Here is a 57,671-nt window from a genome sequence, read left to right on the forward strand (position 1 = left end):
TCGCCGAACCGACCATTCGTGGTCGTCGGACCGCGCAACGGTAAGGCCGACAAGCTCGAGCAGCCTGTTCTCGACGCGATCGACGCCGGCGCGATTCGCTACACCGGGTTCGTCGAAACCGAGCATCTAGCGTGGCTGTATCGCAACACAGAGCTGTTCGTCTACCTCTCACTCGACGAGGGTTACGGTCTCCCCCCACTCGAAGCGCTGCGGCTCGGCGCACCGGTGCTAGTAAGCGACCGCCCGATCTTCCGGGAATTGCTTGGCAGTAGCGTCCGCTACGCCGAGCCCACCGACGTCGCTGCAGTGACCGACGCAATCAGTTCTGGTACTAACGAACCCCAGCCTGCATCAGACCCCGAGTTCGAATTCCCGTCGTGGGCGAAGATGGTGTACCGGATGCGCCAGGCCATGGTCGAGTCGAAGGCCAGGTCCCGACGGTGAGCGGCATCACGAAGAGGCGCTCCACCACTGCCGTTTTCGCTCTCGTCTCACTATTGGTCCTAACCCTCAGTGGTTTCGTTGGTTGGCAAGTCGGATCAAGCACCGCCCCCTCCCACGCACTACCCTTGAGACCTTCAACATCCTTCCGACCGATTCCGGACTCGGTACCCGTCGTGGCGTTCCTGGGCGACTCCTATAGCAAGGGCCTCGGCGCTTCCTCGAACGGGAAACGTTGGACGACTCTGTTTTCAGCAGCGATGGGTTGGTCGGAACTGAATCTTGCCGAGGGTGGGTCGGGCTACACTACGACGTACCTGGGTCAGAAGACCGACTACAGCATCAAGTTAGACGTTATCGCTGCGGCAGATCCTGACCTTGTCGTAGTGTCGGGTGGACGCAACGATTACGAGGCCGGCACATCCGCAGTAGTTGGCGCGGTAGCCGCCTCGCTGTTCAAATCCATCAAGTCCAGGGCACCGAATGCAGAGCTAATCGTCACGAGCCCCATCTGGGATTCGACAGAAGCCCCACCCGATTTCGCGATACTGGGCAACGACCTACACGCTGCAACAACGAGCGCAGATGCTCGATATCTCCAGATCGGTGAGCCCTTGGCCGATCATCCGGAGATGATGGACCACGATGGCCTACACCCAAACGACCTAGGACACCGATCTGTGGCTGAGGCCGCTGTGCAAGCGATCAACTGAAGCCTGTGGCCCGCACATCAGCAACCCACCGACTTGCCTAGCCGACCACCGGACCCCTCCGAGCAATCAACCAATTCAGACGGACACGAAGAAAGCACGAACGAGCTCAATCTGGACAAACCTTAAGATCGAGCCCAACGCCTCTCACGGCACAAGGACAACGCCAACACGAACACAGTCCAATCCAAACTGCCACGACCTCCACCTGGCTGAAGTCTCAACGCACGGGGGCTATGCACCGCAACCACCGGACCAGCATTCGCATGCCGAATCCGACCCAGGCCGCAACGCAACATATACAACCGCGCACATCCATGGCCCCACAGACTGCCCGCATGCAGTAACGTCTACCGCAGCGCAGATGACTGGAGCAAGAGATGGACACATTGTACGGCCTGATCGGCGTCGTGACGATTATACTGATTGCATTCTCCGTTAGAGAATCGGTTAATACAAAAGACTTCGATTTAACAGCGATTGTAGTGGCATTTGTTGTGCTCTTGCCAAACCTAACAACGACAGTCGCACTCTTCACGGACGGCCGAGTCGTAGGAGCCGACGTCAACTTTAATCGCGTGGTGACCTATCAAGGTTTCTCGATTCAAGTGAATCAAGTAGCATCTCCGCTTCTCGCAGTAATACTTATTGCGGCGATCGCATTGGTAGCAAAAGATGTACGCACACTCAGAATGAGCGGCGTCACCTTCCTAGCTCTCATCCTTCTGTCCGCTCTCGCGGCATCAGTCCCATTACCGGGTGCCCAAATCGCACTAATCGCGGTCGCTCTTGCCTCTGCAGTTCTAAAAGGAGGGCATTCTGCTGCAACCGGGGCAGGTTATGTGATCGCGATCCTAGCAGGTGCTAGTTTGCTTGGCGCGTACCTTGCACCGGAGTCAGCGTACATACCATGTGACACAAGAAAATGCGGGGCCACCGGAGTCTTGTTCTCGGGTATTGCCGATAACCACAATTCTTTCGGATTACTGATGGCACTGGGAGTCCCGTTCGTCTACCTCGGACTCAAGAAATGGAACCGCACGATAACAGCCGTCGTAGTTTTTGCGGCATTGGCGAGCGGTGACCGTACAGGCCAGATTGCTGCGGTTCTAACTTTCGCAGCCCTCATCGCAACGAACACGGGGCTCAACGGGCCCCAGAGATTCCAGAAAACAATTTGCACAACCGCTCTCGCCACTCTATCAATCGCCATATTGGTTCCTTTCGCTGGGCTTGCACCACAAAGTCTCACAGGTCGCCCTTACTACTGGAACCTTGCAATCGAACGATTCCGCAGTGACGGCCTGACCGGATTTGGAACGGACAGTTGGAGAAATCTAGTTCGACTCGGCGAAATCCCGTTACAAGCGGGCTACTCAACACACAACCAGTTTGTCGAGGCGCTATTTTTTGCCGGGATAGTAGGCGCACTACTTTTACTAGCTACGATATTCTTCACAATCTATCAGTCACAGAATAGGGCGCTTCTGGCGGTAGCATCTATACCGATTATAATATGCGGTATTACAGAGCGCCCGTGGTCTCTTGACCGGATTGACTGGATGACCTGGTCTTTCATAGCGCTCACACTGCTGACGTCCACCGTAAGAGGGGCTCCGACTGGCGGCGAAGACCAAGGCAATAGCATTCTCAAGGCAACACCTCTGACTGGTAGACACCACCTACCACGGCCATTGCGTCACACGCCAAGGAATTGACAGGATTACCAATGAACCGGATCAGGCTTCGCGAATTTGCGCTTAGGAAGACCACCGTCTTGCAAGCTCGAGTAGGGTTTGAAATGCTTGCTTCACAAGCAATTGGACGACTTCCCAGTAAAGCCGTTCGGCTCAGTCTCGCAAGGAAACTCCTGGGCCTCGACATTCACCGTTCAGCGCACATTTACAAGTGGACGGAACTCAGAATCCCGCAGCAGATCCATATCGGAATGGGTTCGATCATCGGGTCGGACTCAATACTCGATGGGCGATCCGGAATCTACATCGGATCCAATGTGAACTTATCTAGCGAAGTTGCGCTATGGACACTCCAACACGATCCACAGAGTGAATCGTTCTCAACACGCGGCGGAAGTATCACCATCGAGGATCGCGCGTGGATCAGTTTCAGAGCCACAATACTTCCGGGCGTTACAATCGGTGAAGGAGCCGTGGTCGCGGCCGGGGCGATTGTAACAAAGAACGTGGACCCATTTACCATAGTGGGTGGCATACCAGCTAAACCCATTGGAACGCGAAACCGAAATCTAACCTACAAGTGGTCCAATTCTTCCCGTTCCGCAGCCTGGTTCATATAACAGACAATGTCAAGTTGCTCCTGTAGGCGAAAGGACCATGTACACATGACCTCAGCACGCCGTCAGACCAAAGACGAGCTATACAACCCAAGCAGGTCTCAGCGCAGGCTTGGAAGTTTTACTGGCACTGGATACACAAAGGGCAGAAACGTCGTCGTACAAGTAGCCTGGCTCGCGATTTCTTCCACAGTATTTACTCAATGGTGGTGCCCAAACCGCCTTCGCATACTCATTTTGAGACTTTTCGGCGCATCAATCGGAACTGGCGTAATAATAAGACATCAGGTAATTATCCATTGGCCGTGGAAACTCAGTATCGGAAACAATACTTGGGTCGGACAACAGGCCTGGCTTTTAAACCTCGAACCAATCACAATCGGCCACGACGTTTGCATATCTCAGGGTGCATTCATATGTACCGGCAGCCACGATCGACGCTCAAGATCGTTTGAGTTCGACAACGCACCGGTAGTAATTGGAGATGGGGCCTGGGTCGCCGCTCGTGCAATCGTGCTCCGTGGGGTAAGTGTTGGGAACAACGCGACTATTGGCGCGGGCACGGTCGTACACGAGTCCATCAAAGATCGGGAAATAGTCTTCGCGACCCGAAAGGATGCCCGCAACACAAGCTCAGACTCACCATAATTCTTCGCGTTGACGTCTGGTAGCAGTGAATACGAGCTAAGACCTCAAAATGTATTCGCGCCCCTGTGTTCGCCTCCGAACTACTTTCTACTCGAAACCCGATCGAGGACCGCCGACCAACCACTTAGACACGCTTGATCGAGATCAAAGGGCGAGACTCGCCACCCGTCAGCGCTCGACCGCCAGACGCAAAACACTTGACGAGCAAACTCTTCAATATCACCCTTGCTGACCAAATTTGAGTCTTCAAGCAGTTCCCCTATGGCGCCTCCGCTGAAAGCCAAAGCGCGAATTCCGACGGTCAGCGACAGGATCAGACTTCCGCTCTGTGTCGGACGTATATACGGTGCTAATAACAAGTCTGCGGAAGAAAGCCGTTCGATTAACTGGCCGTCCGAGATCGGCCCCGGGACCCAAGTAAGAGTCCCGACCCCACCCCCAACCACCGCTTTCTCAAGCTCCGCCGGAATGGAACTGGCACCGATAACAAATAGATCAAACGGTTCTGACATCACCCTGCAGATTTGAACTAACTCCAAACCACCCTTGTCAGGACGCAAATTGCCGACATACAGCAAACGTGGGGTCGTAGAAGCTCGCGATCGTCGCCCAGCTTGCAGAATACGCGGATGCGCCGAAACCATGCCCACGTATGAGGGATGTGTGACAACCGCGCGATCCTCCCGCGCTAGGGCAGCACTGTGAATTGGTGCAGACTGAACGGAATCATATAGTCGACGCTCCCAACCAGACTTGCCCGGCGTATCTCTGGATCCTTCAGGATTATGGTCGATCCAATGAACTCGACGTAACTTAGCCAATGCTACAAATACCATGGCCTGCCATGGATCTCGAACCCAGATCAGGATGCATTGACTTTTCCGGTCGATAAGACTGTCAATAACGAAGATGACGGGCCAAATAATACGAGAAAGCATGCTGAAACATTTCGACCAGGCGTTTGCGTTCATTTCAAATCGCATACGAGTAGCAGGTGAAAACAACTCCGCGCCCGACCCAGCGCAATACAGCTTTACTTTATATTCTGCCGACAGAACCCGAGAAAGTTCTGCGCCGTACGGATTAAGCGAGTTCGGATCAAAAACCAAAATACGCCCAGTTCTAGCGACCATGCCGGCCCCCGAGGATCTTGCGATACCCACGCCTCATAATGGACCTTGCTCGCCGGTTGCATGTTTGTGATTGGGTGAATACCGAATCGAGGCGCACCAGCCATGCTGCACCGCCATACAGCCTCGCATGCCTCACCGACGCAATCATGAAGGGGATCTCATTACCACGGTGCGCGGACATACCACCACCCTGATAAAAAATGAGTTGGGAAGCGGTAGTGACTGGGGCTGCGATCAACCCAAAGCGAAGAATGATGTCGAAGTCAGCGACAAACCCAACGGTTTCATCGTACCCTCCGAGCGCCCGAACGGTGGCCGTCCTGAACCAGCAAGCTTGATGACAGTGAGACTGCATGCCGAATGCGTGACGAACTCTCTTGTGGGGAACATTCCCGATCGTCGCCTGGGGTCGGCCTGTGCCAAAGCCGTGAACAGCACCGGAGACCGCCCATTGGGGGTTCGTTGCAAGAAGAGTTTCTATTTCCGAAAACGCACTATTTTTATGCAGCGAATCTCCGCTATTGAGGTATTGCACATAGCGGCCCTGAGCCAGAGAGGTACCCTTGTTCATACCGTCGTACACACCACTGTCCGCTTCGCTTAGCAGAACGCAGAGTTCATCTGGCCAGCTACTCATAAAGGAGTTTACGACAGCTTGTGTTGCGCTGTCCGATGACCCGTCGACAACCACCACTTGCACGGTCATGGAATAGCCCTCTTGCCGCAAAATTGATTTTAGAGTTTGCTCAAGACCGACCGGATCGAGGAAGCAGACCGTAACGACGCTTAGAGTGATGTCTATATCAGTGCTAATTTTTGCCTCCCATAATAATATTCAGCGGCCTTTAGAGGAACATCATGGATTCTTCGTCTAATTTAACCGTGCACAATCAACCTAACTCATGTAAAGATTTACGCGCCATTAGAAGCCCGGGCACGACCTGGAAAACGAGGACCGCTAACGCCGTGGCAATCAGTGGCCCGCATGCCCCGTATGGCCCGGCAGATAAAGATCCTAAAACGAGAGCCGCGATACACATCAATGATACGCTAATTGCTTGGAACGCTAGGCCCCGATCTGACGTTAAGAACATTCCCGGGACTTGCTGAACGCACTGAACAAAGACCAGGCCGCCCATGCTGAGCAGCAATGGCAGAGGCAGCTCGATTTGGCCACCCGACACGATGTGCGCAAATACTGGTCCGAAGAGCAAAAATACGCCGGCAATGAGTATCCCACTGAGACTGAAGGCTAGAAGTGCCCGGTAATAAGTCGAGCCGCTGCCGACGTTGTCATGCCTGTTTTTAGCAAATATGGGCCACATCGCAACCGCCGTCGTGGACACGAGAGACCAGACGGGTATATACATCTGCATAGCGATACTGTAACTTGCCAGCTCTGCAACCGTTGAATAGCGCGAGATAAGAATGCGGTGAGACTGAAATGCGAGTGGGACCGCCAACATAACAACAAACATTGGGCCACTCGACTTGAACAACGATAGCGCGGCTAGGTCACCGGGACTCAACAATGAGCGGAACTTGATGCCTAATTTTCGCAGAGCGAATATAAACGACAGTAGGGCCGATATCAGTATGCCCAGCGAGGGCGCAGCAGCAGCGTACGGAGGCGGCGCGGCAGACTCCGTAATGGCCGCAGTGACAAGTAATGCGCACAGACCGCTCGATCCAGCCACGATGACCGAAACATGATTTAGGCCAAGACCTATTAGAATTCTGTGTCCTGTGCCAAAAGGAATGGATGCGAGAAAGATTAGAACGGTTACCAGAAGAGCATTCTCGAATTGATGCGGCTCGAACGACTTATTTCCGAGAATCTCCGACCAGTCTAATATGACCGTCGAAAAAATTGCAGCTCCGGATAGCGATATACTGGTGGCAGCAAGGATCCAAAAGACCCTAGCCACCAAGTGCGCCTTTTCCGCACTGGTTTGATTACTGTTCGCAACCCCATTCATTAAGGGCGCGCCCATTCCAAAATCCGCAAATGGTATCAATAGAAATAAAGTAGCCAGTAGGGAGATCGTGCCAAACGACTCCGGACCATAACTTCGGATCAATATGTATGTCGTTGCAATTCCCGCAAGTGCCGTGACTGGAAACGTCGCTACTCTTGCCGCTAGACTCATCCGCAGTGTGCTAAAGTCTCCGGACGTCTTCTTAATTGGCATACTAAGCCTCATCCGATTCACCACGAGACATATCCAGAATACGTGAGAGAGCACGGCTCTGTGCAGAGTAAGATAGGAATGTGTCAGCGTACTTTACAGCGCCGCTGGCCTTTTGCGAATAAACGATTGGGTTCGAATTTATTTCATGTATTGCACGGGCGATCTCACTGGGCGAGTGATCAGCCACGACGATGCCAGCATTACATGACTGAATATTTTCAGCAACTGCAGCCGAACTAGTTACTACCACTGGTTTTCCGAGTGCAAGTGCGATTGCAAGTACGTTTCCCCATGGCTCCTTAGAAGAGACCATCACGAACACACTGCAACCTCGAACCCGTTCGGCAACCAATGCCCCTGGCAGGGTCCCCTCATAATGTAAATTAGCTGGAACCTCGTCGCGCAACTGCCGTAAGTCGCCCTCGTCAGGTCCCACCACGTGGTATTTGTCAGGCCATCCCTCGCGCTCAGCGATCCGCGCAGCTTCGACATAGTCTGCGAGCCTCTTCCGTGGATGGAGTCGGCTGAGGAAGAGTGCCTGATTTGGAATCGTATTGCTTACACATTCACTGTCTAACAGATTGGCGGGTAGGGGATTACCAAGTTGGACGATATTGGATTTCTCTATCCCTGCAAGGTATATTAATTCCTTCGACTCTTGCGATGTGAGGCTGACTACTGTGTTCGCCCGCCTCAGCATTGGGAGGGCGATTAAATCAACTACGCGGTTTACTGCGCTCGCGCGTGACGTCATCATTCCGTGCGGTTGCAAGATTGTAAGTTTACCCAAGCAAAGCGCAACAAATGTCGCGAGCAATGGGACTGCCTCGCGTGCGTAGCTTATGTGAACCGCATCTGCCTTTCGAACCTCTCTGATTATTGAGAAGATCATGCCACCGGACAGTAATGCCGAAAAACCCATCCGGGGAAATATTGGGTATACTTTTCTGGCGATTACGTCGGCAAACTCTAGATCAGTGAGTCGCGGTCTATCATTTCGCAAACAGCCCGCTAAGAGCGTAACGCTAGCTCCCCCTCGAGTCAGAATTGCAGCTTGGCGCATTGCGGTATCGAAGGGCCCTCCATAGCGTCCCGTTCGACTAGCAAGCGTAACGACTCTCAATATTTTTGATACTGGCTCCGATCGATTACGGTCGAAGTCTTGTTGAGTGATGTCCATTCAACGTCGTCCCGGTGTAGCGGTCGTATGTAACGTGCCGATGATTGCGTCGAATGCGTCTAAGGCCGCGGTCTCTGAGAGCTTCTCGCGTGAATATGTTCGTCCTGCGTTTGCCATCGATGCCGCAAACTGTTTGTTCTGTCGGATCTTCTGGATCCCGTCGATCAGGTCCTCGGCACTCGCTGGGTTTACACGGAGGCCTGCACCGGACTGCTCAATCTCAAATGCGGTAATACTGCCTGCTTCTGTGGCGGCAATTATCGGAATCCCAGTTGCGAAGTACGTTGTTAGCTTACTCGGTACTGCCATTTCAAACACGCCCTTTCCTTCATTGACAAGAAGGAGGTCGGCATTGCTCAACGCAGTAATGAACTCAGAATCGGGCAGTGGGTCAATAAATTCGATATCGGTCAACCCTGCCGCTAATGCCTCCAGGCTTTTTCTCCTGTTGCCGTCTCCAAGAAGTACAAACTTTATCTTCAGCCCCTCGTCTTGCGATAGTCTTGCGGCTTCTACTACGCTCTCCATAGCCTGTTTGGCACCTAGATTACCGGCGTGCAGAACGACGAACATCTTGTCCTGATCGGTCACCGATTTAGACTTGGCAGACTCATCGAAGGCCCGGACGTGGGTCCAGTTCCTTATACTCGCGATCTTCTCGGGTGCGATATCGAGTTGTTTCACTGCATACTCGCGAAATCTCTCGTGGATGACCACTACTGTAGAGAAACTAGTGAAGGCTCGCCGTTCCAACAATGTAACAAGCTTTGCAAGGGTACCCGGCATTGCGTTAGTTTCGGTTACTCCTAGGCTGTACAAATCCTGGACCCACAGAATAGAGGCGTTTTTCCTCCGGAACAGACTGATTCGCGCCCGAACTAAGATCGAAGAAATTAGCGACGGGCTTACACAGAGCACCACATCTTCGGGATTAAAACGAGTTGTGATGACGTTGAGCGCGAACGTTAGTTCCATAAGCATTCGCCCGAGGGCGCTTGCGCGCCGCGGCACAAAATGACGCAGCCGAGATACATTTACACCGTCTAAGGTCTCGTTTCGCCTGAATCCTCCATAGCCTGAGCTTACCTTCCAAGCCGGGTAGTGGGGATATCCGGTTTTGACAGTCACCGGGTAACCTCGGCGGACCAATCCAGCAGCAAGCCCGGTGGTGTAAACCGATATCCCGGTAGGCTCAGGAGAGTAATTCAGACCCACGATCAATATTGAAGGTGATCTTTCAGAATTTTGCATAGATACCCTTAGAAATGCTACCGGAGATAGGAGAACCGTACATTGCGGCCGTTTTTATTTGTCTCGGTCCGGGGCTTGCCTGTTGAAGTTTCTCTGAGACGGCTGACTTACGCGTCGCGCTACACCGTGCACTTACCGGATCGACACACTCCGCCGCTCTGATGGCCCCCTGTCTAGGCTGTTGCCGGCTCAGCTCGCCTGCCGGCAGTGCCGTCAAGTACGTGTACGCCCGCACAGGGTATATCGCCATGGATTCGCTGAGCTAGGTACGCACGGATTGGATATGGGCGCGGTACCACTCAACCGTGGATGCGACGCCTGACTTCAGGTCTATTTGAGGCTTCCATCCCGCTTCCTGCAGCTTGTTCACGTCTAGAAGCTTTTGCGGCGTTCCGTCGGGCTTCGATGTATCCCAATCGGTCTCGCCCTCGAACCCGACGGCCGACGCAACAATGCTGGCGATCTCCTTGATTGTCGCGTCTTCACCGGTGCCCACGTTCACCTGATCAGGTCCGTCGTAGTGCTCGAGCAAATGGATGCACGCGGCTGCCATGTCGTCGACATGCAAGAATTCTCGACGCGGAGATCCGCTACCCCAGTTCGTCACCTTGAGCACACCATCTCGACGCGCCTCGTCGTAGCGACGAATGAGGGCCGGCAACACGTGAGAGCCCTTCGGAGAGAAATTGTCACCCGGGCCGTACAAGTTGGTCGGCATGGCCGAGATCCATGGCAGGCCGTACTGCTTACGCACCGACTGGATCTGCAGGATGCCGGCGATCTTCGCGATCGCGTACGCGTCGTTGGTCGGTTCGAGGTGCCCGGTGAGGAGGTACTCCTCTTTGATCGGCTGCGGAGCCAGCTTCGGGTAGATGCACGAAGACCCCAGGAACAACACACGCTGCACGTTTTGCGCTAATGCTGCGTCCAGCACGTTCACCTGGATACGCAGGTTGTCAGAAAGGAAATCGACCGGATAAGTGCTGTTGGCAAGAATGCCGCCTACCTTGGCGGCCGCCAACACAACTGTCTTCGGCTTGGTCTCCTCGAAGAACTCGAAGACCGCGTCGCGATCCTTGAGATCGAGCTCCGTAGATGAGCGTCCGATCAGGTTCGTGAATCCGCGGCCCTCGAGCTGACGCCAGATCGCCGAGCCCACGAGCCCACGGTGTCCGGCAACGTAGAACGACGCATCCCGGTCGAGCGGACCGGGCGTGTAGTCGGATGCCCTCGACGCATCCGTCTCGGCGGCGCTCATGTCCAGTCCGGCAATGCGGGGCGGTCGATCCACGGGCGGCCCTCGTGCTCTAGCGCCGCGATATCCGCGTCGACCATGATCTTGGCGAGTTCTGGCGTGTGGACAGTTGCCTTCCAACCGAGCTTTGCTTCGGCCTTGCTGGCGTCACCAATGAGAGCGTCCACCTCGGTGGGACGCAGATAGCGCTCGTCGAATCTGACGTGCTTCTCCCAGTCCAACCCTGCTCGCTCGAAGGCTACGACGAGGAAGTCTTTGACCGAGAAGTTGCCGCCGGTAGCCAACACGAAGTCGTCCGGCTCATCCACCTGCAGCATCCGCCACATGCCCTCGACGTACTCCGGCGCGTAACCCCAGTCGCGGATAGCGTCCAGGTTGCCCATATACACGTTTTCTTCGATGCCGGCCTTGATGCGGGCAACGGCCCGGGTGATCTTGCGCGTAACAAATGTCTCGCCACGACGGGGAGATTCGTGGTTGAAGAGAATGCCGTTCACTGCGAAGATCCCGTAGGCCTCGCGGTAGTTTTTGGTAACCCAGTAGGCGTATACCTTGGCTGCGCCGTACGGCGAGCGAGGGTAGAACGGAGTGTCCTCGTTCTGGGGAGGCGGAGTTGCACCGAACATTTCGGAGCTCGACGCCTGATAGAAGCGGCATTGCAAGCCAGCAAGGCGGACGGCCTCGAGCAGTCGGATCGATCCGACGCCGGTGGTGTTGCCCGTGTGCTCGGGCTCATCGAAGCTCACGCGGACGTGTGACTGCGCACCGAGGTTGTAGACCTCGTCTGGTTGGATCTCCGTGAGCAAGGTAACCAGGCGGGCACCGTCACTGAGATCGCCGTAGTGCAAGAACAGCTTGGCGTCCTTGTCGTGGGGATCCTGGTATAGGTGATCGATGCGTGAGGTGTTGAAGGTGGACGACCGTCGAATGAGGCCATGCACCTCGTACCCTTTGCTCAGCAACAGTTCCGCCAGGTATGAGCCGTCTTGGCCAGTGATACCCGTAATTAGCGCGCGTTTCATGTATTCATTCCCCTCGAGCCCAGCATTCGGTCCAGTTGCATTGCGCCATAGCTCTAGTAAGCCCCATCGCTACCAGCCACAGCCTTCATAGTTTTCGCGATAATCAGTAGGTCGCCCACCATCGACCAGTTCTCGACGTACGAAAGATCAAGTCGCACGGTCTCTTCCCATGACAAATCGGATCGGCCGCTGACTTGCCACAAGCCAGTAACCCCCGGCTTGACCAGCAGACGACGACGGACTTCACCGTTGTAGGTCTCTACCTCGCGCCGCAGCGGCGGTCTAGGGCCTACGACGCTCATATCGCGCCTGAGGACGTTGATGAACTGAGGAAGCTCATCGAGGCTGAAGCGACGCAAGATCTTGCCGACGGGAGTTACCCGCGGATCGTTCCGCATCTTGAACAGAACCCCGCCGGCACCCTCGTTCCGGTCGAGTAGATGTGCCACCTGCTGGTCCGCACCGATGGTCATGCTGCGGAACTTGATCATCGAGAACGGCTTTCCGTCGATGCCCATCCGCTCCGACTTGTAGAACACCGGTCCGCGACTCGTCGACTTCACCGCGATCGCTACGGCGAGCAGTACCGGCGAGATCAGTATCAGAACCAGCGCTGCGAACGTCAGATCGAAGGCGACCTTGCTGAACCGCGTCGCGCCGTTGTACTGGGGCTTCTCGACGTGGATCAGCGGGAACCCTGCGACTGGCCGCATCACCAATCGAGGGCCGGCCACGTCGACGACGCCAGGCGCAACCACAAGGTCGACGTCCTTTTTCTCCAAGTCCCAGATCATCTTGCGAATGCCCTTGTGGCCGAGGTGTTCGGTGGCCGTCACTGCGACGGTGTCGGCACCGCACTCGTCGATTGCAGAGAGGACGTCTCGCTCACTACCGAGTACCGGGATGTCGGCACCCTCGACGTGAACGATTCCATCACTAGGCACCTCGTAGCCGGGTATGCACATTCCCACCACCGCGTAGCCCGAGGACGGTGAACGCTCGAAGGACTCTGCCATCGACACCGCGGCTGCGCGGCTTCCGACGATCAGAACCGATGTCTTGTACTTGTCCTGGGTACGGAGTCGAGTAACTACTTGTCGCCACAGCCAGCGGCTGACAAGTAACGCCACCAACCCGACAGGTAGGGCGATGGCGAGATACAGACGCGCAAAGTCGATACGAAATAGCAGCGAGACGATGGCGATGACACCGAAGAGCCGGAAGGTGGCTGACACGATGCGGCGATACTCCTCGGCACCGTTACCGATGACCCGCGTCGACCGGGTTCGAAAGATTGCGAGAAATGCGATCCAGACGCTCGCCACTGCAACGGAGACACCGGTGTAGATAGCCGAGTTCGCCAGGCCGGTTGTTTCGACCCCTCCGAAGCGTACGATCTGGGCGAGGGCGACGGACAGGACCACGGCCAGCACGTCGGTCACCCGAAGGCGGGCGATGTACTGGCGTTCCCACACATGCCTGGACGTGAGCTTGCGAGTTTTCAACTCCCCGGACCGTGAGGATCCCCAGAGTGAGCGTGGTGCAGCCCCGACAGATGCCACCTGCTCCCCTCCTTCTGCGCTTCCGCGATCACCATGGTGGTCGCTGGTCTATAAATCGAAACCAATCTGGAATGCGACTGGTCTCGAATTGAAATGTTCCCACGCTGCTATCCGAAGCACCATGGGAGCGGCGCAGATCACAGATGAATAACAGCTCCCGTTTGGTTTACCACACCTACGCTGACTAGGCGAAACGGGGCGACAGGGGCTTACCTGGTGTAACCGCCGCGTGGTCGAAAAACGTTACACATGAGCATCATCGACTTACTCTGGTGAGAATTCACAGCGCTCCGTGCTGTTTATCGTGCGATCCAACCTCCAATAGGCGCGCTCGCGTCACCGAACGAACCTCGATACTTGTTCTCGGGCGCAACAACAGGCGAATCGACTTTTATTAAGTGTCAGTTAATTCGGATTACAGATACATGCCGATAAAGTAGCGCACAATTCATTCGATCGAATGAATTGTGCGCTGCACTTGTTTGTCAGTGCTCAGGGACGACCCAGGCCTCGGTAGTTCCAACCCGCAGCCCGCCACTGCTCCGGGTCCAAGCAGTTGCGGCCGTCGATCAGCTTTTTGCTGCGCACCACGCCGTCCAGGTCGCTGGGAACCAGCGCCTTGAACTCTTTCCACTCCGTCAGCACCAGCACCACATCGGCACCCTCACAGGCTTCGAGAGCGGTGTTGTTGTAGGTCAGCGTGGGGAACAGCGCCCGGGAGTTCTCCATGGCCTTCGGGTCGTACACATTGACTGTTGCACCCTGTAGCTGGATCTGACCGGCCACGTTCAGAGCCGGTGAATCACGAACGTCGTCGGAGTCGGGCTTGAAGGCCGCACCCAGCACCGCCACCCGGGCACCGAGTAGAGAGCCGCACGCCTCCCGCGCCAACTCGACCATGCGGGTGCGGCGTCGCATGTTGATGTTGTCGACCTCGCGGAGGAACGTCAGAGCCTGATCGGCACCGAGCTCGCCGGCCCGGGCCATGAACGCCCGGATGTCCTTGGGCAGGCAACCACCACCGAAGCCGATGCCAGCGTTGAGGAACTTGCGACCGATGCGCTCGTCGTGGCCGATGGCGTCGGCGAGGACGGTCACGTCCGCTCCGGCGGCCTCACACACCTCTGCGATGGCGTTGATGAACGAAATCTTGGTGGCAAGGAAGGCATTGGCAGAGGCTTTGACCAGCTCGGCCGTGGCCAAGTCGGTCACCAGAAAAGGGATCTGCTCGTCGAGCAGCTGGGCGTAGACCTCGCGGGCAAGTTCTTCTGCTCGACCCGGACGGTCACGATCGACCCCTAGAACTAGCCGGTCGGGATGCAGAGTGTCTTTGACGGCATAGCCTTCGCGAAGGAACTCGGGGTTCCACGCGACCTCGACGCCGTCGCCGGCCGGTGCCAGTTGACGGGCCAAGCGGCCGAGTCGCTCGGCGGTACCCACAGGGACGGTCGACTTACCGAAGATCACGGCGGGCTTGGTGAGCAATGGCGCGAGCGTCTCGATCACCGAGTCGACGAACTTCATGTCGGCTGCGAACTCCCCCTTCTTCTGGGGGGTGCCGACACCGAGAAAATGAACCTCCGCGAAGTCCGCGGCTTCCTGGTACGACGCGGTGAAGCGCAAGCGACCGGCCGCGATGTTGCGCTGCAGCACCTCTTCGAGACCGGGCTCCCAGAACGGAACCTCTCCTGCCTCGAGCTTCGCGAGCTTGGCCGGGTCCACGTCGACGCCCAGAACCTCGTGGCCGAGTTCGGCCATGCAGGCGGCGTGCGTGGCACCGAGGTAGCCGGTACCGAAGACTGTGATTCGCATTCTGCTCGTTCCCCGTCGATTGCGCTGATGAGCGATGTTCGGTCGAGACACAGTCTCGAGATTGTGAGGGCCACCGATCAGGTCACGCCCGCACCTGCGAATAGTAAACACATTTCGGGCCGCCGCGGTACTCGAGCGCCCGCTCTGAACGGGCGGTTACGCATAGGAGAACAACAACGGCGGATCGGCGTCGAACGGGCCTCAGTACGCGCCTTCACTCTTGGCGACCGCAACAGCGGTCTTCGCGATGATGAGCAAATCGCCTGTCATGGACCAATTCTCGACGTACGAGAGATCCAGACGCACGCTCTCTTCCCACGACAGATCAGATCGGCCACTCACCTGCCATAGCCCGGTGATGCCCGGCTTGACCAGCAATCGTCGCCGCACTTCGCCGTCGTAGGTTTCGACTTCTCTGCGCAGCGGCGGGCGCGGACCCACCACACTCATCTCGCGGGTGAGGACGTTGACGAACTGCGGAAGCTCGTCGAGGCTGTATTTGCGCATCACCTTGCCGACGGATGTGACGCGGGGGTCGTCGCGCATCTTGAACAGCACGCCCGCACCCTCGTTGAGGGCAGCGAGATCCTGCACCCGCTTGTCTGCGCCCTGCACCATGCTGCGGAACTTGATCATCTGGAACGGCCTGCCGTCCATACCCATTCGCTCGGACTTGTAGAAAATCGAGCCCTTGCTGGTGAGCTTGATGATCACGGCGAGGGTGAGCAGAATCGGCGAGATCAACAGCAACACCGACGCGGCGAAGACGAGATCGAAGGCCGTCTTCCCGAATTTTTTGGCCCCGTTGTACTGCGGCTTCTCGACGTGGATGAGCGGGAAGTCCGAGACCGGCCGCATCACCAGTCGCGGGCCGGCGACGTCCATGACGCCGGGAGAGACGACAAGATCGACTTTCTTCTTCTCGAGGTCCCACACCATCTTTCGCAGGCCGTGATGGCCGATGTGCTCGGTTGCCGTCACCGCGACGGTGTCTGCGCCGGAGACCTCGATAGCCTCGACGACGCTGTGTTCGTCCCCCAGCACCGGAATGTCGATGCCGTCGATCGTGAAGGACGCGGCGCTGCTGGGCTCGTAGTTGGGCAGGCAGATGCCGACCACGCTGTAACCCGCTCCGGGAGAACGCTCGAACGACCTCGCCATCGACAACGCCGAACTCTTACTTCCGACGATGAGCACCGCCGTCTGATACTCACCACGCGCACGCTTGCGAGCGACCACCTTGCGCCATCCCCATCGGCTCAGCAGCAACCCGATCAAGCCGACGGGAAATGCGATGGCGAGATACAGACGCGCGATGTCGAAGCGAAACAGCAGAGACAGAATTGCCACGGTGCCGAAGAGACGGAACGTGGCCGAGATGATGCGTCGATACTCTTCCGAGCCATTGCCGATGACCCGAGGGGAACGGGTGCGGAAGATGGCGAGGAACGTCGGCCACAGCACGGCGAGGGCACCCGATACGCCGATGTAGCCGGCAATCGACCATGGATTGCGAAAGTCGATCTCACCGAAACGAATGATCTGCGCAACCGTCACGGCGAGGAACACCACCAGCGTGTCGGTGATGCGCAGTCCATCTATGTAGTGCGACTCCCACTCGCGACGGGAGGTCACCTTGCGCAACCGCCGAGCGTCGCGTCGAGACACGACCGATCCCAGCGCGCCCGAGCCGCTGATCGCCAACTGATTCCCCTATGCATCCGCTGTATCGCGCCCTGCGCGATCGACACGACTGCGTGCCACCCCACGGAGCAGACTAGCTGGTCCTACTTGCTTTGTCCTGATGAAGATCGGCAGGTAGACGCAGGTCGTTACATGTTTTTGCGGGATTGCCTCGACGTGTCCGCTACGTTGCAAACGGCTCTCGGAACTCCCCCTCGGGAGGTTCCCGCCCTTTCATTAGCTCCGAATCGTCAGATCGAAGTCAAGGGTTGTCGGTCGAACGTCGGACCGATACCGAGGTGCTAGCGTGTGGCGACTTCGGGGGGAGCGTTGTGAGTCTGAAAATGCGTCTACTGCGCGTCGCGGCGTTACTGGGACTGTTCTTGGCGGTCGGCTACCTGCTGCCCAAGCTCGGCCCACAAGCACCGAACTCGTACCAGGGCGTCACCGCGCCGACGTCGGAGGCAGCCACAACGCTGCCGCCGACGGGAACCACGACTGCCTCGAAGCCTCCGCCAGGATTTCCATCCATGGAATTTGCTCCCCCGGAGAACGACGTTCCCGACGGCGACCCGATCCCCATCGACACCAAATACGGCATCCGCTACACAGTGCCGGGAGACTGGCAATTTCAGCGGGGTGGGGTCATGGGGTGGGAGAACGACGAGGAGTCACTGCGCTTCGGCGACTTCGCGGAGTTCGAGTACGACTACTGCCCCGAATTTCGGGACGGAGTCTCGAAGGCAAGCACCGGAATCACCGGCCGTAGCGGAGTGGACGTGCAGACTGCGGCGTTGGAAGTGAGTCGTCGAACTGACATCATTTTTCGGCGGACCCCCGACGACGACGCCGTTATTCGATACTCCGAGCCCGTCAACCTGCAGATCAATGGCGCACCGGCGGTTCGGTACACCGTCACCGCATCGAACCTCCTACAAGAGTACGACTGCGATCCGCCAGCGGCATCCATCGACATTGTTGCAATGCAGGGCTTTTCGAATGCGACCGTCGCCGTGTTCATGGTCTTGGCCGAACAACAGTCCGATCGATCGATCTCGCGCGACACGATCGACGACATCATCGCCAGCCTTCGTCGAACGCCAGGGGATTGAGGATTCGCATGGACGAGAAATTCAGGGCCTTCCCCGAGGAGATTTCCGGCCTCGGACGTCTGGTGTCCGAGATCAGCAGTCAGACGATGAAGTCGTACAAGTACTTCAACGAGAATGCCGTTCCCGATGCGGCCGAGGCGGGAGCACTCCTCGGGACGCTCGTTGCACCCCTGGAGGGCATGAAAGACATCTGGCTCGGCAGGCACGTTCACCTGGCGGTCAATTGCGGAGAACTCGGCAACAATCTCAACACCGCGGCATGGCTGTACTCGGATCAGGACCAAAGAAACTACGAAGCGCTCAATCGACACACCCACGGCCTTCCGGTCGGTATGCCCGGATACGACCCCGGCGACGCGAATCGCGCCGCGACCGGCAGCGTCGACGACTACTCCGACGTCGTCGACTACGGCCGGCCCGAAGGAATCGACTACCCGGCCCCCGCGACCTTCCCCGACGACTTGGCGGCCGTCATCGCCGATGCAGCCGGGTGGCTCGGTGATATCGACAACGCCATCGAGCACCTGATCGGACACAGCCCATTGCAAGAATTGGTCCGCCCGGTCGGCGGAAACTGGAATGACCTCAGGCGACTCGGGGGTGCCTACCGCATCGCCGGTGAGGCGATGGAACACGGCGGCGAAGCACTGGCTGGTGGGACCTCGCGGGTGGATCCGAAGTGGAACGGATTGGCAGCCGTGGCCTACAAGGGCTACGCCGCCAAGCAGGTCGAGGCCATGAAGTGGGAGGGTGCGTGCGGGCGCGTAGTCGAAGCCGTCGCAGAACGAGCCTCCGAGGAGATCAGGGAGTCTGCCCACGCGTTGGTCAGAACAGTCCGTGAGATGGTCGAGAAAGAACTGGATCTGACCACCGGCGAGAAAGTCGCAGAATTCTTGGTCAAGAAAGCCGGGATTGCTGGAATCACTTATCAGCTCTATCGCGTCTACGACATTCTCCGCACCGGATACGACCTGGCGATGACGCTCTACGAGTCAATCCGGACGGGCATCGCGGCGCTGAATGAGTTTCTCGAAATCGTCGCCAGCCCCAGCGGCTACATGAACGAGCAGTTCGCGCAGAAGCTCGCACCGGTTACCAAGTGGCTCAACCGAGCAGATCTCGCCAAGGATATCGTCACCACCGCCGATGCGGGCCCGATGTACCACGTACCGCAGGACCCTTACTCGTTGGGCACCGATAAGCAACCCTGGGCAGATGCATGATGGAGTCCGACGATCCCGTTCTGCGCCAAGCACTTCGGAATATGACCGACATCTTCGACACTATGGCCGAGACCCGCGCCCGCGTCCAGCGCACCCCGCTGCCCTCGTTCGACCAGCCACGCATGGTCGACAGTTCGATGATGTACGACATCGCTTCACTGACAGGGGCGTCCGCGGAACTGAAGGCCTATGCGGAGCGGGTGGGTGCGGGCGAATGCCGTTGGAACGAAATCGAAACCCTTTCCGTCCCAGTGCCACCGGAAGTCGCCGAGTTGAAGCTCGACCCCATGCTCATCTGGTTCCCCGCATCTGCTCCGTCCACACCCGACGACGAACTGCCCTACAGAATTCCGTGGCAGTAGTTCCTCCTACTCGGCGCTCGGGAACATGCTCCGGTACTCCCACATCCGCTGTCCCAGTTCACGTTAACCCTCGCCGTAGTAGCGGATCTCGGTCTCGCTGTTGTATACATTTCTCGACCCAGGGACGTAGACCACCGATGCCCGACGCCGCGGGGTATCGGCGTGCACCGCGTCGATCACGGGGTGACTGTGCTCAGCGCCGGGTTGCCCACCATCATGGATTTCGGGCCGGTCTTCGTGCACTCGCTGCGTGACTCCGGAACCGACCCCGCCGACCCCGCCGACCCCGAACAGAACTTCGGACTGCTGCGGGCAGACTTCACCCACAAATCGGCATTCGACGTGGTGCGGGGTCGTAGCGCTGCAATTCCCGCTCCACTCTGGGGCCGGTGTCGCGGAATCCCCGCTGCTGAACCGTCGAGTGGAGCGTTCTGTGCGACTACTCTTTCGGCATGCGTCGCGTCGGATCGTCCCTACTTCTGATGGGCGTCGCAGTCGCAGGCGCGTGTATCAACCTGAACCCGTTGTTAGACAGCGATATTGCGAATTGACGGCTGCCTTACCGACCCACAGGGAGCGGGGACCATCCGCAGCCATTACAACTCGATCGATCCCTCGATCGGCCGGCGGGATCGGTGCAGCGAGTGTCGCACTCGAGCTTCGACGGCGGTGCCGCGATCTGACCGCGCCCGGATCATGCCGAGCAACACGAGCGCTGCGGCTACCGCGGTGATGGCGAACCCCGCTACGGTGACTCCGGTTTGGAACGAGGCCGCTTCGTCGGCACTCCACGTTGTGGACGAGATATTGCCCGTGAAGAGCGCCGCAAGGATGGTGCCGGTGACAGCGATCCCGATGCCGGTGGCGACCTGGCTCGACGTATCGACCATGGCGGCACCGATTGTCGTGCGATTCTCCGGAAGGCCGGTCATGACATTGGTACCTGCGACGACACCCACGATGCGCATCCCGACGGCGACGAGAACGAGGGCGAGCGCGATCCAGATATAGCCGAAACGGCTACCCCCGGCGAAGACGGCGAGGCCCAGAACGACCGCCGCCGCGCTGATCCAGGCTGCGTGGTTCATCCCCACCCTGCGCAGGAATGGTGCGACGAGTCGGCCGCTGAAGAGCAACACGATGACCTGAGGGAGCATCCCTATCGATGCGAGAGCCGGCGACCAGCCCCATGCGAACTGCAGCTGAAGGGTGACCATGTAGCCGAGGCCTGCGATTGCCAGACCGGAAGCGGCTTTGTAAGCGAGGCCGCTGGACACGAGGGGGAGGGCCACGAGTTCGAGGTCCAGGAGCGGGAACGTAGCGGTGCGTGCGCGGACGACGAAGAGGACTGCCGCTGCCACGGCACCGGCAGTTGACGCCCATGGCATCCACGAACCTGCGCTCTGTTCGACGAGCAGGGTCGGCGCTACGAGCGCCAGGACGATGGTGGCCGTGCCGAGGAGTGCCCCCACAACGTCGAGAGGGTCGCGGTGCAACTCCTCGGGGAGGTCTTCGGCTACGCCCATGCGGATTCCGATGAATGCAAGGATCGCGATGGGTACGTTCATCAAGAGTAAAACCTGCCAGGGTGCGAAGGCCAGAACGAATCCGCCGACGGTCGGCCCGACCGCCAGTCCCACCAGGCCAACCGTCGAGATGAGGGTGAGCGCCCTCACGCGTAGCGACTCCTCATCGAAGAGTCGGAAGGCCAGCGCCATGGAACCGGGGGTGGTCATCGCCGCAGCGACACCCATGACGGCACGGACTGCGACGAGTTGCTCGGGTGTTGTGACGAGGACGATGGCAGCGCTGGCGACGGCCAGCAGCGTCAGTCCGAGCAGCATCACACGGCGTCGGCCGAATTGGTCTGCGATGGCGCTGAACAGCAGCATCAGTCCGCCGAATACGACCGCGTAGGCACCGGTGACCCACTGGAGCGCGGTGGTCGACGCGTCGAGTTCACGCCCGATGGCGGGAAGAGCAACGTTGAGGATGGAGTTGTCGAGCATCTCGAACAGGAACACAGCCGAAAGGCCGGCTAGAGCTACCGCCGCGGCTTTCAAGGTGTGCGGACGGTGCCGCGGCGAGGGGACGTGCGCCTCATCAGTATTGTTTGTAGCTCGCTCTTTTTTCGGGCTCATGGCACCTCTCCGGTCAAGGGAGAAGTGGCGGCTCGATGGAGCGGCGTGCGAACGCGGCTGACAGCCAGCGCTTTTACTTCCGGTGCAGTCAAATTAGCAGGCGATCGGGTCAGCAGCAACCGAACATGCCATCTTCACGGACCGCTCGCCTCGGCTCGGCTGACCACGGACTTACCGCCCGCGTTCGCCTTCGATTGCCGAACCGTCACTCAACCACCGCCGACGAGCGCCTGAAGCGGGCACCTCAGACCCCTACAACGTGAAGGGTCTCAATGCGAGAGCACAAGGTGGGCGGAGACGCCCGATGATCGAATACGTGGATGTCGGTGACGCGAATAGTGCTCCCGTTGAATACACTTCGAGCAGGGGCCACCGCGCCCAGAGACAGGGTTGATGCGAGCACCGCCTCGCCGCCCGAACTCTGTGCAAGGAGATCGATAATGAGCGCAACCACCGTGGGCTTCGGCCGCATCGCAGCCACGATTCCCGTCACCGACATACAGCACTCGATCGAGTTCTATCGCGACGTGCTCGGCATGACCGTGACCTTCACCAACGGCAGCCCGCCCGGATTCGTCATCATCCGGCGAGATGCCGCCGAACTGCACCTGACCTTGGTGAGCGGACACCGAGCTGGAACCTACAACGTTGCGCACCTGATGGTCGAAGACGCAGTGGGCCTCTACGAGCACCTGGTCGAACACCAGGTGCGCATCGTCAAACGTCTGCGCGACGCCGACTACGGACTTCGTGGCTTCGTTTTCTGCGACCCGGACGGGAATCGAATTGACGTCGGGCAGCCTCTCCAGTAGCGGCGGATCGCGTGATTGCCGCTTCGGCCCGCCGACGGGAAGCTGAAAGTGATCACCTCTAGGTGGGCGACGATGTCAGAGATGATTGTGCGGGGAAAGCGGCGCGCCTCGCTCAGTAGTAGGTACCCATGACGGTGCGGACTTCGTCCAGGGTCTGCTCTGCAATCGCATTGGCGCGCTGGTTTCCCTGGCGCACTACCGACTGCACGTAGCCGGGGTCGGCGGCGAGCTTTGCCCGTCGACGGCGATGTTCTGCAAGGTACGAGTTCACCGCCTCGGTCACAAGGGTTTTCAATGCGCCAGCCCCTGCGGAGCCGATTTCAGCAGCTATCGCGTCCGGTTCCCTGCCCGTGCACAGGCCCGCGACGTTGAGCAGTGCTGACACTCCCGGTCGCGTCTGCGGATCATAGGAGATGTGTCGCTCAGAGTCCGTGGCCGTTCGACGTACCACCTGAGCTGTCTGGTCCGGTGTCATCGACAGCGTGATCGCGTTGCCGAAACTTTTCGACATCTTGCGCCCATCGAGGCCTGGAACGTCGGGACTCGAGGTCAGCAGTGCTTGTGGTTCGTCGAACACCGCGGCGTATCGGTCGTTGAAGCGCCGTGCGATGACCCTCGCCATCTCGATGTGAGGGAGTTGGTCCTTACCGACGGGGACTACGTTGGCCTTGCAGAACAAGATATCCGCCGCCTGGTGCACCGGATACGTCAGCAACAGACCGCCCAGGGCGCGGCCACTGGCGGCCAATTCGGCTTTCACCGTCGGGTTTCGGTGAAGTTCGGCCTCGGTCACCAAGCTCAGGAACGGCAACAGGAGTTGATTGAGGGCGGGTACCGCCGAATGTGTGAAGATCGTCGACCTGTCGGGATCGATCCCCGCCGCCATGTTGTCCAAGGCCGCGTCGTGCACGTGCCGTCGCACGTGCCCGATTGCATCGCGGTCCGTAATCACCTGGTAGTCGGCCAAGACGATCATCGTCTCGACACCGAGATCTTGCAGTCGCACGCGTTCTCGGATCGTCCCGAACAGGTGCCCGAGATGCAGTGGCCCGGTGGGCCTTTCCCCGGTCAACGTGCGATACCGGCCCGGATCGGCCGCGACATTCGTGGCGAGCACGTTGCTGCGCTCGACACTGGAGATGTAGGTGTGGGTGCTCATTCGAAGACCTCTCTGCACGAACGGAGCGGGCTGCATCAGCCGCGCGTCTGGTCCGTACGAAAGATCAGCGGGCTGAGATACAGCCCGCAGGACATGGTCGACCGGGCTGCTAGCGCAGCCACCACCAAGCCTGATGAGTGTCGATCACCCCGACAGGCTAGCAAGCTCGACCGAAGTAGATCGATCACAGCGTCGACGGCGTGGAGCGCCGCGGCGTTCCATTCGGGGTACGTCCGTAGGGAGGCGGGCACTGCCCGCAGGCGGGATGTAAGACCGTTGGCCGACGCCGGTGGGGTGGCCACCTCCCGGCCGTCAAGATGGTCGGATCTCAATGCGGGAAGCAAATGGATGATGGCACGCTGGAACTTGCAGCCACCGGGAAACTCTAATGCCGATGGATAGCTACTAGCGTCGCAGCAAATCTCGGAGTTTTGGCGCGAGTGTCAAAGCAGCCGCGATGATTTGGGCAGATCTCGGCGCACTCATTGGCTCTGCATCGAGCCGTATCCGCACAGAACGCGGCGCCGACGAACTGTGAGGAGCCGCGTGGCGCGCCTAGACATCGCATGTCTGTAGCCGAGTGCGATGACGGTGTAGGCGTGCCATGCATATTCCGGTGTCCTGCGCCGGTTGAACTCGCCTGAGTGAGCATCGCCCCGGGCGGCACTGATCGCGGCCATGACGACGACCTTCGCTGTCGCAGGTCGGGCTTTCGCCGGTCAGCCAACGACATTTGGATCGAGACCGGCTCAGGACAGGTCCGATCGCGGGTCGCGTTGCCGGAATCGACTCGGCGCGAGCCCGGACCAACGTTTGAACGCGACACTGAAAGCACTCTCGGACCGGTAACCGAGCTGCGTTGCGAGTTCGGTTACCGATGACGATCCGTCGTCCAGCGACCGTTCGGCCAAGCGCATTCGCCACCTGAACAGGTAGGTAAGAGGGGGAACGCCGGCGGTCGTGGTGAACCGGTGGGCGAAGCTGCTCCGCGACATCGCGCACGCCGCAGCAAGTTCGGAGATATGCCAATCTCTGCCCACATCGGCGTGCATGAGCTGCAATGCCGGACGCAACCGGTCATCGGCGGCGGCACGGACCCACCCTGATGGCAGCTCATCCGCCGCTGCCACCCATGCCCGAAGAACCTGCACCAACAGCAACTGCGTCAGCTGAGCCGAGGCAGCCGTGCGACCAGCGCGTTCGTGGGCGAATTCGTCGAAGAGCTCCTCGAGGACCCAGGCCGCAGTCGTCGCCTCGCGCGCTCGACCGTGTAGATGCAGGACGGGAGGGATTGCGTCTCGAAGGAAGTCGTCGGCGGCGTCGAACAACTCGATGTGCGCGGTGACGCAAACGTGGTCGGCGTCGCGATCGATCGGACGAACCGGATCGTTCTCCCGCAGCTGCACCGGCGGTTCATGCAGATCGCTTCCCATGTCGAAAGACGTGCGGCCGTCCACCACCAGAACCTCGCCCGCGTCGACCCGCAGGTCTGCCGGTTCGGAGTCGAGCCGAAACCACAGGGACCCGCGGATGACCCCCAGAATTTTGATTCGACCCGGGGCCGGGGACCGTACTGCCCACGCACCTGATCCGGAGATACCGCCGGACAGCACGCATCGCGCGCGGGAGATCCGGAGAAGGTCGGACATGAGATCCACACACACACTTTAGGACTCTGGCGAAGGTATTGCGGCGTCTCGATGATTCACAATCCAAAGTCTTGACGTCAGACTGGACAGGACCCACTTCTCGCCGATTCGAGCTGCGGCGGGCAGGCACACAGCGCGCCTGATGGTCATCCATCCAGCTCACCGAAAAATCGGAGTTCCCCATGGCCTTCACTGTCATCCTGCACGCCCAAGCCAAGCCCGGCCGCAGTCACGATGTCGTCGACTTCTACCGTGAAACCCTGGGTGCCACCCGCTCACGGCCCGGTTGCATCGGCATACGGGTTGTGCGCAGCGCCGACGACGACACCGCATTCGCACTGATCGAGCAATGGGACGACAAACGCGACCAAGAGGCCTATGCCGCATGGCGAGCCGAGACCGGCGGCGATGTCTTGGCGCAATTCGGCGAACTACTCGCCGCACCTCTCAGGATCGAGTTCTACGAAGAGATCAACGCCTGAGCTCGAATCCGCCGGCTCACCGGCATCGGGTTCCCATGCCCGAAACCATCCACAGCAACCGAGCCGACACCACCGCTGACCGTAGGAAAAGGATCCATTGTGCGCATTGTCATCTTCGGAGCCACCGGCATGATCGGGCAAGGAGTACTGGAAGCCTGCCTGCGTGACGAGCAGGTAACCGATGTTCTCGCCGTAGGCCGTACACCCACCGGTCGCGCCCACCTCAAGCTCCGCGAACTTCCCCTCGATGACTTCGCCGACTTCACCACCGTTCAGAACGATCTGGTCGGGTTCGACGCCTGCTTCTACTGTCTGGGCACCTCTGCCTTCAAGATGAGTGAGACGCAGTACCGCCGGGTCTCCTACGACTTCCCCCTGGCCGCCGCCCGGGCACTGCTGACCACCAATCCCGATCTCGTCTTCACCTACGTCTCCGGCGTCGGCACCGACAGCACCGGCACGACCCGCATGATGTGGGCGCGCGTCAAGGGCGAGACGGAGAACGCTCTGCTGGCACTGTCACCACGCGCCTACATGTTCCGCCCCGCGTTCGTCCTCCCTCTGCCCGGTACAACATCGAAGACTGCGTTGTACGTCGTGCTGTACAAGGCGCTCGGCCCGCTCTACCCCGTGCTGCGGCGAATCGCCCCACGCTACGTCACCACGAGCCTGCAACTGGGTCACGCGATGATCCGAACCGCAGGCGGCGGCATGCCCCGTCATGTGTTGGCCACGGCCCACATCAACCAACTCGCGGCCTCCTGACGCTCACTTAAAAGTCCGCATGGGCGGGCTGCGGCGCAGAATGCGAGCAGCAAACCTCTTCGGGTGGAGTCCGATCCATCGCCCTTTCGGTTAGCGACGACTCGTCCTCACTCCTGCGATTGTGCCCACTCGCTCGACGTTGCATCTATGCAGCCACAGATGCAACCGCGAGCGGGCCACTTGGCCGCCATTCACGTTGGTCACGCAGTAATGCCCAGAGAACGTCGACGAGTCTGCGAGCGAGTGCGATGGTGGCCTGAACGTGTCGTTGGTGTTCGGCGCGTTTACGTTGGTAGAACTCTCGTGACGGTCCTTCTCTTTGCGCACTGCTGAAGGCCGCCATGAAGAAGACGTGCCGTAGTCGTCGGTGGTAGCGCTTGGGGCGGTGCAGGATTCCGGTGCGGGTTCCGGAATCGTTGGGAACGGGAGCAAGCCCTGCGTAGGCGGCCAGCTTGGCGGCGGTGCCGAATGCGGCGAGGTCACCCGCGGCGATGGCAAGGAACTCTGCTCCCAGGCGCGCGCCGATACCGGGGACGCTCTCGATGATGTGGGCCTGGTGGTGACTGCGGAAGCGTTCGACGATCTGTTTATCGAGAGCTTTGATCTCGTGGTCTAGGTCGAGCAGCTGCTCGGCGAGACGAATGACGAGTTGTTCGGTGGTCGATTCTGCTTGTACTGCAACGGTTTGCGCATCGGCGGCGGCGAGCGCTTTGGTGACCATACCGGGGATTGTCGGCCGTCGGACACCGAGTTCGCGGAGATGGGTGCTGATCTCGTCGGTGCCGGCGGTGCGGATCGCGGCTGGAGTGCAGTAGCGGGTGAGCAGGGCCAGTCCGGTGCGGGTGGTGTAGTCGAAGGCACGCTCGAGTTCAGGGAAGATCCGCAGTAGAAGTGCACGGAGTCGGTTGATGCGGGAAACCCACTCCCCCATCAGATCCGCCCGGTAGGCGGTCAGCAGTCCGAGTTCGGCGACAACGTCGTCCGGGGTCGTGATCGCGGTCAGGTCGCGGCGTAGACGAGCCGTCTCGGCGATGACAACGGCGTCCTTGGCGTCGGTCTTGCCTTCACCGGGAAAGGCACCGGTCATGCGGTTGACGACGCGACCGGGCACGTAGGTGACCGTCTGGTCGGCTGCAATAAGGACGGCGAGGAGTAGAGCTGATTCGGGTGAAGTCAGATCCACCGCCCACCGCGTCTCGGGTGAGCCGTCGATCGTGTGCGCTTTGGCGAGAAGACGTTCGATGCTGTGTTGGTCGTTGTTGACGCGGATTGACCACAGTTGCCGACCAAAGTTGTCGATCGCAGCGGCGTGGTGAGCGGCTTTGCCGATGTCGATACCGATCCACACCGCATCCGATTGTGCTGTCACAGAGTTCCTTCCGTCGAAGTGCCCCGACTGGGTGGACGGCTCCGCCGGCGTTCCTCTAAGTAGCGACTCTCTCGCAGATACAACGTGTCTCAATCAGCGGCCGGAGTGTCCGCGACGAACGAGGTGTCCATCCTTCCCAAGCCACACCAGCGGCGGGTGATTGTCAGCCTCGCCTCGAACGTCGTCGGGCACCTGAAGCGATCACCTCCAGGTAGGGACGATTTTAGAGGTGGTTGTGCGGGAGCGATGGAGACCGGCCCGGCTCGGTGTCGCGATAGCGTCGAGCATCATCCTTGGCAGGAAAATTATTTGCCTTCCCCGTAGGCTCGAATTCACGGTCGACAGTCACTTCAGCCGCAGCACTCCAGCGGAGGTTGAATCGAATCCACATGCAACGGAATAGAATTCGATTAAATGTTCCTCGTAATCGACGTGCAGCCACTCGATATCGGCTGTACGCAGATCGGAAACCAAATAGGAGACGAGCCTGGTGCCGATCGCCTGGTGTCGCCATTCCGTAGCAACTGCCGTGTCGAGCAGGAACGCGTGCTTGCCACCGTCCCATGCTGCGTTGACGAATCCGCACAGCACAGTGCCATGAAAGGCACCAACCCACGATTTGCTGTGGCGCTGCAACCGAGATCCCCACGGCGCCAACTCGTAGTTCCCCCCGAACGCATCGTGATGGAGCTGCGATAGCTGGACATCATCCACGTCGAAGCGGACTCGGAAATCGATAGCCATGCCGAACAGCATAGAAATGCTGACGATAGCCCGCATTCAGGCATGGAACGGCGTTCCAGTTGTGACAGGATCAGCGCATGCCAGTCAAGAAGCCGACACCCGCGCGACGTTCCGATGCACTGTCCAAAGTGCGCATCGTGCAGGCAGCGATCGAGATGCTCGACGAGGGTGGCACCGATGCTTTGACGTTCCGCACTCTCGCCGCACACCTGTCCACGGGCGCCGGAGCGCTCTATCACCACGTCGGGAACAGGGAAGATCTGCTCGCGGCAGCGGCCAAAGCCGTCATGGCGTCAGTGTTGGAATCCTCGCCCGAGATCGAGTCGACAGAGCAGGGCGTTCGCGGCGTGATGATGAGGGTGTTCGACATGATCACCACGCGGCCATGGGTGGCGACGCAACTCGCCGGCGCACCGTGGCAGCCGGCCGTCATGCATCTGTTCGACCGCATCGGAACCGAACTGGACGTCCGCGGAATTCCGGAGAATGAGCAGTTCGATGCCGCGTCCGTGCTCATGTACCACGCTCTCGGGGCTGCGAGCCAGCGCAATGCCGGGAGGCAACTAGCCGCCACGGTGACGGACCGCGCGACATTTCTCGACTCCACACGCTCGGCGGTGACGGATACCGGCGACTATCCGTTCCTGACCCGAATCGCGTCACAATTCGCCGAACATGATGATAGAGAACAGTTTCAGGCCGGTGTCGACATCATCCTGGCCGGGATCGACCGAACTAGCGCAAGACGATGAAGACAGCGCACAGGAGAAATACTCCGGCGGTGGTTCGGTCCACTATGCGTTGACCACCGCGGTCGAAGAAGCGACGAAGGCGCAATCCAGCGAGACCGTAGAGCCCGATGATCACTGCCATGACCGTGGTGAGGGTGAGTCCGAGCAACAGATAGTCCTCGACGTGCACTTGGGTGAGGTCGATGACGCCGGGGAGTAGCGCAACGTAGAAGCCGATGGCTACGGGATTGGACATGGTGAGCACGATCCCGAGGCCGACACTGTGAGCTCGGCGGGGCGTGTCGCGCGTGGGCGCTGATAGCGCCGGCGCTCCGGCTGTCCTCCACTTCTTCGCGGCGAGGTAACAGAGGTACCCAGCGCCGGCCCAGGTGAGGACGCGAAGGATCGGCTCGTAGGCCGCCGTCGCCGCGGCGAGTCCTGCCATGGCCATGCCGAGGAGAGTCAACTTTCCGACGACGATGCCGGCCGCCAGTCCAGGAACGCCCCGGAACCCGGAGTCGAGGGATCGAGCCATCACCGCAACAACTTCGGGGCCGGGGGTGGCAGCTGATGCCGCGAACACTCCGGCGAACAGCGCGAGATCGGAAATGCCGATCACTGCCCGTCGCCGTCGACAGTGCGCGATGCGATCCGCGTCGGTGCCGTCACGTGCCGGGGGTGTTGATCGAGCCAGTCGAGGACGGTCTGCGCGTGGCGGTCCGGTGGGAACACAGGGTAGAACACATGCTCGATAATTCCCCCGGTGATGACGAGAGCAAGTCGTCGGTAGACCGTGAGATCCTCTGTGCTGAACGTCGGTAGTCCGATCACGTCGTGCAGAATCAGTTCGCTGTCGGTGAGCAGCGGATAGGGAAGTCGCAGTGCCCCAACCAATTCCGATTGATATGCGACGGGCTGGCTCGAGAGTCCATAGACCGCGCTGATCCCGGCCTGCACCAGCTCTGCATAGTGGTTACGCATGTCGCAGTTGTGCGGGCTGCATCCGCGGGCACCGGGGATGGCGTCCCAACCGTCGGGCATGTCGTGTCCTGGTGCACCGGTCATCGGAAATACATAGACCAGGACACGGCCCGTTCCGAGAGCGGCGAGGTCGACGTGGCCACCGTCGGTGGACGGCAACCGGGTGGTCGGCATTGCCACTCCGTAGAGATGATCGGTCGCTCCGTCGTCGTGTGGAACGTCCAGGTCTGCCGGCAGCGGGGCGAGATTGGGGTTGTGCGCATCGGCGGTGGCCCACTCGTCGGCCATCCGTGCGCTTGCCTGGGCGAGGTTGGCGACCAGCGCGACGCGTTGTCGGTCGAGGTCGTCGATGGCCTGTTCGACCCGCTGGATCGCCCGGCGATACCCGGACAGCGAGGCGGGGCAGGTGTCTGCGTGCAGACTTCCGACATTCAGGCAGTCGATGAACGGGTGCATGTCCGCGAGCGGAATTCCGAGTGCATTCAGGCGGTGGATCTGCGCGACGACTCGAACCTGGTGGCGGTCGTACATGCGGTAACCGTTGGCGGCCCGTTCGGGGACAACGAGATTCAGTGCCTCGTAGCCACGCAACGCCTTCGACGAGGCACCGGTCTCGCGGGTCACATCTCCAACACTCAGCAGGTCGTCCATCTCCGTACCGTAAACCCGGCCCCCAGGGGACAGGTCAAACGCGAAAGGCGACCGAGGGCGTCCGCCTACTTGACAGCGTTGGAACAGTGTTCCATTCTTACTTGGAACACTGTTCCAACAATGAGCGGAGACATACATGAAGACATCCATCTCGATCATCGGTGCAGGACTCGGCGGCCTGGTGCTGGCACGAGTACTGCACGTTCACGGAATCGCCGCCACGGTGTACGAGGCCGACGCCACGGCCGATGTGCGCACTCAAGGCGGGCAGCTCGACATCCACGAGGAGGACGGGCAGGTCGCCCTCGCCGCAGCCGGGCTCACAGAACAGTTCCGCGCCATCATTCACGAGGGAGGCGAAGCGACTCGCGTCCTGCGTCCGAACGGCGAGGCTCTGCTCGACGAAGCCGACGACGGCACCGGCGGTCGACCGGAAGTGCTGCGCGGCGACCTGCGACGCATTCTGCTCGACTCACTGCCGGCCGACACCGTTCAGTGGGGGCACAAGCTCACCTCCGTCCGTCCCTTGGGCAATGGGCAACACGCACTCGAGTTCGCGAACGGAACCATCGCGGTCAGCGATCTGCTCGTCGGTGCCGACGGCGCGTGGTCACGAGTCCGATCCCTGCTCTCGGCTGCCCAACCCGACTACGTGGGCACCGTCTTCGTCGAGACCTATCTCCACGATGTCGACGCACGTCACCCCGCCACCGCCCGCGCAGTCGGCGGCGGTGCGATGTTCGCCCTCACCCCGGGTAAGGGAATCTCCGTGCACCGCGAGGCCGGCGACATCCTGCACACGTACGTTCAGCTCAATCGCAGCGTCGACTGGATCGACGCGATCGACTTCACCGACGCCGCCTCGGCCAAAGCGACGGTCGCAGCCGAATTCGATGGATGGGCACCGGAATTGACGGCGTTGATCACCGACGGCGAGACCGCGCTGGTTCCCCGAAAGATCTTCACGCTACCCAACGACCACCGCTGGGATCACACGCCGGGAGTGACCCTCGTGGGCGATGCCGCGCACCTGATGCCTCCCTCCGGAGACGGCGCCAATCTGGCGATGTTCGACGGCGCAGAACTCGCTCGCGCCATCGCCGATCACCGCGGCAACATCGATGCAGCCGTGTCCGTCTACGAGAAGGCCATGATCATCCGAAGTGAAGCGGTGGCCATCCAGTCACACGAAACGCTCGACCTCTGTCTTGGGGAACGCTCCCCGTTCGGAATGATCGACCTGATCACCGGCGTCACCCCTGTGAGCTCGGGTGATCGTCTCTCGCAGTAGCAGATTCACTGTCCGACGCCGTATCGAGCGCGAGGGCTACAAGCAGCCGCAAGCCGTCCTCGCTGGTGCTGCCGGCCGCGGCGCTCAGGACGATCATCTCCATTCCCGGCTCACCCGGCAGAGCGAAGTTCTCCTGATGAAGCTCCAACAAACCCACCAGCGGGTGGCGGTAGGCCTTGCGCCCGTGCGTTCGAGCGCACACATCAGCGCGTGCCCACAGTCGACGGAATCGGTCACTCCTCATGGACAATTCACCGATCAGTGACGCCAACTGCGCGTCGTCCGGGTACTGCCCCGCAGCGAGCCGAAGGTGTCCGACCACATCCATGGTGCAGGTGTTCCAGTCGTCGTACAGCCCCCGCTCGGCTTCCTCGAGAAAGATGTGGCGCGCAGTGTTCAACCCCGGGATCGGCTGGCCGTACAGCACCCGCGCAAGTCGGTTGCCCGCAAGCACATTCATACGGTGATCCATGATGAACGCAGGCGCTCCCTCGACCAGATCGAGCACGCGTAGAAGTTCGGGGCGCACGCGCCCCTTCGGGGTCTTCGCAGGTCGACGACGTCGACGGGCAAGCCGATCCAGGTGCGCCCGCTCGGTGTCGTCAAGAGCGAACACCCGCGCCAGCGCATCGAGAATCTGCTCGGACGGCTGTGTGGCACGGCCCTGTTCGAGACGAACGTAGTAATCGATGCTGACACCCGACAGGTGAGCGACCTCCTCGCGCCGCAGCCCGTCGACGCGGCGATACCGGTCGACGGGGATTCCGACCGACGCCGGATCGACACGGGACCGCCGAATTCTCAAGAAGTTCGCCAAATCGTCCACACCTGAAGTATCCCCCGGATTCGTCGGTCGAGAGTGGTACCGCCGATACCAGGAACACCGACCACAGGACATCGCGCCCCTGAACGAGACGGGCAGAACGAGACAGGGTGAAGGCGTCACTCGAACACAACTCGACAACAGGGAGCACCCGTGAAGACGCTCATCGTCTATGCCCACCCAGAACCACAGTCGCTCAACCACTCCCTCAAAGATCTGGCCGTCACCACGTTGGAAGCCGCAGGCCACGAAGTGCAGGTGACCGATCTCTACGCCTCCAACTGGAAACCGGCGCTGGACGCATCGGACTACGGTCCTGCCGCGTCGTCGCCGCTGCGGGTGGCTGCAGATTCCGGACGGGCCTTCGACACTGGCACCCTCACGTCCGACGTCCGCACCGAGCAGGAAAAGCTGTTGTGGGCCGACACCATCATCTTCCAATTCCCCCTGTGGTGGTACTCGATGCCCGCGATCCTGAAGGGATGGGTGGACCGAGTGTTCACCTACCACTTCGCTTATGGCGTCGGCGAACACAGCGACACCAAGTACGGTGAGCGCTTCGGCGAGGGAACCCTCGCCGCCAAAAGAGCACTGCTGTCGGTGACCGTGGGCGGCCCGGAAGCCCACTACTCCGATCGTGGCATCAACGGCCCCATCGACGACCTGTTGTTCCCCATCCACCACGGCATCCTCTACTACCCGGGAATCGACGTTCTGCCTCCGTTCGTCGTCCACGGATCCGATCGATTGACGGCCGAGGAGTACGCAGTTGCAGCGAAGAACTGGGAACGGCGACTACTCGAACTCGAGACAACCGAACCAATAGCGTTCAGGAAACAGAACTTCGGCGACTACGAGATGCCGTCCCTTCGTCTCAAAGAAGGCCTCGAAGAACACGGGCAGTCGAGTTTCGCATTGCACGTGCGGTCGTGATCACTTGTCGCCGAGCGCGTTTCTGCGCTGGCGATGAATGGTCAGGTGGCTGCGGGTGCAATGGGGGCTACATGCCGTTGCTCACGATCGACCACGGATCCGACGATTCCTGCCGTGCGAGGATGTATCCCCAGGTTGTTGCCCCTTCGTGCATGGACCCGTCGCCGCCGGTGAGATCGAAGCGCACCGACACCCAGGCCTCGAATCGATAGCCTTCGGCGGCTGTACCCGGGGTCGGGTCTTCCTCGGTAACTCTGACGATCTCGAGGTTGTCCAGGTGTGCACGGGGTGCGTCGAACCAGCCCTGCATACCCTGCCACCCCTCGTCCGCGACCAAGGATTCACCCGTCGACGAATCGCCGGCATTGACCGCATCGACCCAACCTCGGACCACCGCTGCCGGGTCCTGCCGATCGACCGTTTCAACCGACTCGCCAGCGATGCCGCTGTGTGTGCACCCTGCGAGCACCAACGCCAGGAGCACCAGCACGGCACCGAGGCTGGACACTGCCGATTACCGACTCTTCATCGCACCTACTACACACCAAGATTCGCATAGCCACAACGACAACGGTCGCCGTTGCAATGGGCGACCCCCATGTGGCACTCCCCCAGGCTCCGGCGGCAGAGGACGTGATGATTCGTACCTTCGTTCATCGAGAACGCGGACAACAGAAACGTCGGCAGTCGTCACGCCCGACGAAGGACGTCGCGCGTGAGCTCCAGCTGGCCGAGGTGTTGGGACAGCTCGCGCACCAGGTGTGTCAACACCCATTCCGGGGTGGCGGTTGCGAGCTCCGGGCGTGTGGAACCCATGACGGTCCGATCACGAATCCCCTCGCGCAATGCCATATCGACCCACTCGGGCAGACGCGTACGAACGTCGTCGACCCGTGTGATCAGGTCATCTACCCGGCCGGTGGCCGTGAATTCGGTGGCGCGGTCCCGCGGGATTTTCAGGCCGGCGATCACCGAGCCTCCCCAGTGCTCGATCACGGCGACACAGTGGAAGACGATGGCGTACGGACTGTTGGCACCCGGCAGATCCGGTGTGGTGTTGGCCAGCTCGTCACCCAGGCCCCTGAGGATTTCCGTCATCGACGACAGACTCTCGCCGGTGATCACGAGAGTGGCGTCGGCTACGCGTCTTTCGGTGTCGTCCTGCATCACCGGACCGTACACCTGACCCTCTCCCCTACCCAGTGTCGATGGCGTCTCGATAGCTCGTTTGCCACCCTCTCGCCTCGAATAGGAGAGAGGATGGTGCCATCGCCGGATTCCGAAACCAGTGGAGGTTGCCATGGCAAGACTTGTACAGCGGCTTGCAGTGTGCGGTGCGGTGATGGTCGGTGCGGCGTTCACGTCGGCTGCAGTGGCGTCCGCGGAGGTGACGATCCCGTTTCAATTCAACCCAGCGCCATACGGAAACCCCAGGGGCAGTGTCGATTCACCCCCGAGCAATTGTGCCGTGGTGGTCGGCGAGCAACCCGGGATCGCCAAGGTCACCGACGTCCCGAACGCGAACACCGGCTGCTACCTCATTTCCGACGTGCGCTGGGTGAACCTGACTACGGGGGCCAGTGGCAACGCCCGATTGTCCGACGCCCTTTTCGGATCCCCGCACGAGGCAGTTGTGTACAGCGGGACAGGGCAAGTGGTACTCGTCGGACTACCGACTTCTGCGACCACCGTGCCGGGGTTCGCGACGTTCTACGTTCCTTAGCCATTCGAGAAGGTTTCGACCGCAGAACGTAGGACAGCACAATCGAGCGAGGGTGGTTTAGATTAGGGCATCCAAACTACGCTTGAAGGAGACTCGATGAATCCCGTGGTGAATCGGCGGACTGCGTTGTCGATGACGTTCGTGTCGGTCGCCGGTCTCGTCGTAGCCGGCTGCGCCAACGGCTCGGCGGAACGTTCGGATGGTTCGAGTTCGACGGCGAACGTCGAGAGCGGCGCGTTCCCCGTGACGATCGAGCACAAGCTCGGTTCGACGACCATCGACACTGCTCCCACTCGTATCGCCGCGGTGGGCATCGGCGACTCCGACGTGCTGCTGTCGTTGGGTCTGACGCCCGTACTGGTGCCGGTGTGGAAGGGCTCGACCGACGACGGCATCGGCATCTGGGCCGAACCGACCGTCAAGGGTGACGAACCGGTAGCACTGGCGAATGCGACGACCGAGTTCGATGTGGAGACGATCGCCGCCGCTGCCCCCGATCTGATCATCGCCGTCAACAACGCGATCGACGAGGACGTCTACGCGCAGCTCAGTGCGATCGCGCCGACGGTGCTGCACGCTGCGGGTCAGACCGATTGGGTGCTGCCGTGGCAGGAGGTGACCACCAGAATTGGGCGTGCGGTGGGTTTGCCGAGCGCCGCTCAGGCCGAGGTCGATCGCGTCGAAGCCCTTGTGGCGCAGTCTCGAACCGACAATCCGCAGTTCGTCGGCAAGACGGCTGCATTGGTCATCAGGTGGAGTGACGGCAAGCTACGGGCGTTCAGTCCCGACTCGGCGCGGGCCCAGCTGTTGACCGCACTCGGCTTCGAAGCACCCGCCGCATTGGCGTCCCAATTCGAAGGCAAGTTGAACACCGAACTGTCGGCGGAAAGCTACAGCTTGCTCGACTGCGACTACCTTTTCTTCGACAACTACGAACTGCACCGCGAGTCCATGGAATCTCAGGAGACCTTCACCAGTCTGGGCGTCATGCGCAACGGTGGATTGATAGCGCTGGATCCGTTTGTCTCCGACGCAGTGTCGATGCCGAATCCGCTGACCATCCCGTTTGTGCTGTGTGCGTTCATCGACGACATCAAGGCTGTCGACGCGGCCAGATAGCGTCGGACATCGACGACCACACACCGAGCACGACGGCAGGCGCGGCGATGCAGCCGGCGACCACCAACCATGGGGTCGCCGCTGCAACGCTGCCGTCGTCGAGTCGATCGTAGAGATACCCGACGCCGATCGTGCCGATCAACGACAGACATCCACCGATGGTGTTGAGTAGTCCGAAATGTGCTCCCAGATAACGTTCTCCGGCAATTCGAGCGAGCGTGTCTCGCATCGAGGGCACCATCAACATCTGCCCCAGGTGCAGTAGCGCGATCCACGCTGCAATCTGCACGTACGGCCACACCGAGTCGGTGATGGTGCCTGGTCCTACCGCCGGAATGACGAACGACGCCGCCATGACGGCCAAGCCGATGGTTGTTGCGGCCCGCGATCCCATCCGTGCCGCAACCGCCACCATCGGCCGCTGACCGACGATCACCAGTACCGCTGCCCCCACGTAGAACCAGCCGAGCAGATCCTGAGAGCCGATGCTCAGCGAAAGTTGCTCGGGCAGCATCAGATACAGCTGAGCGAGCGCGACGAACTGTGCGCTGCACAGCGTGGCCAGGACGACATAGCGTCGATTGCCCAACACCACACGCCAGACCCGGGTGATGGAAGTACCGACGACACTGCCCGTTTCGATTGTCTTGGGGAACAGAAAGTAGAACCCGAACCACATGCCGGCGAACAAGATTGCGGCCACGGCGGCGGACGCCGAGAACGGGAACACCAGGAGCACCGCCCCCAACGCGGGCCCGAGCACGGTGCCGAGCCGACTGCTCATCTGCTCATAACCGAACAGTTCGGTGCGCTTGATAACGCCCGAGTCTTCGAGCTGTCGACCGATATCGGCGTTGGCCGATTCCACCGCGGGCGCGAACAATGCTGCGGCGAAACCGATCAGCAGAATCCCGACGATCACAGCGGGGAGGCTGCTCGCAAGCGCCAGCACAACGAACCCGACGATGCGTATTGCTATGCCCCACAGAATGACCGGTCGACGACCGAAGCGATCGGCGATGCTGCCGCCGAGAAAGAACATGCCCTGCTGACTGAACGTGCGCAGACCCAATACGAGCCCGACGATCCAACTTGCGAATCCGAGTTCTTCGGACAGATGCACCGCCAGAAACGGAACCACCAGATAGAAGCCGACATTGAACAGCACCATCGACGCCAACACGAGCTTGACCACCGACGGAAGGTCTCGTAGTCGACCTCGCGCCGACGCACCACCGACTCCAGGGTTGATCGTCACGAGCGTCGACACTACTGGCGCGACGGTCGGTGCGGTCCCCTCAGCCTGGCAGACTTCCTTCATCGGGATGAGCCATCCAATTGGAAGCTGCGATAGGTTTGAGCGGCTGCAACATCACGGCTGAAGTAGATCGTTCGTGGTACCACATACCGATTGAGTCCCCGCACAGTAGATTCGGACGTTGTGAACACGGCGAACATTCATGTCCCCGATGGTTGGTACTCGCTGGTGTCGACCGGACACCACGTGCATGCGGTTCCCGACCCAGAGTCGGTCGTTGCGGCGTCTGAAATCGGTGTGAATGTCTGTGCTGCGCGTCCAGGCCAAGTCGCAGTGACCATCGACCTTGCGTATCGGCCGCCGACCGATCATGTTCCGCGGGGGTGGACCCTCGCAGCGTCCGGGACCTTCATCGCCGCGACACTGTTGCGTATCGAGACCCCCGACGGCGTTGTTCACGATGAGTTCGGGGGCCTTGCGCAGATCATCCTTCCCTCCGAGATCACGTATCGAATGTTTCGACGGTTTCGGGACGACACCGGCCTGGAGCAGCATCTCTTCGAGCTCACGCCGGCGATGATGCTCGATCCGCAGGGCCTACCCGCGCGCATCGACGTACCCGAGCACGGTGAGCTGAACCCCGACGACAACACGGGATGGCAAGTCGCATGCCCGACGTCGACACCGGGTTCCTCTGTTCTGGACAGCGGGCGGGAGGCCAATCGGGCCGAAGCGTTACGTGCCTTGGTCGACGCCGGTCTGAGCTTGACGCAACGCGAAACACCCGACGCCGGGCCACTGTCGCCGATCTTCGTGTGCTTGGGTGCGGAGTTCGCCTGGGTCAAGGGTTTCGGCGATCCAGCGTTGTCGAAGTCGGACCTCGCGCAGGTCGTTCTCGACGGCGTCGAGGGCGAGCGGCACCAGGCACTCGAGCGTGTGGCTGATGCTGCTACCCGTGCATCACGACCTCCCGTCCGGTATGCGACAGAACCATCGAGCGTCATGCGGCACTGGAATCGGATTGCCGCCTGGTTCGAAACGAATGTGCCGAACTACGTCATCACTGGTGCCGACGAAACTCGTATCGCCGATGCCCAGAGGCGAACCGGAGTGAAGTGGCCGAGCGAGCTCGTCGAACTCTTCCGCTGCGTCGACGGTCTCCCACGTGAGCCATGGATGGCATTGTTCCCCGGATACGAGTTGTTCGGTCTCGACGCGATGCTCGACGAACGTGACATGATGACCGACATCTGGCAGACCGGCGACGCGGAGAACGATCCCGACCGGGTGATCGCCAACACCGCGGGCGAAGCCGCGTGGACCTTCGTCGACGAGTTCATCCCGATCGCGGGAATGGACGGCTACTTTCTGTTCGTAGATGCCCGACCAGGTGAGTTGAACGGCTGCGTGACCGTCTTCGACAAAGTGAACGCGGATGATGCTGGGCCGCGATGGTTTTCCATCAGCGCGCTACTCGATGATCTTGCGACCAGTCTGGAGTCAGGGAGGCCATTCGACGGAGGGTGGCGTCCCTCGATTGTCGACGGCCGTCTGCAGTGGGACATCGAGGTCGAGCGGTAGAAGACCAGCCGATGGCGCATTCGATGCAGCAGGCAATGCCGCAACACCTACTTGGGAATCATCCCGACGTGCGGTGAGAGTTCTCCGAAACTGGCTCCAGCCGACCGAAACGAACGCTGGATCCGTCACGCGGTCGACCATGCGGTGCAAGCAGATCCACGACGTTGATGGCGCGATTGCGCTCAAGTGATCACGTGCTCTCTGCGAGGTCTCCCATTCGTGTGATGCCGCCGTTCCTGTCACGCCACACAGCTACTTCGTCGACGAGCTGAGGGCTCATGAACCCGCCGGCATCACCCCACGGCCACGCTGTGTGGGCCTCGGCTACTGCGTTCTGGACAAGATCCGCCATCGACCATAACGCAGCATCTTCATCGGCATCGACATACGCGCCAGTGCCGTTGCCGTTCAAGCCGTTAGCTCGCCGGCCGGCGATGGTTACCGCGCTCGCAAGCCACACCGCGCCACCGTCGGGGTCGTACTCTGCTACCCAACCAATGTGTTCGATGTCGCCACCGTACTGACGCACATGCAGGTCATGGCTGAGTCGGTGGATAGCACGCAACCACGGGTCAGGCAGGTCAGCATGCGTTATCTCGACTCCACTCGATGGCGTCCATGTCCCGGTCAACACTTGCTCTCGGTTCGGGAAGAAGGGGTTCACCACGTGAGTATCCCAGCTGCACATGGGCGGCCGGGTGTCAGATGCGAACCGCCACTCCCTGTTAGGGTTTGGCGGCATGAGGTGGTCGATCATCCCGGTTGCTGCAGTGTTCGTGGCAACCGCATGCGGCACACCGGCCGTGGCCCCACCCACTACCGCGTCGCCGACGCCCGAGCGCTACTTCACCACCGCTCCTGTCAACGCTCCCGTCGACGACACCGCTGTATGCGTGGACTCCGACCAGCCGAACATCACCGAGGATGACTACGTCACGTACTGGCAGACGGTGTTCGACGACCAGCGTGCCGCCTACCCGGATCAATCGTTCCCATCACCCGCACAACTCGCCGAGGACAAGCGCACGGAGTGGCGATTAGGACCGAACGACGAAGTTCCGATCGGCGCAGACGCAGCCTTCTCACGTGCAGTGTGCGGCCTTCCCATCAATGACGGGTCGCTGCACTCGGGAGTCGAGTTCCGCGCCCTCCGAGGCCAGGTTGCACAGTACGGACGAGCAACGTGCAACTCGATCGCCGGTTCCGGAGTTCCCCAGATGTGGGAGCAACTGCATCCGAGCGATCGGGCGGCACCGTCGATTCCAAGCGATCAGGTCGCTCAATACGATCTTCTCGTCTACTCGGCACTTGCATACGTATGTCCGCAACTGGCCGACTATCAGGGCCTGCCCGTCATGAAGGACTGTGCCGACTTGACTCCCGACCGGTCGGCAGATCCCGAAGCGCGGGTTTTCTGTCGCGGTGAACGCTGAGCTCAGGATGTCGTCGTCCGTCACGCACTCCGTCATGATGTACCGGTGCCATCTATCGATCCGTTCCATGCCCTCGTTCTGATGAACGCCGTGTTCGCCTCAGCAGCTTGGTGTCTGGCCAGGCCGTCGTGGCCCGCGGCGATATCGCTGAGTGTCGTCTCGGTGCTGTGGCTGTTCTTCAACGCCCCCATCGAAGGCAGGACGTTGTACGTGGTCGATGCAGAACGGGGTCTCACCGAGTCCGACTTCATGACACTCGCAGGGTTGGTGTTGGCAGCGGTGACGATTTCCCGGGTCCGACGCGGACGGACCAGAACGCAGACCCCTCACAGGTCAGAAGTCGAAGGTGAGTGAAAACCTATACCAGGGCCCGCCGAGGCTGGTGTAGTCGAGCTCTTCACTCGACGATCGTGGTTGAGGCGGACCGTCGGGAGAATAGATCCAGCCGGAAATGTAGCTGAAGAACACGGTATCCGCGTCGACGAAGTAGACCTCGGTCTCGTTCAACCCGCGGCTGACACTGACGTCGAACGCGTCGATCGACACGTTGTCCACATTCACTGGTCCGGTAGCAGGCAGGGTAGCGACGAACGCGTCGAACTTCGGCTTCGACCGCTCGAACGATGGCTCCGGAATAGTGAGCGCCAGAACCAGTCCGATCACGACGATGACCGGTGCCACGGCGATCATCCGCGACCACGGCTGCCCTGACCGTAGGTACTTCACAGTCTTGTACCACCAGACGACGCCCACGACGAGGAGGATCAGCGCAACTGCAACGAAGACAACGAAATTGAGTAGGTTGAAGACTCGCCCGGCAACAGGCCAGTAGTTCATCGACCCGAACAACGCCGCCGCGCACAACAGGAAAGTGATAGCGGCCAGGACTTTTCCGGGAGGGCGCACCCGCTTCTCTCGCTTGGGTATCGGGCGGTCCACAGTGCACATCGTGCAGGAAGAGTAGCGTTCCTGCCCCGTCATTGTTACGAATTTCGGACAACCCTCAATTCGCGAGCGGCCCGATCACGCACCGAACAGCAGGAACAATCCACCGAATGTGTAGAGCACCATCACGACCATCATGGCGAGTTGACCGGTAGCCGCGTGTTCTTTCGGCAGAGTTCGCAGCGACGCGTCGTGGGCGAGGGTGATGCCCACCAGGTGCCCCACCACGACCGCCAGGACGGCGATGCCGGCAACGATCGACGGGTGATTCGACAGGACGTAGGAGACCGATGCATCCCGCAGCCCCAGTACATTCGCGCCGTTGCCGAGTGGATCCGACAGCGAAATGATTGTCTGCTGCCCCTTTTCGACGAAGTACGTGAGGTAGTGAGCCGTCATGTAGCCCACCACGATCGGGATCAGGGAATGGGCGAGCAGGCCGGGTAGCGCGGAGCGACGACTACGCGACACCCCTCCGACGGCGCGGGCCGCACTCCAGAACGCCGCTCCAACAACGCAGATCACGGCAATCAACCCCAGAGTTCTCGTCGGCACCGATCCGAGAGCGGATTCGTCGACCAACGAACGCCATGCCGGTATCTGCCCGATGCTGTCGAAGGCGGTGGACCCGAGCAGAACGGCGAGCACGGCCACCGTGCCCCGCTGCACCGGCAGGCTCACCGCACCGTCGAGCGGATACCGCAGCGCCAGCACGCCGCACGCGGTATCTCGGGTGAGTGGAGACAACCGAGATACCGTGTCGCTGTACACCTCGAAAGGGTCTGCACGAGAGAACCATTCGTCGCCGAAGATCGCCGCACCGACTGCCATCGACACGACGTACACCGCGCACCACAGACGAACAGCCGAAACCGAGCCTGAGTCGGGTGAGGCCAGTTCGAGCCAGACGAATGCGAAGAGACCGACAACTGCTGGTACGCAACCCCATTCGCGGCGGTACGGGACGATTGCCGCCGACGTCGGACGACGCAGCAATCCGCACACGACGCGGTGTAGCGCCCGCATCGGAGACACGATTCGCCAGAACGGCCCCAACAACAGCGACGCCGGAACGATGCCCACCCACACCAGAACGTAGAAGGTGCCGAGCAACGCGTTGCTGGAATCCTGTGGCCCCCACACCGATGCTGCGGCGACAGTACTTGCCAGTAGCACCGACAGGGTCCCGATGAGACCCCGGACGAGCGCCGAATCAGCCACCACCGTCGTCCGCGGCAACGCCACGAGGACACGCGTGGGGTCGAGTCTGGGGCGACGCCACGCGAACAGCAGCAGCACGAACGACGCCGCCAGCGCCCACGCCCCTCCGATCAGTGCGTAGGTGACCGGGATCGGCAGATCGGTCGACCCACCGAGGCCGTGGGCGAGAATCACGGACGAACGACGAGCGTGGCGACAGTGCGGTCGCTGTGGTGCAGTTCGATATCCACCTGCCCAGGCACATCGACGGTGAACGTGAACAGCTGATCTTTGCCCGGCTCGATCTCGAAGGTGTGCTCGGGAACCGAATGCACGTGCAGTTCGTCGGCGACATCACTGGTGATCGACATCGAAATCGATTGTCCCACAGAGGCGTCGAGGCGTTGATTGGTCGGTTCGACCGTGTCGCCGACGATCGAGACATTTATCCGCAGGGTATCGGGCTGCGCAGACACCGACGCGGTGGAGTCGGTGCTGGGCACCGGTTCTGCCGCGGTGGGCGAGGTACCGGACGACGATCCGCAGCCGGCCATCAGCGCCACCGTTGCACACCCGATGATCGCTGCCCGCACTGGCGACAGTCCCATGTCAGTGCTCTCCTTCTTGTTCGAGTTTCTCTGCGCGCTCCGCCCGGCGGTCCTTCCTGACGACGTACAGCACCGCGGCCACGATGATCAACGCAGGCGCGACCGCCGGAATGGCCAGCACCACAGAATGATCGGCGAGATAGACGACGTCGGATGCTGCCGTCATACGGAGCTCGAGTCCAGCGTCCTGCGTGACACCGAAGCTCCTGGGGTCTCGGTACTGATGCGCACTGCGCCCCACGACAGAGCCCAGATCAAGGCCAGAGTGCAGACGAGCACGACGAGTGATGCGGCACCGAACAGCCACGCCGGGTGATCGAAGCTCCGCTCACGCTGCAGCAGCGCAGTCTCGCTCTGCAACTGCCGCGTGAACTGGGCGTCGGCCGAGACCTCGGATGCGCCGATGCCGGGATCGGCCGCCATGAAGATCGGCGTTCCGGTCAACGTTCGACCGTCCTGGATACGCAGGAACGTCTTCCACGTTCCGTGCGCCGGAACCGGACGGGTCGACTGATACATCCCGGGCCCGGTTCGTTCGAGACGATCGACGACCAGACCACGCAGAGTGTCACCGGCTCCCTGCCATGCCAGGATCGCCACCCATTCGGGGTCGTCGGACACCAGATCGGCTGGATCGAGACGGACCGTCGCCGTCACCATGCGGCCACCGTCCTGCGGCGCGGCATCGGCGAGAGTGACCGTCGCCGTTGCGTTTTCCGGTACATCGATCATCAAACCGTTGGCTGTCGCGCCGCCGAGTACGAGTACCAACGCGACGACGATCGTGCGCCGGACAGCAGGTGCCGGCAGCCCGTCACCGCTGAGCAGTTGCGCGAACAGTCCCGCCGTCAGCCCACACATGACGCCGACGGGTATTGCCATCGCAAGCGCCTCGACCCACATCGACGTCGGCCACGGGTAGACGAATACCGCGTCGATCCACAATGATTCGAGCCACAGGCCCACGGTTGCGGCAGCGAATCCTGCGAGCATTCCGAATCGAAGTCTGTGCACCACGAGCGGAGTGAGACCGACGAGTTCGACCACCACCGCGATCCCGAGGAACAGCGCGAAGACGTTGTGCGGTTCACCCAGAACTGGACCGACGACGAATGCCGTCAGCTCGCGAATGACCGCGGCAAATGCGACGACGAACAGAGTCGCGCCCCGTCCCACGACAAGTCGTGCGGCGACGAGTGCGAACGCGCCGGCACCGACGATGAGCATCGGTTGGAACACCAACCGGAACTGCTCGACTCCGAAGTCGAATTCGATCTGGAACACCGACAGTCCGATGAGGAGGCCACCGAAGGCGCTGGCCTTGAGAATCCAGGACAACACCGAGCGCCTGGGGCCCTGCGCAGTTTCGTCCACCTCGTCGGGGGAGGTCTGCCGTGCTGCGGCGAGCGCCAGTCTGCCTTCGTGCTCGAGCAGCAGGACGCCGATGAGAGACAGTCCGGCACCGCCGATCAGCATCAGGTGCGTCGGCCCCCACAGCGTGACGTCCTGGCCGAAGATGCGGTGCCAGATGTCGTCCAACGGAAAACCGATGAGCGCATACAGACCACTGCCCGCGATCAGCAGACCGCCCGTGGGCGCATACCAGGTGCGGGTGATCTTGACGGCCGCACGACCGGGCTTCTCGTCGAGCGGCAGGATGATCGCCAGCGCGCCCGCGATGAACAGGAAGAACAAGCCGACCAGGATGAAGTAGTGGGCCGGGTTGGCCAGTGGCCCCTCGTCGCGTCCTCGTCCGATGTGCAGACTGACGTCCCAGATGAACCCGAAGAATGCCGTCAGGATCGTCGAGACGAACAGGACCAGCGGAAGCGCAGCCCAGCCGGGCAAGTTCAGTTTCGATCCCGCGTAGTCCGCCAGCCTCGCCAGCCACGTGATGCGGCGAGTGCGGTGCATGAATGCCAGGTACAGCAGAAACAACGACACGACGGCCGCGGCTGCCGTCATACCGAAGACCTGGTCCAGCGCCGCGCCTCCGCTTTCCGACTGAGCAATGACGTTACCCGTCGTCACACTTACATTGACCATAGCGAGAGTATGGACCACAGGCCGCCGTTTCGGTGGAGTTCGGGACAATCGGTGGCTCGCTGCTCCTCGATCTAGTCCTACAGAGTGATGTGCGCCCGGCCCCTCGATGATTGACTCTCGTCCGTGAGTCACCCAATGAGTAAGCCCATCCACCGCGGCCGCTGGTCGATCGTTCTGTTGGCATGTGCAGGGGCATTATTGGTAGCCGCGTTCATTCTCGGACCGGCTGCTCTGCTGCGCGGAAGTTATCCCCAGTTCCAGGATCAGTCCGCCATGAGCGAGCTGCTCGGCCGTGGATTGGTCGAGTACTGGGGCAGCGATGTTCGCACCTTTCCTCCCGGGTTGGCGGAGATGGTGGACTACTGGTTCGCGTGGCACGCCATCAAGATCGTCATCTCGGTACTGCTGACCGCCGTTCTGGGCCTGCTGGCGGCGACGCTGTGGAGGCGATCCCTGGCTGCCGGCACGGGTTACGTGATCGCTGCGAGTACTTCGACCGTGCTGTCGCTGTTTTCGGTGTTCGTCGCCGTGATCAACATCCAGTCGACGGTCGCTCCCGTCGTCGCCCTGCTTCCGATGCTCTCCGACGACAACGCGGACGGGAAGACGGCGCAGTCACTGATCCAAAGTGGTGTGCGGAGCGGAGATACGAGGCCGCCTCTGCTCGAGCTGCTCACACAGGTCGAGCACTACAACTGGGCGGTGATCGTCGCGACGGGTGTGGTGATCGCCGTTGTCGGTACCGGAACCGTGATCGCGTTCCGTCGGTACGCGGCGACGGACTCCAAAGATCGCCCCCACCGTCGAATGTTCGTCACCCTCGGGTCGCTCGGCGCGGTGATGACGATCGGGATGGCACTGCTCTTCGTCGCTGCCGCCGTGGCGGTCGTCGATCCGGGAGAAGCGCTCCTCGGATCAGTCGGCGTGTAACTACTGTCGGCTGCGGTCGCGGGCACGCGCGCGGAATTGTCCGATCGCGAGGATGGTCAAAGCGACCCCCAACAGGGTGAGGGGGATTTGGGCGCGGGGCGCGTCGATATCGAGTACGAGGATCTGCCACACCACCCACCCGATGGTCACCAACCCCACGAACACGACACACGTCGGAGCGTCGTACGCATCGACGAGCACAGCAGCAACCGAGATCAACGATCCGAGTCCGAGAAAAATCAACACGAACAGCCCGGACATGCGGTAGTCCCAGGTATGCCACGCGGGGAGCATGTCGACATCCAAGCCGAGTGACCGCCCGGTGGGGTCTGAGGTCAACGACATTCCGTTGAACGTTCCGGCTGCACCCAACAGGATCAGCAGTGTCACCGTCGATAGCTTGTTCACGGTGACGTCATGTGTTGGTCGTCCTTCGGTTGCGGCCGCACCCCGGCGTAGTTGTCGATTCTGCCAGAACAAGTCCGATTGGTCTCGTTCTATTCAGACCAGTTTCAGCTGCGCCCCTGTGTACTCTGCCTGCGGGGCGGGTTCGGGCAGAACGTCGCCATGGACGGTCGAACCGAAGGAAGCCATGAAGATTCGCACCATCTTGATTCTGCCTGCAGCGGTGGCAGTGTTCGGCGGCGCGGGACTTCTCAACCCCATCGCCGACGCGGCACCGGCAACGTCCATCGATGTGCTTCCGCGGCTGATCGACGGTGCCGCAGCGGGTTACGCACTGTCCTACGCAACCACCGACGAGCACGGGCGCGCCGCGGTTGCCCGCGGACAGGTCTACCTCCCCTTCGGCACACCACCACCGGGAGGATGGCCGGTCGTGTCGTGGGCCAAAGGGACCGTCGGCGTGGGTAATTCATGCGCCCTGAGCACAGCACTCGACGACGGTGCCGCCGAGGACCCCATGGCCGTCGAGCTGTCCAAGCCCCTGCTCACCCAGCTGCTACGAAGCGGCACGGCCGTTGTCTCGACGGATTACATCGGACTCGGAACCACCGACGCCCACCACTACCTGAACAGCATCTCGGAGGCGAACGCCGTCACCGACATCGTCAGCGCTGCCGCAGACGAACTACCCGAGCTGTCCCGCACCTGGGTTGCAGCCGGACACTCTCAGGGCGGCGCAGCAGCACTCACCACCGGGGCTCGCGCCGATATCTACGGAGAACGGTCGGACTTTCGCGGGGTGATGTCGTTCGCACCGTCGTCGAGCCTCGAAGCCGTCCTTCCGCTGCTCTCACCCACCACTCCCCGAATCGCACCTCTCGACAACATCACGGCCACCCTGATCTACGTCCTGTACGGGCTCAGGGATTCCCGGCCGGATCTCGACGTCAACAGCTACCTCAGCGAACTGGGGCGCGACTACCTGGCGCATGCAGAGGACAATTGCATCAGCGACCTACGAGAGAAGGTCAGTGGTGTTGCACCACAACAACTTCTGGCTCGATCGCTCTCCGACCCCGCGATGACCTCGGCCATCCGCGACTACCTATCCGTGCCGACCACCGGATACACACGGCCGGTGACCATCGAGCAGGGTCTTGCCGACACCGTCGTGCCGCCGGCTCTGACGACCGCCCTCGCTGCGGAACTGGTGGCACAGGGCATCCGCGACGTGACCTACCTGCCCGTGCCCGGTGCCACTCATTACGACGTCATCACCGCAACCGTCGACGACGCCCTACCTCGAATACTCGACATGCTGCACTGATCAGCCACCGACATGCGGCGGACGACGATCGCTGCCGAGCACGTCGTGCATTTCCCCGAGCAGTCGTCGCAGTAGCGATTCCAGCTGCTCCTTCTCCCGAGCAGTGAGGTTTTCGAGCAGCTCCGCCTCCCGTCCCAGTACCTCGTCCACAAGGCGTTCGACTGTGCGATGGCCGGATTCGGTCAATTCGACGTCGACCTGCCGTGTTCCATCGGAACGGGGATGACGGACGACCAGACCCTGCTGCTCCGCACGATCGACGCGTTGGGTGATCGCCCCAGCCGTGACGAGCGCCGCGCCGGCGAGATCCCTGGTGCTGAGACGGTACGGAGGCCCGGCTCGGCGAAGCGTCGACAACAGATCGAGGATGGCCGAGTCGGCTCCGGACTGCCTCAGCAGACGCGACCGATCGTCACCGAACAGCTTGGCTACGTGAGCAATACGAGTCACGATGGCAATCGAGTCGACCGGCGTATCCGGGCGCTCCCTCGTCCACGCCATCGCTATCGCGTCGATGGGATCATCCGGATCGAGATCGGTCACTGTTCGCTCCCCGCTGTCATGTGCTGTAACTTCGTTTAGGTCTAAACGAAGTCTACAACGTCGAGGAGATCGAAGTGACACGAACAGTCGTGGTAACCGGAGGCGGCACCGGCATCGGACGCGCGATAGCAACCCGCTTCGCAGAAGACGGTGCGCGCGTGATCATTACAGGCCGACGGCTGACCGCTCTCGAACACGCCGCCCGAGACATTGCCGGAAACGTCGAAGCGGCTTCGGTCGATGCAACCGATGCAGAGGCCGTGACGGAGTTCGCAGCAGCAGTCGGGCCGGTCGACGTACTGGTCAACAACGCCGGCGGCAACACCGACTTCGACCGCACACCGCCGAACGGCCTGAGCGACATTGCCGATTCGTGGCGAGCGAACTTCGAGTCCAACGTGCTCACGGCCGTCCTGATGACCACCGGCCTGCTTCCGCGAATGAACGACGGCGGTGCCATTGTCACCATCGGGTCGATCGCCGCAGACAAAGGATCGGGCTCGTACGGCTCGGCCAAGGCCGCCATTGCGTCATGGAACATCGACCTCGCACGGCAACTCGGTTCGCGATCCATCACCGCGAATGTTGTTGCACCCGGCTACATTGCCGACACCGAATTCTTCCGCGACGTCCTGACCGACGACGCGAAGGACGGTATGGCCGCATCCGCCATGACCGGACGCGCCGGAGCACCACGGGACATAGCCGAGATGGTGGAATTCCTGGCATCCGATCGCGCCCGTCAGATCACCGCCCAGACATTCGCCGTCAACGGCGGTGAGTGGCCATCCCGTTAGGTCGACGCATTGGCCGCACGAAGAACCGCGTCGAGGGTGGCGGACAGAACGGAGCGATCGATCCCTGCCGCCCATCGAGGCCCAGTGGCAGAGCGATATTCGAGCATCGAGACCGCATCACTGTCGTTGCCGGCTCGCACACTCGTCTGCGTCAGACCGAGGATGTCCACGTGCCTGCCATGAGCAGACAACGCGTCGACGAGCGCCTCGACGGGTCCGACTCCCGTGTGTGAAGTCTCGAAGGACGTGCCGTCGATCTTCAATGTGATGCAGGTGTCGGCGGACCCGTCGTCATCGTGAGAGTCGAAACCGATCAGGGTCACGCCGGGTTCGTCGACACCGATGTACACCTCCTGGAAGACGTCCCAGAGTTGCTCGGCCGACAGTTCGGTACCGACAGAATCCGTGCGGGCCTGCACGTGCCGGGCGAGGTCGATCTGCAGGCGACGCGGAAGTTCGATGCCGTAGTTGGTTTCGAGGAGATACGCGATTCCTCCCTTGCCCGACTGCGAATTCACGCGAATGACCGCGTCGTACGAGCGACCGATGTCGTCGGGGTCGATCGGCAGGTACGGCACCCGCCATTCGATGTCCCGCTCGGAACGGCCTTCGCTCAGCGCCCGAGTGCGATGCTCGACGAAACCCTTCCTGATGGCGTCCTGGTGCGTACCGCTGAAGGCGGTGTGTACGAGGTCGCCGACATACGGATGCCGCGGGTGAATCTCGAGCTGGTTGCAGTATTCGACGGTGCGTCGAATCTGATCGATGTCGGAGAAGTCGATCATGGGATCGACACCCTGCGCGTGCAAATTCAATGCGAGAGTGGCGATGTCGACGTTTCCGGTGCGCTCGCCGTTGCCGAATACGCAGCCCTCCACCCGCTGCGCTCCGGCCAGGACGGCCAGCTCGGCGCAGGCAATGCCGGTCCCGCGGTCGTTGTGTGGATGCACCGACAGGATTACGCTGTCTCGTCGCGCAAGGTTGTCGTTCATGTACTCGATCTGGTCCGCATAGACATTCGGCGTCGCGACCTCCACTGTGGCAGGCAAATTCAGGATGACCGGCCGCTGCTGCGTCGCGTCCCACAGAGTCGTCACCGCATCGCAGACATCGAGGACGTAGTCGGGTTCGGTGAGATTGAAGACCTCGGGTGAGAACTCGAATCGCACGTTGGGCAGGTCGCCGGCAAGTTCGAGAACGTCGGCTGCGCCCGAAAGTATCAGTGAGCGAAGCTCGTTGGCCTCCCGGCCGAGCACGACCTCGCGCCACGTAGGAGCCGTGGCGGTGTACATGTGGATCACGACGTCGTTGGTGATTCCGCGGATCGACTCCACGGTTCGCTCGATCAGGTCGCGTCGAGCCGGGGTGAAGACGACCACGGTGACGTCGTCGGGTGCCAGATCGGTGTGTGCCAGCAGCCGCACGAAATCGAAATCGGTCTGCGATGCCGAGGGATACCCGACTTCGATTTCCTTGTAGCCCATCGCAACCATCAACTCGAAGAACTGTTTTTTGCGGGCAGGATCCATCGGCTCGGGCAACGCTTGGTTGCCGTCGCGCAGATCGACCGGCACCCACAGCGGCGCCTCGGTCAACCGTCGCTCCGGCCAGCGACGCCGGGTCAGCGGAATGTCGACCTTGGCGTAGACGTCACGGTAACGATGCGACGGCATCTGGGAGTGCCGCTGCCGATTCCAGGTGGGCGCGCCGGCGGGAACGGGTCCGGCGGGAGTGGACAGAGTGGGGAAATCTGTACGCATGCGAGCAATGTAGCATCACTCCTCAGACAAGCTGAGGAGTAGTCTTCGTTTGTGACCGCGATACGCCGAACGTCGTTGGCCGATCAGGCCGCCGCGCTGCTGCATGCCAAAATTCAGTCCGGTGAGTGGCCGGTCGGCACCAAACTGCCAGGTGAAACGACCCTTGCCCCCATGTTCGACGTCGGCCGATCGACGATGCGCGAGGCCATCAGACAACTGGCGGGACGCGGAATCCTAGTAACCCGGCAGGGATCAGGAGTCTTCGTCGAATCGATCGACGAGGCGCGGACGGACTGGGACAAAGTTCTCCAGCGCGCACACATCACCGCGGTCCTCGAAGCCCGCCTCGCCATCGAAGGTGAGGCAGCAGCTCTCGCCGCAGCCCGACGCACTCCCGCCGACCTCGACGCGATCCGTCGCTCACTCGAGCTACGCAACACCGCCCGCGCCGACGCGGTCGATCTGGTGGAGGCGGACATGGCTTTTCACCGCGCCATCGTGGTCGCGTCGCACAACGACATCCTGCTCGAACTCTTCGACTCCATGGCCCCACGGCTACGGACCGCCATGATCGACATGCTGAAGATCAAGGGCGCGTTCGGAGAGGACGCAGACCACGACGCCCATACACACGTCGTCGAGGCAATCGCCGCACGCGAAGAGCACCGCGCTCACGCGCTCACCCGCACACATCTACTGGAGTTGTCGACGACCATCGCCCCTCCGACGTGAGCACCGGCCGGTCAAGGCTTGTCAGCTACTAACACCGTCCGAGTACAGAATCCGTTGCGTGGTTGTCCTCGTGGTGTCCGCCAGCGCGCCGACCCTGCTGTCGATCGGTGCCCTCATCGTCGTTGCCGTCGTGCTGCACAACTCGCTGGGCCTCGCGGTGGGCTACGGAATCGGTAGGGCATGCGGACTCGATGTCGCCAGCCGTCGTGCGATCAGCATCGAAGTCGGTATGCAGAACTCGGGCTTGGCAGCGGCACTGGCCTCGGTACACTTCTCACCCGCTGCAGCACTCCCCGCGGCGATCTTCTCGGTGTGGCACAACGTATCCGGATCGCTGCTGGCCAGCTACTGGTCCAGACGGTCGACGGGTGCCGATCACCGCCAGGACAGTACCGTCACACAGGACTGAGTCTTGGACGCAGCAAACAGAATTCGTTGCCTTCCGGATCCGCCAGCACGTGCCACGACTCCTGGCCGGTCTGGCCGATATCCACTCGTCGGGCACCGAGGGTGAGCAGTCGTTCGAGCTCGGCGTCCTGATCTCGATCGGTTGCATTGACGTCGATGTGCAGCCGAGGTTTCGCCGGCTCGGGTTTCTCACTGGGGATGAATATGATGGTCGGCTGCGAGCCGCCGAAACCGTCGCGCGCACCGATCTCGACGGAACCGTCACCCTCCCTGTCCAATACGACGAAGTCCAACACCTCACACCAGAACGATGCCAAGGCCTCGGGATCGCGACCTTCGAGTACGAGTTCACTGATTCGACATGCCATGGGCGGGAATTTACACCTGCCCCGGCGTCGAACATGTCGTGTTCACGGCCTTTTCGCGCGAGAAATGAATCCCCGTCGACCGAACGCTCGCAGGCGGTCCTTCGCAGTACGCGAGCGCAGGGACGTGGTGGACGCACCCGCGTTGTCGCGCATACCCCGAATGACCTCTCGGGCCACGTCCGGACCATCGATTCGCGGAGTCCAGTCCAGGTCCCGTCGAGCGCGGTCGGTGTTCAACATCGGGGTGGCGAACGCGAGATCGACCCAACCGTGATGCACTGCGGACACGTGGGTCTCGAAGCCGAGGCGCGCAGCAGCGGACAACACCCGAGAGGGCACGGGCACGATGCGGGCACCGAACGCGTCGGCCACGTCGTGGGCTCGCACGGGCGTCGGGCCGCCGAGGTTGTAGGGCCCGGTTGCACGCCTATCCAGCACTCGCACGATGGCATCGGCGACATCGTCGCTGTGGGCGGCGGGAACGGCGAACGACCTGTCGATGGGCAGGATCGGAAGATGATCGACGATTGCCGACGGCACGAGATCGGGTAGGGCGTAACGCAACAGCGCACTCCCGAACTCGTACTGCCCGATCAGGCCCGGTCTGATTCGAGCGACCGCGACATCGGGATGCGCTGCCTCGGACTCGTCGAGCACATCCTCGGCGGCGGCCTTGTCCATGCTGTACGTCGACGAAGACACCCCCGTTCTCGGCCACGACTCGTCGACCTTCTCGCCGTACGACCCCGGTGCGTACACCCCGCCGGAAGACATGTGCACCAGATGAGGAACTCCGGCGTCCGCACAGGCAGTTGCCACCGTGCGCACTGCGTCGACATTGACTGCCCGCAGATAATCGCGATCACGCATCGGCTGGAAGGCGATGGCCAGATGAACCACTGCGTCTGCGCCGCGGCACAACGCGCGTAGCTCGTACGGTGCGTGTTCGCCGGTGAGATCCAGCGGAACCCAGTCGACCTGCTCGGCAAAAGGATTGAGGCTCGGCGGACGCCTCGCTACGGCGAGAATGGAATTTCCCGGATGCTCGTCGGTGAGCCTTCGTAGCAGGGCGGTGCCGACATTGCCGGTCGCGCCGATCACTACAGTTCGCATCTCTACCTCCGAAAATCGACCACAGTCGAAGTGCCCCCTGCACATCGATCGAAACCACACCGGCTCAGGAGTTTGAGCCGCCATTCTCCCGGGCATCGAATCACCATGAGTGAAAACAACGAACCGACCCTCGACGACGTCATGATCCCCACCGAGGAAGCTCACCCCGACCACAAAGAGCACGCCAAGACGCCGAAGCATCTCGACGACGGCGACCTCGACGCGCGTACCGAGCACGAGCGCAACGAAGTGAACTGACGGCCGAATCGAACGGCCGTCATGGCGGTCGCATTTCCCGGTTTCCACCGAAAAACCCCGGGTATGCGATCGCCATGGCCGATTCAGCAGCATCACCCGCACCCACCGAGGCAGATCCGGACGATCCGCGCAAAGCGGATTCACCCGCCGATCTGACCAAGCCGTCGTGGATCTATGTACTGAAGAAAACCGCCCGTGAGTTCTCCCGGGATCAGTGCACCGACCTTGCAGCTGCTTTGACCTACTACGCCGTGCTCTCGCTCTTCCCCGCCATCCTGGCCATCGTGTCGTTGCTGGGTGTGTTCGGCCAGGGACAGGCCACGGTCGACGGCGTGCTGCAGATCGTCGGCGATCTCGGCCCGCAATCCGCTGTCGACACGTTGCGTCCCACCATCGAACAGCTCGTCCAAGCGCCCACTGCCGGATTCGCGTTGATCATCGGTATCGCAGGCGCACTGTGGTCTGCATCCGGCTACGTCGGCGCATTCGGCCGCGCGATGAACCGCATGTACGAGGTGGACGAGGGACGGCCCATCTGGAAGCTGCGCCCCGTGATGCTTCTGGTCACGCTCATCGCCCTGACCCTGATTGCGCTCGCCGCCGTCATGCTGGCCATCAGTGGCCCCGTGGCCAAAGCTGTGGGCGACGCCGTCGGACTGGGCGACACCGCACTGACGATCTGGAACATCGCACGATGGCCGCTCGTCCTGATCGTGGTGGTACTCGCGGTCGCGATTCTGTACTACGCAACACCGAATGTGCAGCAGCCCAAGTTCAAATGGATCAGTTCCGGTGCCGCGGTCGGCATCATCGTATGGATTCTCGCCACCGTCGCATTCGGCTTCTACGTCGCCAACTTCTCCAGCTACAACAAGACCTACGGCTCCCTCGCCGGAGCCATCGTGTTCCTGCTGTGGCTGTGGATCACCAACTTGGCCTTGCTGTTCGGTGCCGAACTGGACTCCGAACTCGAACGCGGCCGCCAACTCCAGGCCGGCATCGTCGCCGAAGAGCGTCTGCAACTGCCGCCCCGAGACACCCGGGTATCGGACAAGAACGACGAAAAGGATGCGCAGGCTGTCGAGGAGGGTCGCAAATTGCGGGAGGAACACAACCGGACTCCGTGAACATCCCGGACGCCACCGACCGATCGATGAAACAGATCCGCGGGGTGCGCGGATCCGGTGTGGCGGTTCGATTGACACAGAGAGGCAGGGCAACGTGGCCGAGGAAGAAAATACGGAAGAGTCCCGACGCGCCCACGCCCCGGACTCCGATAGCTTCGGCGCATCGATGTACGGACACCATCTGGAGGGGGTCGTACGAGTCAGCAAGCGGTGCGTGGCCGAGGCCGGCGTGGACGGAGCTGCTGTCGCCATCCTCACCGACGATGCCGATGCTCGGGATCTGCTGTACGCCACGAACTCCGAAGCAGCCCGCATCGACGAGCTCCAATTCACCACCGGCGAGGGCCCCTGCATCGATGCCTTCGTCACCGGGGAGCCGCAACTACACCCGGACATCGGTAATCGGCCCGATACCACGGGATGGCCGTCGTTCGCGTCGGAAGTTCTTCAGGAGCTCGACGTGCATGGGGTGTACGCGTTCCCATTGTTCAGTGGTGGTGCTCGACTCGGGGTCCTCGAGCTCTACACCCAAAAGTCGGGAACGATGACGACACAACAGATCGCCGCTGCCCAGGCCGCGGCGTCGACCCTCGGTGACATCGTCGTCGGAGAAGTGGCAGCCCAGCCGAATTTTTTCGACGAGTCGACACTTCGACCACCCGAGGGTGCATTTCGCTTCGCTCGATCCGACATCAACATCGCAGTCGGTGTGTTGGCCGAACGCCTGCATGTGTCGCTCGACGAGGCAACCGCGCGGCTGCGTGCCCGTGCCTACGCCGATGCCCGCTCGATCTCCTCCCTCGCGTTCGACATCGTCCGCGGAGACGGCTTGTTCTACGACGACCCGGGGAGCGCGTGACATCGAAGCCCACCGTCCATCGACCACGAACGTCCGAGTTGACAGCTCCAACAACGAAAGAAGGCCGAACATGCCACCCATCCCTCGCCCGGATCAATCGTCGCCGGCACCCAACGGCCCGACCGGAGCTCGCGATACGAGAGCCCAAACCGGTGATTTCCTGACCACTGCGCAAGGCGTGCGTCTACCCGACACCGATCATTCGCTCAAGGCGGGCAATCGAGGCCCGACGTTGCTCGAGGACTTCCATCTTCGCGAGAAGATAACCCACTTCGACCACGAGCGAATTCCGGAGCGCGTCGTGCACGCACGCGGCGCCGCCGCACATGGAACGTTCGAGTCCTACGGGTCGGCGAAGACCGTGACCAAGGCAGGATTTCTCGCCCAGAAGGGTAAGCGGACACCGGTTTTCGTGCGATTCTCGACCGTTCTCGGATCGCGTGGTTCCGCCGACACAGTCCGCGACACCCGCGGTTTCGCGGTCAAGTTCTACACCGACGAAGGAACCTTCGACCTGGTCGGAAACAACATGCCCGTCTTCTTCATCCAGGACGGCATCAAGTTCCCCGACATCATTCACGCCGGCAAACCGCAGCCCGATATCGAACTGCCGCAAGCTCAGTCGGCACACGACTCGTTCTGGGACTTCGTCTCGCTGCACACCGAGGCAACTCACCACGTCATGTGGAACATGAGCGAT

General features: G+C 61.0%; 61 protein-coding genes (2 of these 61 cut by a window edge). 29 read left to right on the top strand and 32 right to left on the bottom strand.

Annotation, left to right across the window (positions count from 1 at the left end):
• The 5 genes from AB0O58_RS02755 to AB0O58_RS02775 all read left to right on the top strand — a co-directional run.
• Positions 1-444, top strand: the final stretch of a protein-coding gene (locus AB0O58_RS02755; protein WP_366237834.1) for a glycosyltransferase family 1 protein. The gene continues 639 nt to the left of window position 1, outside the view; only the last 444 of its 1,083 coding nucleotides appear in the window; its start codon lies off the left edge, out of view; its stop codon occupies positions 442-444.
• 173 nt (positions 445-617) lie between these two features.
• Positions 618-1,154 (top strand): SGNH/GDSL hydrolase family protein, encoded by a 537-nt coding sequence (locus AB0O58_RS02760; protein ID WP_366237835.1) that lies wholly within the window; start codon positions 618-620, stop codon positions 1,152-1,154.
• Positions 1,155-1,531: 377 nt separating this feature from the next.
• Positions 1,532-2,869: an O-antigen ligase family protein gene (locus AB0O58_RS02765; RefSeq protein ID WP_366237836.1), complete on the top strand. Its 1,338-nt coding sequence runs from the start codon at positions 1,532-1,534 to the stop codon at positions 2,867-2,869.
• A 230-nt stretch (positions 2,870-3,099) separates the two neighbouring features.
• Positions 3,100-3,468, top strand: a complete 369-nt coding sequence (locus AB0O58_RS02770; RefSeq protein WP_366237925.1) for an acyltransferase — start codon at positions 3,100-3,102, stop codon at positions 3,466-3,468.
• Positions 3,469-3,513: 45 nt separating this feature from the next.
• The gene (locus AB0O58_RS02775; RefSeq protein WP_366237837.1) at positions 3,514-4,113 is read left to right on the top strand and encodes a DapH/DapD/GlmU-related protein; all 600 of its coding nucleotides are present in this window, start codon (positions 3,514-3,516) and stop codon (positions 4,111-4,113) included.
• An 80-nt stretch (positions 4,114-4,193) separates the two neighbouring features.
• On the opposite strand, the gene AB0O58_RS02780 is transcribed toward AB0O58_RS02775, so the two are convergent.
• The 10 genes from AB0O58_RS02780 to AB0O58_RS02825 form a co-directional block, all read right to left on the bottom strand.
• Entirely contained in the window at positions 4,194-5,246 is a 1,053-nt protein-coding gene (locus tag AB0O58_RS02780; RefSeq protein ID WP_366237838.1) for a glycosyltransferase, read from the bottom strand.
• Positions 5,236-6,081, bottom strand: a complete 846-nt coding sequence (locus AB0O58_RS02785) for a glycosyltransferase (RefSeq protein WP_366237926.1) — start codon at positions 6,079-6,081, stop codon at positions 5,236-5,238. Before AB0O58_RS02785 ends, AB0O58_RS02780 begins: the two co-directional genes overlap by 11 nt.
• 55 nt (positions 6,082-6,136) lie before the next feature.
• Complete coding sequence (locus tag AB0O58_RS02790; RefSeq protein ID WP_366237839.1) at positions 6,137-7,438, bottom strand: hypothetical protein; 1,302 nt, start codon at positions 7,436-7,438, stop codon at positions 6,137-6,139.
• A gap of 1 nt (position 7,439) precedes the next feature.
• Positions 7,440-8,618, bottom strand: a complete 1,179-nt coding sequence (locus AB0O58_RS02795; RefSeq protein WP_366237840.1) for a glycosyltransferase — start codon at positions 8,616-8,618, stop codon at positions 7,440-7,442.
• Positions 8,619-9,869, bottom strand: a complete 1,251-nt coding sequence (locus AB0O58_RS02800) for a glycosyltransferase family 4 protein (RefSeq protein WP_366237841.1) — start codon at positions 9,867-9,869, stop codon at positions 8,619-8,621.
• A 262-nt stretch (positions 9,870-10,131) separates the two neighbouring features.
• A complete protein-coding gene (locus tag AB0O58_RS02805; protein ID WP_366237927.1) occupies positions 10,132-11,127 on the bottom strand; it encodes a GDP-L-fucose synthase in 996 nt (331 codons plus the stop codon).
• Positions 11,124-12,146: a GDP-mannose 4,6-dehydratase gene (gene gmd, locus AB0O58_RS02810; protein ID WP_366237842.1), complete on the bottom strand. Its 1,023-nt coding sequence runs from the start codon at positions 12,144-12,146 to the stop codon at positions 11,124-11,126. Before gmd ends, AB0O58_RS02805 begins: the two co-directional genes overlap by 4 nt.
• A gap of 53 nt (positions 12,147-12,199) precedes the next feature.
• Positions 12,200-13,708, bottom strand: coding sequence for a sugar transferase (locus tag AB0O58_RS02815; protein ID WP_366237843.1), 1,509 nt, complete (start codon positions 13,706-13,708; stop codon positions 12,200-12,202).
• Positions 13,709-14,200: 492 nt separating this feature from the next.
• The gene (locus AB0O58_RS02820; RefSeq protein ID WP_366237844.1) at positions 14,201-15,520 is read right to left on the bottom strand and encodes a UDP-glucose/GDP-mannose dehydrogenase family protein; all 1,320 of its coding nucleotides are present in this window, start codon (positions 15,518-15,520) and stop codon (positions 14,201-14,203) included.
• Positions 15,521-15,721: 201 nt separating this feature from the next.
• Entirely contained in the window at positions 15,722-17,188 is a 1,467-nt protein-coding gene (locus AB0O58_RS02825) for a sugar transferase (RefSeq protein WP_366237845.1), read from the bottom strand.
• 347 nt (positions 17,189-17,535) lie between these two features.
• On the opposite strand from AB0O58_RS02825, the gene AB0O58_RS02830 reads away from it, so the two are divergent.
• The 4 genes from AB0O58_RS02830 (at position 17,536) to AB0O58_RS02845 (ending at position 20,383) form a co-directional block, all read left to right on the top strand.
• A complete protein-coding gene (locus AB0O58_RS02830) occupies positions 17,536-18,315 on the top strand; it encodes a hypothetical protein (protein ID WP_366237846.1) in 780 nt (259 codons plus the stop codon).
• Between the two features lie 8 nt (positions 18,316-18,323).
• Entirely contained in the window at positions 18,324-19,538 is a 1,215-nt protein-coding gene (locus AB0O58_RS02835; RefSeq protein ID WP_366237847.1) for a hypothetical protein, read from the top strand.
• Between the two features lie 41 nt (positions 19,539-19,579).
• Positions 19,580-19,900 (top strand): hypothetical protein, encoded by a 321-nt coding sequence (locus AB0O58_RS02840; RefSeq protein ID WP_366237848.1) that lies wholly within the window; start codon positions 19,580-19,582, stop codon positions 19,898-19,900.
• Between the two features lie 183 nt (positions 19,901-20,083).
• Positions 20,084-20,383, top strand: coding sequence for a hypothetical protein (locus AB0O58_RS02845; protein ID WP_366237849.1), 300 nt, complete (start codon positions 20,084-20,086; stop codon positions 20,381-20,383).
• 113 nt (positions 20,384-20,496) lie between these two features.
• On the opposite strand, the gene AB0O58_RS02850 is transcribed toward AB0O58_RS02845, so the two are convergent.
• Positions 20,497-21,924: an MFS transporter gene (locus tag AB0O58_RS02850; protein ID WP_366237850.1), complete on the bottom strand. Its 1,428-nt coding sequence runs from the start codon at positions 21,922-21,924 to the stop codon at positions 20,497-20,499.
• Between the two features lie 557 nt (positions 21,925-22,481).
• On the opposite strand from AB0O58_RS02850, the gene AB0O58_RS02855 reads away from it, so the two are divergent.
• On the top strand, positions 22,482-22,853 hold the full coding sequence (locus AB0O58_RS02855) for a VOC family protein (protein WP_032374932.1): 372 nt from the start codon (positions 22,482-22,484) through the stop codon (positions 22,851-22,853).
• Positions 22,854-22,965: 112 nt separating this feature from the next.
• Here the strand turns inward: AB0O58_RS02855 and trpS are convergent, their stop codons facing one another.
• A complete protein-coding gene (trpS, locus tag AB0O58_RS02860; protein WP_366237851.1) occupies positions 22,966-24,012 on the bottom strand; it encodes a tryptophan--tRNA ligase in 1,047 nt (348 codons plus the stop codon).
• 749 nt (positions 24,013-24,761) lie between these two features.
• Entirely contained in the window at positions 24,762-25,661 is a 900-nt protein-coding gene (locus tag AB0O58_RS02865; protein ID WP_366237928.1) for an AraC family transcriptional regulator, read from the bottom strand.
• 182 nt (positions 25,662-25,843) lie between these two features.
• Between AB0O58_RS02865 and AB0O58_RS02870 the strand changes: the two genes are divergently transcribed.
• Entirely contained in the window at positions 25,844-26,143 is a 300-nt protein-coding gene (locus AB0O58_RS02870) for an antibiotic biosynthesis monooxygenase (RefSeq protein WP_204847404.1), read from the top strand.
• Positions 26,144-26,242: 99 nt separating this feature from the next.
• Positions 26,243-26,908 carry an epimerase gene (locus AB0O58_RS02875; RefSeq protein ID WP_032387696.1) on the top strand — a complete coding sequence of 222 codons (666 nt, stop codon included), beginning with the start codon at positions 26,243-26,245 and terminating at the stop codon, positions 26,906-26,908.
• Between the two features lie 145 nt (positions 26,909-27,053).
• Here AB0O58_RS02875 and AB0O58_RS02880 read toward each other — a convergent pair whose 3' ends face one another.
• Positions 27,054-28,277 (bottom strand): IS110 family transposase, encoded by a 1,224-nt coding sequence (locus AB0O58_RS02880; protein ID WP_032387695.1) that lies wholly within the window; start codon positions 28,275-28,277, stop codon positions 27,054-27,056.
• 345 nt (positions 28,278-28,622) lie between these two features.
• Positions 28,623-29,021 carry a GNAT family N-acetyltransferase gene (locus tag AB0O58_RS02885; RefSeq protein WP_032375119.1) on the bottom strand — a complete coding sequence of 133 codons (399 nt, stop codon included), beginning with the start codon at positions 29,019-29,021 and terminating at the stop codon, positions 28,623-28,625.
• 77 nt (positions 29,022-29,098) lie between these two features.
• Here AB0O58_RS02885 and AB0O58_RS02890 point away from each other — a divergent pair, with 77 nt between their 5' ends.
• Positions 29,099-29,773, top strand: a complete 675-nt coding sequence (locus AB0O58_RS02890) for a TetR/AcrR family transcriptional regulator (protein WP_032374928.1) — start codon at positions 29,099-29,101, stop codon at positions 29,771-29,773.
• On the opposite strand, the gene AB0O58_RS02895 is transcribed toward AB0O58_RS02890, so the two are convergent.
• Both AB0O58_RS02895 and AB0O58_RS02900 read right to left on the bottom strand, forming a co-directional pair.
• Complete coding sequence (locus tag AB0O58_RS02895) at positions 29,757-30,371, bottom strand: LysE family translocator (RefSeq protein WP_052063104.1); 615 nt, start codon at positions 30,369-30,371, stop codon at positions 29,757-29,759. The genes AB0O58_RS02890 and AB0O58_RS02895 overlap by 17 nt on opposite strands.
• The gene (locus AB0O58_RS02900; protein WP_366237852.1) at positions 30,368-31,384 is read right to left on the bottom strand and encodes a MerR family transcriptional regulator; all 1,017 of its coding nucleotides are present in this window, start codon (positions 31,382-31,384) and stop codon (positions 30,368-30,370) included. Before AB0O58_RS02900 ends, AB0O58_RS02895 begins: the two co-directional genes overlap by 4 nt.
• Before the next feature lie 136 nt (positions 31,385-31,520).
• Between AB0O58_RS02900 and AB0O58_RS02905 the strand changes: the two genes are divergently transcribed.
• Positions 31,521-32,675, top strand: coding sequence for an NAD(P)/FAD-dependent oxidoreductase (locus tag AB0O58_RS02905; protein WP_366237853.1), 1,155 nt, complete (start codon positions 31,521-31,523; stop codon positions 32,673-32,675).
• Here the strand turns inward: AB0O58_RS02905 and AB0O58_RS02910 are convergent.
• A complete protein-coding gene (locus AB0O58_RS02910; RefSeq protein WP_366237854.1) occupies positions 32,638-33,501 on the bottom strand; it encodes a helix-turn-helix transcriptional regulator in 864 nt (287 codons plus the stop codon). The genes AB0O58_RS02905 and AB0O58_RS02910 overlap by 38 nt on opposite strands.
• A 150-nt stretch (positions 33,502-33,651) precedes the next feature.
• On the opposite strand from AB0O58_RS02910, the gene AB0O58_RS02915 reads away from it, so the two are divergent.
• Positions 33,652-34,431, top strand: coding sequence for an NAD(P)H-dependent oxidoreductase (locus AB0O58_RS02915; protein ID WP_366237855.1), 780 nt, complete (start codon positions 33,652-33,654; stop codon positions 34,429-34,431).
• A gap of 67 nt (positions 34,432-34,498) precedes the next feature.
• Here AB0O58_RS02915 and AB0O58_RS02920 read toward each other — a convergent pair whose 3' ends face one another.
• Positions 34,499-34,939 (bottom strand): hypothetical protein, encoded by a 441-nt coding sequence (locus AB0O58_RS02920; protein ID WP_366237856.1) that lies wholly within the window; start codon positions 34,937-34,939, stop codon positions 34,499-34,501.
• Positions 34,940-35,121: 182 nt separating this feature from the next.
• Positions 35,122-35,598, bottom strand: coding sequence for a DinB family protein (locus tag AB0O58_RS02925; protein WP_366237857.1), 477 nt, complete (start codon positions 35,596-35,598; stop codon positions 35,122-35,124).
• 133 nt (positions 35,599-35,731) lie between these two features.
• Here AB0O58_RS02925 and AB0O58_RS02930 point away from each other — a divergent pair, with 133 nt between their 5' ends.
• Both AB0O58_RS02930 and AB0O58_RS02935 read left to right on the top strand, forming a co-directional pair.
• A complete protein-coding gene (locus AB0O58_RS02930; RefSeq protein WP_230073119.1) occupies positions 35,732-36,154 on the top strand; it encodes a hypothetical protein in 423 nt (140 codons plus the stop codon).
• Positions 36,155-36,250: 96 nt separating this feature from the next.
• Entirely contained in the window at positions 36,251-37,273 is a 1,023-nt protein-coding gene (locus AB0O58_RS02935; protein WP_366237858.1) for an ABC transporter substrate-binding protein, read from the top strand.
• Here AB0O58_RS02935 and AB0O58_RS02940 read toward each other — a convergent pair.
• Entirely contained in the window at positions 37,248-38,531 is a 1,284-nt protein-coding gene (locus tag AB0O58_RS02940) for an MFS transporter (RefSeq protein ID WP_366237859.1), read from the bottom strand. The two genes, AB0O58_RS02935 and AB0O58_RS02940, sit on opposite strands and share 26 nt — an antisense overlap.
• A 333-nt stretch (positions 38,532-38,864) precedes the next feature.
• Here AB0O58_RS02940 and AB0O58_RS02945 point away from each other — a divergent pair, with 333 nt between their 5' ends.
• Entirely contained in the window at positions 38,865-40,112 is a 1,248-nt protein-coding gene (locus AB0O58_RS02945; protein ID WP_366237860.1) for an SMI1/KNR4 family protein, read from the top strand.
• A 190-nt stretch (positions 40,113-40,302) separates the two neighbouring features.
• On the opposite strand, the gene AB0O58_RS02950 is transcribed toward AB0O58_RS02945, so the two are convergent.
• Entirely contained in the window at positions 40,303-40,776 is a 474-nt protein-coding gene (locus AB0O58_RS02950) for a hypothetical protein (protein WP_283550003.1), read from the bottom strand.
• A 76-nt stretch (positions 40,777-40,852) separates the two neighbouring features.
• Between AB0O58_RS02950 and AB0O58_RS02955 the strand changes: the two genes are divergently transcribed.
• Together AB0O58_RS02955 and AB0O58_RS02960 are read left to right on the top strand one after the other, a co-directional pair.
• Complete coding sequence (locus AB0O58_RS02955) at positions 40,853-41,545, top strand: hypothetical protein (RefSeq protein ID WP_143544860.1); 693 nt, start codon at positions 40,853-40,855, stop codon at positions 41,543-41,545.
• A 45-nt stretch (positions 41,546-41,590) separates the two neighbouring features.
• Entirely contained in the window at positions 41,591-41,899 is a 309-nt protein-coding gene (locus AB0O58_RS02960) for a hypothetical protein (RefSeq protein WP_366237861.1), read from the top strand.
• Here the strand turns inward: AB0O58_RS02960 and AB0O58_RS02965 are convergent.
• The 5 genes from AB0O58_RS02965 to AB0O58_RS02985 form a co-directional block, all read right to left on the bottom strand.
• Complete coding sequence (locus AB0O58_RS02965; protein ID WP_366237862.1) at positions 41,879-42,484, bottom strand: hypothetical protein; 606 nt, start codon at positions 42,482-42,484, stop codon at positions 41,879-41,881. The two genes, AB0O58_RS02960 and AB0O58_RS02965, sit on opposite strands and share 21 nt — an antisense overlap.
• An 84-nt stretch (positions 42,485-42,568) precedes the next feature.
• Positions 42,569-43,885 (bottom strand): hypothetical protein, encoded by a 1,317-nt coding sequence (locus tag AB0O58_RS02970; protein WP_366237863.1) that lies wholly within the window; start codon positions 43,883-43,885, stop codon positions 42,569-42,571.
• A complete protein-coding gene (locus tag AB0O58_RS02975; protein WP_366237864.1) occupies positions 43,882-44,298 on the bottom strand; it encodes a hypothetical protein in 417 nt (138 codons plus the stop codon). Before AB0O58_RS02975 ends, AB0O58_RS02970 begins: the two co-directional genes overlap by 4 nt.
• A gap of 1 nt (position 44,299) precedes the next feature.
• On the bottom strand, positions 44,300-44,464 hold the full coding sequence (locus tag AB0O58_RS02980; RefSeq protein ID WP_167326471.1) for a hypothetical protein: 165 nt from the start codon (positions 44,462-44,464) through the stop codon (positions 44,300-44,302).
• Entirely contained in the window at positions 44,461-46,344 is a 1,884-nt protein-coding gene (locus AB0O58_RS02985; protein WP_032374925.1) for a hypothetical protein, read from the bottom strand. Before AB0O58_RS02985 ends, AB0O58_RS02980 begins: the two co-directional genes overlap by 4 nt.
• A gap of 135 nt (positions 46,345-46,479) precedes the next feature.
• Here AB0O58_RS02985 and AB0O58_RS02990 point away from each other — a divergent pair, with 135 nt between their 5' ends.
• Positions 46,480-47,274, top strand: a complete 795-nt coding sequence (locus AB0O58_RS02990; RefSeq protein WP_032374924.1) for a hypothetical protein — start codon at positions 46,480-46,482, stop codon at positions 47,272-47,274.
• On the opposite strand, the gene AB0O58_RS02995 is transcribed toward AB0O58_RS02990, so the two are convergent.
• Positions 47,275-47,682, bottom strand: a complete 408-nt coding sequence (locus AB0O58_RS02995) for a hypothetical protein (protein WP_052063101.1) — start codon at positions 47,680-47,682, stop codon at positions 47,275-47,277. It abuts the gene before it with no gap.
• A gap of 184 nt (positions 47,683-47,866) precedes the next feature.
• Here AB0O58_RS02995 and AB0O58_RS03000 point away from each other — a divergent pair, with 184 nt between their 5' ends.
• Positions 47,867-49,006 carry an alpha/beta fold hydrolase gene (locus AB0O58_RS03000; protein WP_032374923.1) on the top strand — a complete coding sequence of 380 codons (1,140 nt, stop codon included), beginning with the start codon at positions 47,867-47,869 and terminating at the stop codon, positions 49,004-49,006.
• Here the strand turns inward: AB0O58_RS03000 and AB0O58_RS03005 are convergent, their stop codons facing one another.
• Positions 49,007-49,549 (bottom strand): MarR family transcriptional regulator, encoded by a 543-nt coding sequence (locus tag AB0O58_RS03005; RefSeq protein WP_032367011.1) that lies wholly within the window; start codon positions 49,547-49,549, stop codon positions 49,007-49,009.
• Between the two features lie 74 nt (positions 49,550-49,623).
• Between AB0O58_RS03005 and AB0O58_RS03010 the strand changes: the two genes are divergently transcribed.
• On the top strand, positions 49,624-50,346 hold the full coding sequence (locus AB0O58_RS03010) for an SDR family oxidoreductase (protein WP_366237865.1): 723 nt from the start codon (positions 49,624-49,626) through the stop codon (positions 50,344-50,346).
• Here the strand turns inward: AB0O58_RS03010 and AB0O58_RS03015 are convergent.
• Positions 50,343-52,106: a 2-isopropylmalate synthase gene (locus tag AB0O58_RS03015; protein WP_366237866.1), complete on the bottom strand. Its 1,764-nt coding sequence runs from the start codon at positions 52,104-52,106 to the stop codon at positions 50,343-50,345. The two genes, AB0O58_RS03010 and AB0O58_RS03015, sit on opposite strands and share 4 nt — an antisense overlap.
• 51 nt (positions 52,107-52,157) lie before the next feature.
• Here AB0O58_RS03015 and AB0O58_RS03020 point away from each other — a divergent pair, with 51 nt between their 5' ends.
• Together AB0O58_RS03020 and AB0O58_RS03025 are read left to right on the top strand one after the other, a co-directional pair.
• Positions 52,158-52,838: a FadR/GntR family transcriptional regulator gene (locus tag AB0O58_RS03020; RefSeq protein ID WP_366237867.1), complete on the top strand. Its 681-nt coding sequence runs from the start codon at positions 52,158-52,160 to the stop codon at positions 52,836-52,838.
• A gap of 58 nt (positions 52,839-52,896) precedes the next feature.
• Positions 52,897-53,247 (top strand): hypothetical protein, encoded by a 351-nt coding sequence (locus tag AB0O58_RS03025; RefSeq protein ID WP_366237868.1) that lies wholly within the window; start codon positions 52,897-52,899, stop codon positions 53,245-53,247.
• Here the strand turns inward: AB0O58_RS03025 and AB0O58_RS03030 are convergent.
• Positions 53,234-53,614, bottom strand: coding sequence for a VOC family protein (locus tag AB0O58_RS03030; protein WP_032371769.1), 381 nt, complete (start codon positions 53,612-53,614; stop codon positions 53,234-53,236). The genes AB0O58_RS03025 and AB0O58_RS03030 overlap by 14 nt on opposite strands.
• A gap of 42 nt (positions 53,615-53,656) precedes the next feature.
• The gene (locus AB0O58_RS03035; RefSeq protein WP_366237869.1) at positions 53,657-54,727 is read right to left on the bottom strand and encodes an NAD-dependent epimerase/dehydratase family protein; all 1,071 of its coding nucleotides are present in this window, start codon (positions 54,725-54,727) and stop codon (positions 53,657-53,659) included.
• Positions 54,728-54,832: 105 nt separating this feature from the next.
• Here AB0O58_RS03035 and AB0O58_RS03040 point away from each other — a divergent pair, with 105 nt between their 5' ends.
• The 4 genes from AB0O58_RS03040 to AB0O58_RS03055 all read left to right on the top strand — a co-directional run.
• The gene (locus tag AB0O58_RS03040; RefSeq protein WP_169879414.1) at positions 54,833-54,985 is read left to right on the top strand and encodes a hypothetical protein; all 153 of its coding nucleotides are present in this window, start codon (positions 54,833-54,835) and stop codon (positions 54,983-54,985) included.
• A gap of 74 nt (positions 54,986-55,059) precedes the next feature.
• Complete coding sequence (locus AB0O58_RS03045; RefSeq protein WP_032367019.1) at positions 55,060-56,112, top strand: YihY/virulence factor BrkB family protein; 1,053 nt, start codon at positions 55,060-55,062, stop codon at positions 56,110-56,112.
• A gap of 94 nt (positions 56,113-56,206) precedes the next feature.
• Positions 56,207-56,971, top strand: coding sequence for an ANTAR domain-containing protein (locus AB0O58_RS03050; protein ID WP_204847366.1), 765 nt, complete (start codon positions 56,207-56,209; stop codon positions 56,969-56,971).
• A gap of 70 nt (positions 56,972-57,041) precedes the next feature.
• Positions 57,042-57,671, top strand: partial view of a catalase gene (locus tag AB0O58_RS03055; protein WP_366237870.1) — the start only. Its footprint extends 1,509 nt past the window's final position; only the first 630 of its 2,139 coding nucleotides appear in the window; it begins with the start codon at positions 57,042-57,044; its stop codon lies off the right edge, out of view.

Origin of the sequence: Rhodococcus sp. NPDC080181, from assembly GCF_040702225.1 — a bacterium.
In the GTDB taxonomy this organism is placed as follows: domain Bacteria; phylum Actinomycetota; class Actinomycetes; order Mycobacteriales; family Mycobacteriaceae; genus Rhodococcoides; species Rhodococcoides fascians.

Excerpts from the sequence above, each read along its gene's own strand:
- AB0O58_RS02990 (WP_032374924.1), top strand. The coding sequence starts at position 46,480 with ATGAGTAAGCCCATCCACCGCGGCCGCTGGTCGATCGTTCTGTTGGCA.
- AB0O58_RS03045 (WP_032367019.1), top strand. The coding sequence starts at position 55,060 with ATGGCCGATTCAGCAGCATCACCCGCACCCACCGAGGCAGATCCGGAC.
- AB0O58_RS02975 (WP_366237864.1), bottom strand. The coding sequence starts at position 44,298 with ATGGGACTGTCGCCAGTGCGGGCAGCGATCATCGGGTGTGCAACGGTG.
- gmd (WP_366237842.1), bottom strand. The coding sequence starts at position 12,146 with ATGAAACGCGCGCTAATTACGGGTATCACTGGCCAAGACGGCTCATAC.
- AB0O58_RS02765 (WP_366237836.1), top strand. The coding sequence starts at position 1,532 with ATGGACACATTGTACGGCCTGATCGGCGTCGTGACGATTATACTGATT.
- AB0O58_RS02935 (WP_366237858.1), top strand. The coding sequence starts at position 36,251 with ATGAATCCCGTGGTGAATCGGCGGACTGCGTTGTCGATGACGTTCGTG.
- AB0O58_RS02805 (WP_366237927.1), bottom strand. The coding sequence starts at position 11,127 with ATGAGCGCCGCCGAGACGGATGCGTCGAGGGCATCCGACTACACGCCC.
- AB0O58_RS03015 (WP_366237866.1), bottom strand. The coding sequence starts at position 52,106 with ATGCGTACAGATTTCCCCACTCTGTCCACTCCCGCCGGACCCGTTCCC.
- AB0O58_RS02900 (WP_366237852.1), bottom strand. The coding sequence starts at position 31,384 with ATGGACGACCTGCTGAGTGTTGGAGATGTGACCCGCGAGACCGGTGCC.
- AB0O58_RS02855 (WP_032374932.1), top strand. The coding sequence starts at position 22,482 with ATGAGCGCAACCACCGTGGGCTTCGGCCGCATCGCAGCCACGATTCCC.
- AB0O58_RS02905 (WP_366237853.1), top strand. The coding sequence starts at position 31,521 with ATGAAGACATCCATCTCGATCATCGGTGCAGGACTCGGCGGCCTGGTG.
- AB0O58_RS03030 (WP_032371769.1), bottom strand. The coding sequence starts at position 53,614 with ATGGCATGTCGAATCAGTGAACTCGTACTCGAAGGTCGCGATCCCGAG.
- AB0O58_RS02980 (WP_167326471.1), bottom strand. The coding sequence starts at position 44,464 with ATGACGGCAGCATCCGACGTCGTCTATCTCGCCGATCATTCTGTGGTG.
- AB0O58_RS02925 (WP_366237857.1), bottom strand. The coding sequence starts at position 35,598 with ATGCAGGACGACACCGAAAGACGCGTAGCCGACGCCACTCTCGTGATC.
- AB0O58_RS02985 (WP_032374925.1), bottom strand. The coding sequence starts at position 46,344 with ATGGTCAATGTAAGTGTGACGACGGGTAACGTCATTGCTCAGTCGGAA.
- AB0O58_RS02770 (WP_366237925.1), top strand. The coding sequence starts at position 3,100 with ATGGGTTCGATCATCGGGTCGGACTCAATACTCGATGGGCGATCCGGA.
- AB0O58_RS02885 (WP_032375119.1), bottom strand. The coding sequence starts at position 29,021 with ATGGCTATCGATTTCCGAGTCCGCTTCGACGTGGATGATGTCCAGCTA.
- AB0O58_RS02835 (WP_366237847.1), top strand. The coding sequence starts at position 18,324 with ATGGACGAGAAATTCAGGGCCTTCCCCGAGGAGATTTCCGGCCTCGGA.
- AB0O58_RS03000 (WP_032374923.1), top strand. The coding sequence starts at position 47,867 with ATGAAGATTCGCACCATCTTGATTCTGCCTGCAGCGGTGGCAGTGTTC.
- AB0O58_RS02890 (WP_032374928.1), top strand. The coding sequence starts at position 29,099 with ATGCCAGTCAAGAAGCCGACACCCGCGCGACGTTCCGATGCACTGTCC.
- AB0O58_RS02820 (WP_366237844.1), bottom strand. The coding sequence starts at position 15,520 with ATGCGAATCACAGTCTTCGGTACCGGCTACCTCGGTGCCACGCACGCC.
- AB0O58_RS03040 (WP_169879414.1), top strand. The coding sequence starts at position 54,833 with ATGAGTGAAAACAACGAACCGACCCTCGACGACGTCATGATCCCCACC.
- AB0O58_RS02780 (WP_366237838.1), bottom strand. The coding sequence starts at position 5,246 with ATGGTCGCTAGAACTGGGCGTATTTTGGTTTTTGATCCGAACTCGCTT.
- AB0O58_RS03035 (WP_366237869.1), bottom strand. The coding sequence starts at position 54,727 with ATGCGAACTGTAGTGATCGGCGCGACCGGCAATGTCGGCACCGCCCTG.
- AB0O58_RS02870 (WP_204847404.1), top strand. The coding sequence starts at position 25,844 with ATGGCCTTCACTGTCATCCTGCACGCCCAAGCCAAGCCCGGCCGCAGT.
- AB0O58_RS02775 (WP_366237837.1), top strand. The coding sequence starts at position 3,514 with ATGACCTCAGCACGCCGTCAGACCAAAGACGAGCTATACAACCCAAGC.
- AB0O58_RS02800 (WP_366237841.1), bottom strand. The coding sequence starts at position 9,869 with ATGCAAAATTCTGAAAGATCACCTTCAATATTGATCGTGGGTCTGAAT.
- AB0O58_RS02840 (WP_366237848.1), top strand. The coding sequence starts at position 19,580 with ATGACCGACATCTTCGACACTATGGCCGAGACCCGCGCCCGCGTCCAG.
- trpS (WP_366237851.1), bottom strand. The coding sequence starts at position 24,012 with ATGAGCACCCACACCTACATCTCCAGTGTCGAGCGCAGCAACGTGCTC.
- AB0O58_RS02795 (WP_366237840.1), bottom strand. The coding sequence starts at position 8,618 with ATGGACATCACTCAACAAGACTTCGACCGTAATCGATCGGAGCCAGTA.
- AB0O58_RS02865 (WP_366237928.1), bottom strand. The coding sequence starts at position 25,661 with ATGTCCGACCTTCTCCGGATCTCCCGCGCGCGATGCGTGCTGTCCGGC.
- AB0O58_RS02955 (WP_143544860.1), top strand. The coding sequence starts at position 40,853 with ATGAGGTGGTCGATCATCCCGGTTGCTGCAGTGTTCGTGGCAACCGCA.
- AB0O58_RS02930 (WP_230073119.1), top strand. The coding sequence starts at position 35,732 with ATGGCAAGACTTGTACAGCGGCTTGCAGTGTGCGGTGCGGTGATGGTC.
- AB0O58_RS02790 (WP_366237839.1), bottom strand. The coding sequence starts at position 7,438 with ATGCCAATTAAGAAGACGTCCGGAGACTTTAGCACACTGCGGATGAGT.